Genomic DNA, 55,308 nt, shown 5'->3' on the forward strand with positions numbered 1-55,308 from the left:
CCGCTGAGCGACCGCGCATCCCGTGTGAACCCCGGCCGGGAGAGTCCCCTCATCGGACTCTCCCGGCCGGACGCGTGTCCGGACCGTGCCCCTCGGCGGGGCGCCCCGCACGGTCCGAGCGGGGCGCCGGTCTCCGTCCCCGGAGCGCCTCAGCCCGGGGCCTGCGCGGGTACGGGGTCGCCGGCGGTTCGCGGGCCCGGCGGGCCTCGGACCGCGCCGGGGCCGAGGGCCTGGTGACCGTCCCGAGACCCTGGCGGGATGCACCGAAGCCGCCGGCACGGCGGCCTTGCTCGGGCCGGGCGGCCGGGCACCTTGCGGAACCGGGAGGTGCCGGTTCGGGAAGCCTCTGCGCGGCCTCGCGGATCCCCGATTCGACCGCTCACGGGGCCGCTGCCCGACGCGGGCGTCAGCGTGCCGCCGGGCCGCGGCCGCCGGCGGGCCGGGCGGCCGACACCTCTCGGTAGACGTCCGAGATCGCTGACGCGCTGTGCCGTACGTCGTGAGCGGCGAGGACGTGCTGGCGGCCCTGGCGGCCGAGCGTCCTGCGCAGCGGGCCGTTGAGGAGGAGGTCGCCCACGGCCGTGGCCAGTGCGTACGGATCCTGTGCGGGCGTCGTGCAGAACAGCGCGTGCCCGGGGGGCAGGCTCTCCCGCGTCCCCGCGACATCCGTGACCACCACCGGGCGGCCGCAGGCCATCGCCTCGAGCGGCGTCAGGGCCATGCTCTCCCAGCGGGACGGGACGACGACCAGATCCGCGGCGCGGTACCAGGGCGCGGAGTCCGCCTCGTCGCCCGCGAACCGGACGGACGCCGGCGCGGAAGCGCCCAGGGCGTCCGCCCCCGGTCCGTCCCCGACCAGGACGAGACGGGCGTTCGGCACTCTGTGCAGCACCTGCTCCCACGCCGCGAGCAGCACGTCCTGCCCCTTCTGCCGGCACAGGCGCCCCACGCACACCACGAGAGGTGCGGACCCGGGCAGGTCGGCGACGAGCGGCGGAAGGCTCCGCCGCTCTCCCTCCGCGGCGGGCCGGAACCGCTCGGTGTCCACACCGTTGGGGACGACGGTCCACACCGCCTCGACGCCGGCCGCCACGCCCTTGCGCCGCTCCGTCTCGCTGACGCAGACGATCCGGTCCGCCCAGCGGGCCCCGTACCGCTCCCAGCGGCGGGCCGGGCCGTCCAGGACGCCGCCGGCCGGCCCGAAGGACCAGACGTGCGGCTGGAAGACGGTGGGGATCCGCCCGCGCAGCGCGAGCCGGACGGCGAGCCCAGCCTTGGGGCCGTGGGCGTGCACCAGCTGCGGGCCCGCCGCCGCCACGATCCCGGCGAGCTGTCCCACCTCGCGGGCCAGCAGGGGTCCGGCCGTCCTGCCCGCGCGCCACGGGTGGACCCCGGCGCCGAGGGCTCGCACGGCGTCCGCGAGCATGCCGCCGCCGGGGCAGGCCACCGCCGCGGGGCTTCCCCCGCGGATCTGATGGGCCACCAGGTCGAGGACGACCCGGGCCACTCCGCCGTCGGTCTGCTGGACGACGTGGAGCACGGCCGGCCGGCCCGGACGGGCCTCGGTGCCCGGCCCGGACTGCGGGAGCGAGACGGTGCGCCGGATCCGGTCGGGGCCCCCGCCGGCCGGGAAGACGGGCGGGAATTCCGGTGCGCGGGGCGTCGGAAAGTGCTCCGGCTGCTGCCGGAACTCAGCATGCCGCACGGATCGTCGATTCCGATTCATATCCAAGGCTATTCACATGAGCGGGCCGGTGGGGGGCAGCTTCGTGCGCTCTTTGCGGGGCCGGGGCGAGAAGTGACTCTAGCCCTATTTCTTTGCGGTGCCGGACCTTCCTTTCCCGCTCCGAGCGGGAGGATCGGAACGCGGATTAATCCTTTTGGCGTTCGTCCGTGTCCGGACTTCGGGTGCCCTCGTTGTTGCTTGCGCCGCACAGGAAACCCCCCGGAAGGAAGAAATGATGAAGCGAATCGCGAAGTCGGTCGTGTTTGCGGGCACGGGCGTCGCCCTGATCATGGGCGGTGCGGGCATGGCCGTCGCGGACAGCGGCGCGGCCGGTGCAGCCGAGGGCTCGCCCGGCGTCGCGTCCGGCAACGTGGCCCAGGTTCCGGTCCACGTCCCGGTGGGCGTCTGCGGCAACACCGTCGACGTCGTCGGTCTGCTGAACCCGGCCTTCGGCAACGTCTGCGCCAACGACTGAGGCGCGCCGGCGTCCGGCGGCCGCGCCGCCGGACGCCCCCATCCCTGTGGGCCGACCGGTTATTCACTCCTTCGGCCGCACAACCTGGCAGACCTCGCTGCCGTTGAACCATCGGACCGGGCAGTCACGCACGGCCACTGAACATTTTGACCAAGGAGTGCTTCTCCCATGTCGCGTACCGCGAAGGCTTTCGTCCTGTCCACCCTCGCCGCCGCCGCCGTTGCGGGTTCCACCGGCATCGCCGCCGCCGACAGCGGCGCGGAGGCCGCAGCGGCGAACTCGCCGGGCGTGCTCTCCGGCAACGTCGTCCAGCTCCCGGTCCACGTCCCGGTGAACGCCTGCGGCAACACCGTCGACGTCGTCGGTCTGCTGAACCCGGCCTTCGGCAACGCCTGCGTCAACGACTGATCGCCTGCACGGGCGCCTCGGGCCGCCCTTCCCGCCACGGCGGGGAGGGCGGCCCGTCTCGTGCCGCGCGCGTTCCGGGGGCCGGGACCGGCCGCATTTCACGGGTCCGTGGGACCGGCGAGGAGAATTCGATAGGAAGATCCGAACGGGGAGCTTCATTCGGGTGGGGATGCAAGAATCCCCGGCTTTCGGAGTTTCCGGCCGGGTGACGGATCGTTACAGAACACGTAACAGCACAGAACAGCACGACAGGGCATGCCGGGCATCCGCAATGTGCCTGAAGCTTCCGTCACTTGTGCGCGCGACACGCGTTGCCGAAGGAGAGATTCACTGATGAAGCCCATGAAGGTCGCTGCGGTCGTCGCCGGTTCGCTGGTCGCCGCGGGTGCCTCGGCCCCGGCTTTCGCCGCTTCCGAGCTCGCTCCGACCAGTCTGAACGGCGCACTGGACACCGTCGCGAGCGAGACCACGGGGGCCATGGAGCCCCTCGCGAACAGGACGCTGGACACGGAGCAGAACGGCTCGCTGCTGAACACGGTCCAGAACACCGCAGACGACCTGAACAAGAGCAAGGCGGCTGCCCCGCAGCAGCTCCTCGGCGGGCTTCCCCTGGGCGCCTGAGCGGCGTCCCCGGCACGGTCCCGGTAGGCCCGGCGGAAGGATTCGCCGGGCCTGCCCGCGTCTTCGGGCCGTACCGGCGCCGGTCCGACGGGCTCGGCGGGGCATGCGCACGGATGAGCGAGCGCGACCCCTTCGGGCTAATCGGGCGGTGGGCTCCCCCGCGCGTGTGACAAGGGTGCCCGGTGGGTTCAGGTAAGTCGCTATGGTCCCGAACGTGACATCAACGCCCAGCGCGGTACGCGCCTTCCGCCCGGCCCGACTGGGCACCCTCGTCGTCATCGCCTGGAGCGGCGAGCACCCCGACGACGAGCGCGACATGCCCTTCCTGCTGGCCTACGCACTCGGGGACGGCGAGGACGGACCGGAGGGGGCCGAGGCCGCCGCCAGGCAGCTGCTCGACGACGTGGGCCTGCCGGTCGGGACCGAGTTCGTGGACGCCGCCGAGTCCGTCGGGCTGCCCGTCACGCTGCTGGTGGAGGCCGGTCAGGCCGTCCTGACGATGCCTCATCTCACCGCGCAGTGCACGGTGCCGCCGGAGTGGCTGGCGGCGGTCGGGGACCGGGGGCACGTCTACTTCATCTTCGCGACGCGGCCGTGGCCGGAGGCAGTGCCCGGGGTTCCGGTGTCGGAGGAAGGGCTGCGGGGGTTCGTCGGCGACGAGGCGGTGCTGTCGACGGCTGCCCACTGTCTGCTGCCGGTCCGTCAGCTGCGTGGCTGAGCGGTCGCCGGGCAGCAAGAGGCCCGGCTGACGGCGGTACGACCGCCGGCCGGGCCTGATTCACACCTTGCCGGTCAGGGTTGCCGGATAGCGCTCGCCGGGCGGGAGGGCGCGCGATGCGCGCCCGCCCGGGCTGCCCCGGCGAGCCTGAATCGTATTCCGGTGCCCACGGCGGCGGCCGCCGCCGGGTGAGGAAGCGTCAGCTTCACGGTGGCCTCCTGTCACAGGGGGTTGAGGACACCCGCGACGTTAGTCCGGATCTGACGATCCGTCGTGTCGAGCGGGGCCGCGATTACTGCGTGTGCGCATCGGCCCAGGTGACGGAGGGCCGGGGAATCGGCCGGACGGATCCGGCCGGAGAGGAAGTGCGGAGAGACATGGGGACCCGAGCCAAGACGCGCGTCCCGCGCCCCGTGACGGCGCCGGACGACGCCCCCGCGGCCGAGGTGGGCGCGAGCCGGGGCTTCGCCCTGATGCTCGTCGTCACGGGCGCGGCGGGACTGCTCGCCTCGTGGGTCATCACGCTCGACAAGTTCCGGCTGCTGGAGGATCCGGGCTTCACCCCGGGGTGCAGCCTCAACCCCGTCGTGTCGTGCGGCAGCATCATGAAGAGCGAGCAGGCGGCCGTCTTCGGCTTCCCCAACCCGATGCTGGGGCTCGTCTCGTACGCCGTGGTGGTCGCGGTCGGGGCCGGGCTGCTGGCAGGTGCCCGGTACCGGCGCTGGTTCTGGCTCGCGCTCAACGCGGGAGCCCTCTTCGGGGTCGCCTTCTGCACCTGGCTCCAGTTCCAGTCGCTGTACCGGATCGGGGCTCTCTGCCTCTGGTGCTGTCTCGCGTGGGTCGCCACGATCGTCCTGTTCTGCCGGGTGACCAGGCACACCGTCGAGCACCGGATGCTGCCGGCACCGGCCGGCCTGCGGGACGGCCTGCGGGAGTTCGGCTGGCTGCCGCCGATCGCGTGGACCGGGATCATCGGAATGCTCGTGCTCACTCGTTGGTGGGACTTCTGGACCGGCTGAGCACGCCGGGGCGTTTGCTCCCGGCCGGCAGGGCTCAGACCTCGGGCACGCGGGCGAAGCGGCCCGCGACGTGGAGGTCGGACTCGATCGCGGCGGCCGTGGCACGGAGTGGGGGGAGGACCTCGGCGAGGCACTCGCCGGTCGTACGACGTGCCGTGTGCATGGCGACGTTCAGCGCGGCGACGGTGCGGCCCGTGTGGTCGCGGACCGGGACGGCCAGCGAGCGGAGCCCCTCCTCCAGCTCCTCGTCGACAAGCGCGAACCCCTCGTCGCGGACGCGCCCGAGGAGACCGAGCAGCCGCGCCGGGTCGGTGACGGTGTGTGAGGTCAGCGGGCGCAGCTCGGTGCGGGCGAGGCGGACCTCGCGCTCCCCGGCGGGCAGCCCGGCCAGCAGGACGCGCCCCATGGAGGCGGCGTACGCGGGGAAACGGGTGCCGATGGTGATGTTCACGCTCATGATCCGCTCGGTGGCGACGCGCGCCGTGTAGCGGATGTCGTCGCCGTCGAGGACCGCCAGGGACGCGGAGTCGTGGACGCGGCGCACCAGTTCCGCCATGTGCGGGACGGCGATGTCGGGCAGCGTCGTCCCGGAGAGTGCGGGGCATCCGAGGGACAGCACGAGCGGGGTGAGCCGGAACACGCGGTCCCCGGAGGCGACGTACCCGAGGTGCTCGAGGGTGATGAGGGCGCGGCGGGCGGTGGCCCGGGCCAGGCCGGTGGCCTCGGCGACCGCGGCGAGGGACAGTTCGGGGCGGCCCTCGCCGAAGGCGGTGATCACGGTGAGCCCCCTGGCCAGCGACTCCACGAACCCCGCGCCGAGTTCCTGCTTGGAGGCGGTGGTCCAGTGGGCGAGGCCGTTCGGCGCGTGCTCCCCGGTGGCCGGGCGGTCCCGCCGCAGCTCCTCCTCCATCGCGGCCACGGTCTCCCGCAGCACCGGCAGCACGGCCCGGCCGAGCGAGTCCGCGGTGTGCCTGCTGGTGTGGCTGACCACGCTCACCGCGCAGACGACGGAGCCCCCGGGTTCGTGCACGGGCACGGCGATGGCGACCAGTCCCGGCTCGATGAGCTGGTCGTCCACGGCCCAGCCGGCCTCCCGGGAATGTGCCGCCCGCCGCCGGAACGCCTCCTCGTCCGGGGACTCCCCGCCCGTGCCGCCGCCCTCTCCCCGCCGGCCGTTCCCGCTCCGGGCGGCCCACGCGTCCCCGGTCCACGCGGCGGCGAACACCGCGCCCGCGGCCGTGCGCTCGTACGGCAGCAGGTCGCCGGTCCGGAAGGTGAGCGACATGGCGCGGCGCCGGGTGGTCTGGTGGACGAAGCGGATGCCGTCCCGGTCGGGGACCGCGAGCGAGACCGACTCGTCGAGCTCGTCGGCGAGCCGTTCGGCGAGCGGGCCGAGCCGTCCCGGCAGGGAGAGCGCGGCGAGGTAGGCGTTGCCCAGCTCCATGAGCCGCGGGGCGAGCCGGACCTCGTGGCCCCGGAGCCGTACGTACCCCATTCGCGCCAGCGTCGCCGCGACGCGGTCGGCGGTCGACCTGGCCAGCCCCGTGGACCGTACGAGGTCGCTGAGGTCCATCCGCCCGCCCGCGTCGCCGAGTGCGCGCAGCACGGCGATGCCGCGCATCAGCGGAGCCACGGCGTCTGCGGGGGGAGCGGCTGGCATCGGTTCTCCAGGGCGTTGACACGTGTGCCGGGTGCACGCAGACTCTTGGCGAGTCGTAGATGAACTCTAGTTCATCAGGCGAACGGATCGAGCGGAAGTCTCCATGGACAAAGTCAGGCGGTCCGCCGCCGAGGCGGTGCACGACATCGCCGACAACGCGTCGCTCGCCGTCGGCGGCTTCGGCCTCAGCGGGGTGCCGAACGTGCTGATCGGCGCGTTGCACGCCCGCGGAGTCCGAGGTCTGGGCGTCGTCTCCAACAACTGCGGGGTGGACGGGAGCGGTCTCGGCGTCCTCCTCGCCGACGGCCGGATCGACCGCGTCGTCTGCTCCTACATCGGGGAGAACAAGGAGTTCGCCCGGCAGTACCTCGCCGGGGAACTGGAGGTGGAGCTGGTGCCCCAGGGCACCCTCGCCGAGCGGCTGCGCGCCGGCGGCTGCGGCATCCCCGCCTTCTACACCCCGGCCGGGGTCGGCACCCAGGTCGCCGAGGGCGGTCTCCCCCGGCGGTACGCGCCCGGCGGAGCCGGTGTCGCCGTGGCGTCCCCGCCCAAGGAGATCCGCGCCTTCGGCGGGCGCGACCACGTCCTGGAGCACGGCATCACCACGGACTTCGCCCTGGTGCGCGCCGCCCGCGGCGACCGCCACGGCAATCTCGTCATGAACAAGTCCGCCCGCAACTTCAACCCGCTCGCGGCCATGGCGGGCCGGGTGACGATCGCCGAGGTGGAGGAGCTCGTCGAGCCGGGGGAGCTGGATCCGGACGCCGTCCACGTGCCGGGCGTCTTCGTCCGGCGGGTGGTGCCGCTGACCCCCGAGCAGGCCGCGGCGAAGGGCGTCGAGCATCTCAGGACCTCGGTACGGGGCACCCCCGTACGAGGGGCTTCCGCGCGGGGGGCGGTGTCGGGCCGATGAGCTGGACCCGCGACGAGATGGCCGCCCGCGCCGCGGCCGAACTGACCGACGGCAGTTGCGTCAACCTCGGCATCGGGCTGCCCACGCGCGTGCCGGCCTTCCTCCCGCCCGGCGTAGACGTCGTCCTGCACTCGGAGAACGGCATCCTCGGCGTCGGCCCGTACCCGTACGAGGACGAGGTCGACCCGGATCTGATCAACGCGGGCAAGGAGACCGTCACGGTGGTGCCCGGCGCCGCGTTCTTCGACTCCGCGCTGTCCTTCGGCATGGTCCGCGGCGGCCACGTCGACACCGCAGTGCTGGGAGCCATGCAGGTCTCCGAGCAGGGCGACCTCGCCAACTGGGCCGTCCCCGGAAGAATGGTCAGGGGAATGGGAGGCGCGATGGACCTCGTCCACGGCGTCCGCAGGGTCGTCGTCCTCACCGACCACACCGCCAAGGACGGGTCCCCGAAACTCGTCCGCGCGTGCACGCTTCCCCTCACGGGCCGGGCGTGCGTGCACCGGGTCATCACCGATCTCGGGGTGCTCGACATCACCGCCGCCGGGTTCGCCCTCGTCGAGACCGCCCCGGGGGTCACCCCCGACGAGGTACGAGAGAAGACTGGAGCTGAGCTGTCATGACCGACCGCCTCCGTGACGTCTACGTCGTGGACGCCGTCCGCACCCCCATCGGCAAGTACGGCGGCGCCCTCGCGGGAGTGCGGCCCGACGACCTGGCCGCCGGGGTGCTGGGCGCCCTCGTCGCCCGGACGCCCGAGCTCGACCCGGCGCGGATCGACGACGTCTTCTTCGGCGACGCCAACGGCGCCGGCGAGGACAACAGGGACGTGGCGCGGATGGCCGTGCTGCTCGCCGGACTGCCCGTCACCGTGCCCGGCACGACCGTCAACCGGCTGTGCGGCTCCGGCATGGAGGCCGTCATCCAGGCCGCCCGCGCCATCGCCGTCGGCGACGCGTCGATCGCCGTCGCGGGCGGCGTCGAGTCGATGAGCCGCGCGCCCTGGGTGCTGCAGAAGCCCGAGCGGGGATTCCCCGCCGCCCACCAGCAGCTGCACTCGACCACCCTGGGCTGGCGGATGGTCAACCCGCGGATGCCGCAGGAGTGGACGGTCGGCCTGGGCGAGGGCGCCGAGCTGCTGGCCGACCGGTACGGCATCGGCCGCGACGAGCAGGACTCGTTCGCCCTCGAGAGCCACCGCAACGCCGCCCGGGCCTGGTCCGAGGGGCTGTACGACGGCGAGGTGGTCCCCGTCGGCGGAGTTGACCTGGCGCGGGACGAATGCATCCGCGACACCACCTCCACCGAGGCCCTGGCCAAACTGAAGCCCGTCTTCCGCAAGGACGGCACCGTCACCGCGGGCAACTCCTCGCCGCTCAACGACGGCGCCGCCGCGCTGCTGCTCGTGGACGAGGACGGGCTGCGCGCAACCGGCCGGGAGCCGCTCGCCCGCATCGGCGCGTCGGCCGTCACCGGCATCGAGCCGCAGTACTTCGGCGCGGGCCCGGTCGAGGCGGCCCGGCGTGCGCTGAAGAAGGCCGGCCGCGAGTTCGGGGAGCTGCACACCGTGGAGCTCAACGAGGCTTTCGCCGCGCAGGCGCTGGCCTGTCTGCGCCAGTGGCCGGACCTCGATCCGGCCCGCGTCAACCCGCGGGGCGGCGCCATCGCCATCGGCCACCCGCTCGGCGCCTCGGGGGCACGGCTCACCGGAGCCGTCGCCCACCAGCTCGCGGCCGCGGGCTCGGGCACGGGCCTCGCCACGCTGTGCATCGGCGTCGGGCAGGGACTCGCCCTGGTCCTGGAGAGGTGACGGGGCCGGTGGCCGGATGGGGGATCCCGAGCCAGGAGCGGATCACGGCGGAGATCGCGGCGGCGCACGGAAGCGCGGTGAAGCCGGAGCACCATCCGCGCCGCGACTTCGCGCCGTACCGCAGCAGCGTCCTGCGCCATCCGCACCGCGCCCCCGTCCCCGTCGGGGACCCGGACGCGGCCGAGCGGACCGCTCCGGTGCTCGGCACGAGGGACGTCCGGGCGGGCGACGCGGACCTTACGCGGCAGCATCCGGGGGAGCCGCTGGGCGAGCGGATCACGGTCACCGGACGGGTGCTCGACCGGGCGGGACGGCCCGTGCGGGGCCAGCTCGTGGAGGTCTGGCAGGCCAACGCGGCCGGCCGCTACGCGCACGAGCGCGACCGCCACCCGGCGCCGCTGGACCCGAACTTCACCGGCGTGGGCCGCTGCCGGACGGACGACGAGGGACGGTACGCGTTCACGACGATCAGGCCCGGGGCCTACCCGTGGCGCAACCACGTCAACGCCTGGCGGCCGGCGCACATCCACTTCTCCGTGTTCGGGACCGCGTTCGCCCAGCGCCTGGTGACGCAGATGTACTTCCCGGGCGACCCGCTGTTCCCGTACGACCCGATCCTCCAGGCGGTCACCGACCCCGCGGCCCGGGCCCGGCTCGTCGCCGCGTACGACCACGCGCTGTCTCGCCCCGAGTGGTCCCTCGGCTACCGCTGGGACATCGTGCTGGACGGGCCGGCGGCGACGCTCCCCGGCCCCGAGGAGACCTCGTGACGCTCCTCCCTCCCACGCCCTCCCAGACCGTGGGCCCCTTCTTCGGCCACGCCCTTCCGTACGAAGGGGGCGGGGACCTCGTCCCGGCCGGGCACCCGGGCGCGATCTCCGTCCACGGGTACGTGCGCGACGGGAACGGCGATGCGGTGCCCGACGCGCTCCTGGAGTTCTGGCAGCCCGGCACCGGTCTCGGCCGGGTGGCGACCGGCGCGGACGGGCACTGGTCGGTGCGGACGGCGCCGCCGCCGGCGGCGAGGCCGTACCTGCCGGTCTGCGTGTTCGCCCGGGGGTTGATGCACCATCTGTTCACCCGGGCCTACATCGGCCCGGCCGCGGCGGCCGGCGGGCTGCTCGCCGCGGTGCCGGAGGAGCGGCGGTCCACGCTGATCGCCCGGCCCGAAGGGGACGGGACGTACCGCTTCGACATCCGTCTGCAGGGGGAGAAGGAGACGGTCTTCCTTGACTTCCACGGGTGACCCGGAGGCCCTCGCGGAGGACTCGGGGCTGTTCTCGCCCGTCCGCGCGGGCAGCCCGGTCGAGGCCGCGACCGGCGACCGGGCCTTCCTCCAGGCGCTGCTGGACGCCGAGGCGGCACTGGCCCGTGTCCAGGACACCGCGGCGGGCCGGACGGTCACGGCCGTGGCCCGGGCCGAGCGGTTCGACGCTCGCTCGATCGCCCTGAGGGCCCGGGCGGGCGGCAATCCGGTGATCCCCCTCGTCGCGGACCTGAGGGCCGCCGTCGCCGAACGGGACCCGGCCCACGCGGAGTTCGTGCACCGGGGCGCGACCAGCCAGGACATCGTCGACACCGCGCTGATGCTGCTGTCGGCGAGGGCCGTCGACCTGACGGCGGCGGACCTGGAGCGGACCGGGCGGGCCCTCGGCGCGCTCGCCGCCGCCCACCGGTCCACGCCGATGGCCGGCCGCACGCTCACCCAGCACGCCGTGCCCACCACCTTCGGCCTCAAGGCGGCCGGCTGGCGGGAGCTCGTCCTGGACGCCCTCGTCCGGCTGGCACGGGTACGGGACGCGCTCCCGGCCCAGCTCGGCGGGGCGGCGGGCACGCTGGCCGCGTTCGGTGGCACGGGACCGGCGACGGTCTCCGCGTACGCCGGCGAACTCGGCCTGGCCGAGCCCCTGTTGCCCTGGCACGTCCTGCGCACCCCCGTCGCCGACCTGGGAGCGGCGCTGGCGTTCGGCGCGGGCGCGCTCGGCAAGCTCGCCGCCGATGTGCTGGTGCTGTCCCGCACGGAAGTGGGGGAGCTCGCGGAGGGCACGGGCGGCGGCTCGTCCGCGATGCCGCACAAGAGCAATCCGGTACGGGCGACACTGATCGCCGCCGCGGCCCGCCAGGTCCCGGCCATCGCCGCGATTCTCCTCGGCTCGCTCGCAGCCGAGGACGAACGCCCGGCCGGCGCCTGGCACGCCGAGTGGCAGCCCCTGCGGGAGGCGCTGCGGCTGGTGGGAGGCGCGGCGGCCGCGGCGGCCGCGCTGTGCGAGGACCTGGAGGTACGGACGGACCGGATGCGCCGGAACCTCGCCGCGACCCGCGGACTGGTCCTGACGGAGCGTGCGGTGGAGGTGCTGGCGCCGCAGACGGGCCGGGCCGCCGCGCGAAGGGCGGTGACGGACGCGGCCCGGCGCGCGGCGGAACGCGGTACGGACCTGGTCACGGCCCTCGCCGAGGACCCCGCCCTGCCCGCCCTGCCCGAGCTCGCCGCCCTCTCCGACGCGTCGGCCCATCTGGGATCGGCCCCCGTGCTCGTCGACCGGGCCCTCGCGCGCGGGCTCGCACGGGGCACCGTCCCGGTCCTCGGAGCGGTCCGGCGGCCGGAGCGCGGTGCGTCGGGTCCGGCGGGCGGCGCGCCCCACCCGGAGCAGGGTGGACCGGGCCGCCCGGACGACGGCGACGAACCGGGTCGGGGCACGGGCGAACGTCGCCGGGGAGCCGGGGCGTCCGGCCCCGGCCGCGGCGAGCACGGCGGTGCCGGTGCCGGGCCGGCCGACGGGGAACCACTCCCGTACGACGGCCGGGCGACGACGGCGGACGACGGCGCGCCCCGCCCGGACGACGGCGGACGACGGGAGACGGCATGACCACCCCCCTGCTGCACCACCGCGTCGACGGGCCCGGCGGCGCGCCCGTGCTCGTACTCGGCCCGTCCCTCGGCACCTCGTTGCGCGTGTGGGAGCCGCAGACCGCCGGGCTCGCCCATGACCACCGCGTCGTCCGCTGGGACCTCCCCGGACACGGCGGGTCCCCTGCCGGCCCCGGAGTGCTGTCCGCCGGAGCGACGGTCGCCGACCTCGGGCGGCACGTCCTGCGCATCGCCGACGCGCTCGGCGCCAGGTCGTTCGCCTACGCCGGGATCTCCCTCGGCGGCGCCGTCGGCACCTGGCTGGCCGCTCACCACCCCGACCGGGTGACCCGGCTCGCGCTCGTGTGCACCTCCGCGCACTTCGGCGGGCCCGGACCGTGGCGGGAACGGGCCCGGCTCGTGCGCGCCGAGGGCACCGCGCCGGTGGCCGAGTCCGCCCCCGCACGGTGGTTCACCCCCGCCTTCACCGGCCATGACGAGCTCGTCACCGATCTGCTCTCCGCCGACCGGGAGACCTACGCCGTCTGCTGCGAGATCCTGGCGGGCACCGACCTGCGGCCCTACCTCGCCCGGATCGCCGCGCCCACCCTCGTGATCGCGGGCCGCGAGGACAAGGCGACACCGCCCGCCCACGGCCGTGAACTCGCCGCCGGAATCCGGGGCGCGCGTTACGTCGAGGTGCCGGACGCCGCGCATCTCGCGGGAGTCGAGCGGCCGCGATCCGTACTCACCGCACTTCAGGTCCACTTCGGGTAGAGGAGCACTGATGATGCACACCACCGTCGGCATCGTCGGCGGCGGCCCCGCGGGGCTGCTGCTGGCGCGGCTGCTGCACAACGCGGGCATCGACAGCGTCGTCCTGGAGCTGCGCGACCGCGCCTACGTCGAGCAGCGCCAGCGCGCCGGCATCCTGGAGCAGGCCACCGTGGAAGCGCTGCGGGCGGCGGGGGCCGGCGAGCGCATGGACGCCGAGGGCATCCCGCACCACGGCATCGAACTCCGCTTCGGCCGACGGTCCCATCGCCTCGACTTCCCCTCCCTCACCGGCGGCCGGAGCGTCATGGTGTACGCCCAGACGGAGGTCGTGAAGGACCTGATCGCCCTTCAGCTCGCCGACGGCGGCCCGCTCCTCTTCGGTGCCGAGGTGACGTCCGTCGAGGGCGCCCAGAGCGACAGCCCGGTCGTCGAATTCGTGCAGGAGGGCCGTGCGCAGACCCTGACCTGCGACTACGTCGTGGGCTGCGACGGTTTCCACGGTGTGACGCGGGACGCGGTCCCGGAGGACGTGCGGACGACGTACGAGCGGACCCATCCGTACTCCTGGCTGGGCGTCCTCGCCGAAGCGCCGCCCGTGTACGACGAGTTGGTCTACGCCCACTCCGACCGCGGCTTCGCCCTCGCCAGCATGCGCTCCCCCACCGTGAGCCGGCTCTACCTCCAGGTGCCGAACGGCACCGATCCCGCCGACTGGTCAGCCGAGCGGATCTGGGACGAGCTCGACACCCGTCTCGCACTGGACAGGGACCCGGGCTGGAAGCTGGAACGCGGGCCGGTGACGTCCAAGGCGGTGCTCCCGATGCGCAGCCACGTCACCGAGCCGATGCGGTACGGCCGGGTCTTCCTCGCGGGCGACGCGGCGCACATCGTCCCGCCGACCGGGGCCAAGGGGCTCAATCTGGCCGCCGCCGACGTGATCGTGCTGGCCCGCGCCCTCGCACGGTGGCGGGAGACCGGCTCGGCGGAACTGCTCGACGCATACTCCGACACCTGTCTGCGGCGGGTGTGGCGGGCGGAGCACTTCTCGTCCTTCATGACGGCGACGCTGCACACCGATCCGGCGCAGTCGCCGTTCGACACGAGGCTTCAGCTCTCCCAGCTGGAGCGCATCGCCACCTCGCCGCACGCTGCGGCCGAACTGGCCGAGAACTACACGGGCCTGCCGCTGCCCCGCTGACGGGTGCGGCAGGGCCGCGGAGCAGCGGCGGGGGCAAGCGCGAGAACGGGGAGGGCCGTGCGGAGCGTGTGAGGTGGCGGGGTCGGCGGCATATGTGGAGTCCTGAATCGTTCGCCTGGTGAACCTTGATTCACTCTGTGAAGGCGTACGAGTGTCGGGCCGGCCCCGCCGGGCGTCACTGAGCGGACACGGCGAAAAGCCGGGCAACGGAGGAACGGGGCGCGGAACGGGGGGCGCGGAAGGGCGGGGGCGCGGAAGGGCAGGGGCGCGGAACGGGGGGCGCGGAAGGGCGGGGGTGCGGAACGGGCGGCGCGGCCGCCGGCCGACACTGCGGCCCTTCCCCAGGGGCACTGGGCCGAGGCCACGGCAGCCGTCCCCGCGGGAGGGGCCGGGGCGCACGAGGGCCTACGGCTCCTGCGGGGTCAGGTGCAGCGTGAACCAGTCGCGGGCCAGATCGGAGACCTCGTCGAGCGCCCCCGGCTCCTCGAAGAGATGTGTCGCACCCGGGACCACGGCCAGCCGGCACTCGCAGCGCAGCGCCGCCTCCGCCTGGCGGTTGAGGTCGAGGACCGTCGTGTCACGGCCCCCGACGATCAGCAGCGTCGGGGCGCGCACTCCGGGCAGCCGGGATCCGGCCAGGTCGGGCCGGCCCCCGCGCGAGACGACGGCACCGACCTCCGGGCCGGCGCTCGACGCCGCCCACAGCGCAGCGGCGGCTCCGGTGGACGCCCCGAAGTAGCCGATGGGGACGGGAGTGCGGGTGCGCAGCCACCGGGTGGCGCCCGAGAGCCGGTCCGCCAGGACCTCGATGTCGAAGACGTTCCTGCGGTCGGCGGCCTCCGGCTCGGTGAGCAGGTCGAACAGCAGGGTGCCGAGGCCGGCCGCGTTGAGGGCCGTGGCCACCGCCCGGTTGCGCGGGCTGTGCCGGCTGCTCCCGGAGCCGTGGGCGAACATCACCACCGCGGCGGCGCCGTCCGGCAGCGTCAGTTCGCCCGCGAGCCGCACCCGGCCCGCCTCCACCTCGACGCCCTCGGACTTGGCGGTCTCCGGCGGTTCGGCGGCCGACTGCGCAAGCAGCGCGACGACCTCCTCGTCCGGGGTCTGCGAGAAGTCCTGGTACCACTCCCCGACCGCCGTGAACGCCCGCGGCGTCGACAGGCACACCACCTCGTCCGCCTCGGTGCGCAGCCAGGACACGGCATCCGGCGGGGCGACGGGGGCGGCGAGCACCACCCTGGCCGCTCCCTGGGCCCGGACGACCTCGCAGGCCGCGGCGGCGGTGGCTCCGGTCGCGATCCCGTCGTCCACGACGATCACGGTCCGGCCCCTGATCCCGATGCGCGGCCGGTCGGCCCTGAACCGCTCTGCCTGCCGGGTGAGTTCGGCGGCCTCGGCCCGTTCCACCGAGGCGACGTCCTTCTCGGAGACATGGCCCCGGCGGACGATGTCGTCGCTGATGACGCGGACGCCGCCCTCGCCGATGGCGCCGAACCCCAGCTCGCGGTGGTACGGCACGCCCAGCTTGCGTACGACGATCACGTCCAGCGGCGCGCCCAGTGCCCGCGCCACCTGGTAGGCCACCGGCACCCCGCCCCTCGGCAGCCCGAGCACGACGGGATCCGCCTCCCGCAGATGCCCGAGGGCCCCGGCGAGGCGCTGCCCCGCGTCGACGCGATCGGTGAACAGCACAGTGGCTCACCCCCAACAGGGGTTCTCCTTCGAACCAACCCCATGGGGGACCGGTTCGCAAGTCGGGGCCGGGGCCGGCCTCACGTGCCCTCCGGGAGGCACACGACGGGGATCCGCTGTACGAGGTTGTTCCCGAAGCCGCCCCTGTTCCACGGCTGGTCGAGCGGCTGGGTGCGGCCGTCGGCGTCGGTGGCCCGCGCGACGAGCACATGGCTCCCGGGGGTGGCCGTCCAGGCCGTGTGCCAGTGGCGCCAGGCCCAAATGCCGCCCTCCGGCGCGTCGAGCGCCGCGTCGTGCCAGGTCCGCCCGTCGTCGGAACTGATCTCCACCCGCACGACCGGGGCGTGGCCGGACCAGGCGCGGCCCTCCAGCCCGGTCCGGCCGGGGCGCAGCACCCGTGTCCGGGACATGAAGTCGGGAAAGCCCGGCGGGATCATCAGGGCGCGCGGGGCGATGAGGGTGACCGGCTCGCCGGGGTCGTCGGCCGACTGCCGGTAGCGGTACGCGACCGACTGCTGGAAGCCCGTGAAGGGGGTGTCGGTCAGGCTGATGTCGCACAGCCACTTCACATGGGCCATGCCGTACCAGCCGGGCACGACCAGCCGCAGGGGATGGCCGTGCTGCGGAGGCAGCGGCTCGCCGTTCATCGCGTACGCGACCAGTACATCCGCGTCGTCGCCCATGGCCACGCGCAGCGGCAGGCTGCGGCGGTAGTCCTGTTCGACGCCGCGTTCCACCCCGTGGTCGGCTCCGGTGAACACGGCCTCGACCGCGCCGGGCTCCACTCGGGCCTCCCGCAGCAGCACGCGCAGCGGGACACCGGTCCACTCCGCGGTGCCCACGGCCTCCACCAGCCACGGCTGGCTCACCGGCCGGGGGCTGAGCCGGGCCCGCCCGTTCCCGGCGCACTCCATCGTGACGCGGAGCGTGACGGAGGGGTAGGAGCGGAGGTCGGCGAGACCCAGCCGCAGCGGGTTCCGCACCAGCCCGCCGACCCCGATCCGCCAGTCGGCGGCCTCGGCGGCGGGGATGTCGTAGTGGACGAGGACGTAGTGCAGCCCGGGGGGCGTCAGTCCGTAACGGAGTGCCTCCAGCGGCATTCCGTGGTTGCGGGCGGCGAGGGCCAGCTCCTCCGGGCTGATGCCCTCGCCGGGTCGGGCGACCCGCCCGGGGACGCTGACCGCCGTGAGGTCCCGGTCCATGCCTCCATCGTGCGCCGTCCGCCGGCCGGCGGCAGCACGCGCGACCTGCAGTACGCGCTCAGGACCAGGAAGCGCTGGAGAACAGCCCGCCCAGTCCGAACGACCCGGTGTCGGAGAACTCCATCGGCTCCTCGTGCCTCCGGTGCCGTCCCGAGTACTCCCTCGAACCGGTCGCGTAGTCCCTCGAGCCGGTCGTGTAGCTCGAACCGGTCGTGTAGCTGGAACCGGTCGCGTAGTCCCTCGAGCCGGTGGCGTACTCCCTCGACGGGACCGAATTGTCCCGTGAGCCACTCGAGTAGTCCCGCGGAGCGACCTGGTCGGCCTTTACGAGCTGGCCCTCGGCGGCGAGGGTCTGTACGCGCTGGAGAACCGTTCGCAGTTCCAGACCGAGCTCGTTCGCGACGACCTGGAGATCCAGCCCGGAGTGCCAGCTCCACACCAGAACGGAATCCATCGAAGCGGACCAGACGGGACTTGCGGGCTGGGCGGACGGAACGGGCTGCACGGGCTGAACGGGTTCGGTCCAGATCTGCTCGTCGACCGCCGGAACCGAATAGGTGCCGGTCGTCTGGGACGGCTGTGCGGTGGTGTAGGGGGACACGGGCGGAGCCGAGACCGGAACCCCGGCCTGCTCCGCCCGGGGAAAAGACGCCGGGGCATCCCCGGTCGTCTGCACGGGCTCTCCGCCCATATCGGCGGATTGATCCGACATTCGTGTCAGTAGATTTGCCGCGACGGTACGCGCGCCTTCCCGGCCGACGGTCCTGCGGGCAACCCTGACCTCGCGTTCCGGCAGGCCCATCATGCCGGCGACGGTGCCGTCGTCGCCGACGACCACCGCGAATGCGGCCAGCATCCTCGTGCGATCGGCCTGGGCCTCGTCGAGTGCGCTCTGGGCCAGCCGCACCCGGTCGTCGCTGGTGCAGAAGGCATTCGCAAGGACTGTATTTCTTTCCCACAACTCACGCGGTTCCACATACGCACAAACGCTTCGCCCGGGTCCGGGACTCGTGCTCGCCCGAGAATTCACACGAAGAGCTCCAATGGCTCAAGTTTTCACGATTCACGGTCGTAGCCACCGGGACGGGGAGCGCCGGCGAGGCGGTGGGGCGGCTAGCGGGGCCCCGGGAGGTGCGCTACGGCACCCGGCACGCCCGGCTGTTCGGCGTCCCCGGCGGGTACCCGGGTCTCGGCGTCGGGCAGCGGCGGCAGCGGATCGCGTTCGAGCCGGAGCATGCGAAGGGTCCGCTGGGTCTCCTCCTCGAACGCGCGCAGGGAGGCGAGCCGGTCCCACTGCAGATCCCGTGCGCCCGGCAGCATCGCCCCGCGCGCCCGCCACTCGGACACCAGTTGCACGTACAGCGGTGTCTGGGCGAGCTCGCCGGGGCCGCGGTGGCGGGCGCCGGACCGCTCGGAACCGGGACGGCGCTCCCACGCCAGGACCCCGGTCTGGGGAGCCGGAGGGGTCAGTGGGTCGGAAGCCCCGGGAGCCGGCGACGTGTTGGAAGAATTCATCGAAGACAAAACGATTTCCCGCGCCGATGGACACGTCGCCGCGACGGCATGGGCCCGGCCGGCCTCCCGGCGGTGCCAGTTGATAGGGAAAGATGATCTCCGCCGCGGCCGAATGGAGCCGGCCACCTTCACCCGTATGGATCGTAGCCCGGGTGCAGTTCCCGGCACTTTTACGGTAGTTGTAGAGCGGCATTCGGGCGGCACACCGCGAAGGGGTACAACAGGATGAGCGTCGCAGAGTCGGTCGCGGTGCATTCGGATACCGCCGACCCTGGCCCCTGCGGCACTCCCGGGCGGCGAAACGACCCACCGGCGATCTCCTACTGCCGGACCATCGACCGCACGCTGGTCATCGCGCTCCGGGGCGTCCTCGACCGGGAGAGCGTCTACCCCTTGCGGCTGATGCTGACCGTCGCCGTGAAGTCCGGGTACTCGCGACTCGTCGTCGACTGCGCGGAAATCACCGACTGCGACAACGAGTTGCTGGAGCTCTTTCTCTCCTGGAAGCGCCACGACCGGAACATCGTGTTGGTCCACCCGTCCGGTCCGGTGCGCGATCTGATTGCCGCCGAGATTTCCCGGCGACTCTTTCTCTGTGCCCTTTCGGTCAAGCACGCACTGGACCTGATGGAGTGCTGAGGGCGGGCGCCGGGGACTGGGCGGCGGAACTCGCGCAACGCGGAAGTAATTCGCCCCCGGGCCCGCGGCGGCGGGGTGGGGCCGCACGTCCGAATTGAGTACGGGAACTACGGGTTTTCGCAGCCGCCCGGGTGATTGCGTCCGCGACACGAGGCAATCCGTAATCCTTTGATCGCGAAGAGTGAAGACTGCAGCCCGTGGCCACGCACGGCGTGACACGCAGGCGAACGAAAGGCACCGCCGAGTGCGTGCACGCCGGTGGTTCGGTCACTCCAAGTTCCGCGAGGAAGGTTCTCTGGTGAGCCGTACAATCCGCAGTTCCCGCACGAAGACCGCCATGCTGGTTTCGGCCGGCACCGTCGCCGCTCTGCTCAGCGTCGTTCCGAGCACCGCGGCCGTGGCCGACACGCTGCCCGCCTCCACCGCCTCCACCACCGAGCTGCCGGGTTCGGGCGCTCTGGTGATGAGCTTCGACGACGACCGCCGCGGCGAGCGCGGCGAGCGCGGCGAGCGCGGCGAGCGTGGCGAGCAGGGCCCTCCCGGACCGCAGGGCCCCGAGGGTGAGCTCGACACCTACGTCGTGACCGGCCCGGCCACGAGCCCTGACGCTCTCGTCGGCACGGACGTCACGTCGACCGCGCTGTGCCTGGGCAACGACATCGCCATCGGCGGTGGCTACGACACCACCGACCTCCTGTCCATCGACGTCGAGGACAGCGCGCCGGTGTTCGTCGGCACGGGTCCCGCCACCGGATGGAGGGCGACCGCCTCGGTCCTCGCCCTGGGCGGCTCGATCACCGCCTACGCGGTCTGCCACGACGTGGAGTAGTTCCTGTGCAAGGAGCGGTGGGGCACCGGTTGTTCGCCCCACCGCGCACGAGGACGGTGCCCCGGAGCTTCGGCTCCGCGGGCACCGTTCCCGTTTTCCGGCCGACGACGATCTGACGGGTCGCCCTCCGTCATCCGCCGATGCGGACCAGCGCCAGCGTGATGTTGTCCGGTCCGCCTGCCTCGATGGCGGCCTTCCACAGCTCGTAGGCGGCCCTGCCGTCGTCGTGGACCCGCAGCAGGGCGTGGAGTTCCTCGTCCGGTACCGGGTCCGTCAGCCCGTCGGTGCACACGAGGCACCGGTCGCCCGGGGACAGCGAAGTGGTGGTGACGTGGGGTGCGACCGGGGTGTAGGAGGGGCCGCCGCCGAGGGTCTGGGTGACCGCCGTGGTGACGCGCCGTCCTGGTGCCGCCGGTGGGCTGTCGTCCACGCTCAGCTGTCGCAGCCCGTCCTCGGCCGCGTCGTACACCTTGCTGTCGCCGATGTTGAACACCGTCACCGAGTCGTGCAGGACGACGACGCCCGCGACCGTGGTGCCCATCGTGAGCAGATCGGGGTTGTCGTCGGCGGCCGAGTACACCATGTGGTTGCACATGTTCAGCGCCTCGTTGACGGCGTCCTCGCCGTCCAGCGCGGGGCCGAGTGCGGCGAGCTGCCGCACGACGAGCGCGCTGGCCACCTCGCCGGCGGGCTGCCCGCCGAGTCCGTCGGCGACCGCGGCGACGAGCGGGGTGCCCAGCGGGAAGAGCAGCGTCTGCGGGTTCTCCGTCACGGTGCCGCACAGGGTCCAGGGGCCGGCGACGAGGCTGTCCTCGTTGTGCTCGCGGACCAGACCGACGTCGCTCAGGGCGGTCACGGCTATGTACGGCATCGTGGGCTTCGCCTCACCGATGTGGACGGCATGTCCTCACCCCCCATTGTGACGCGAGCCGCCTCCCGGCGTCCCGGCGGGCGCCGGAGGGAGGCCGGCTAGAGCCAGTCCCGGTGCTTGAACACGAAGTACAGGCTGACGCACACCAGCAGCATCAGCGCGACGGCGAACGGGTAACCGAAGCGCCAGTCCAGCTCGGGCATGTGGACGAAGTTCATGCCGTAGACGGTGCCGATGAGGGTGGGCGCGAAGAGGATGGCGGCCCAGCTGGAGATCTTCTTGATCTCGTTGTTCTGGGCGTGGCCGGCCTCGGCGAGCATCTTCATCTCCTCGTTCTGCGCCTGCGAGACGAGGGTGGCGTTGACGGTGAGGATGTCGCCGAGTGCCTGCCGGAAGCCGTTGACCCGCTCGGCCACGGTGGTCGCGTGGTCGGCGACGTCCCGCAGATAGCGCTGGAGCTCCTCGTCGGTGCCGTACTTCTGGAAGCCGGCCTGGAGGCCGTTCATGATCGCCAGCAGCGGCCGGGTGGCCCGCTGGAAGTCGACGACCTCGCGGGACAGCTCGTAGATCCGCCGGGACACCTGGGGGTCGCCGCGGAAGACCTCCGTCTCGATCTCGTCGATGTCGTGCTGGAGACCCGCGATCACCGGGGCGTAGCCGTCGACGACCGCGTCCAGGATGGCGTACAGCACCGCCTCGGGGCCGAGGGCGAGAAGGTCCGGGTCGGCCTCCAGCCGGCTGCGGACGACCGCCAGGTCCGGGGTCTGGCTGTGCCGCACGGTGAGGACGAACTCCGGGCCGACGAAGACGTGGATCTCGCCGAAGTCCACCTCCTCGGCCTCGTCCAGGTACCGGGCCGGGCGCAGCACGACGAAGAGCGTCTTCCCGTACCGCTCCAGCTTGGGGCGCTGATGGGCGACGATGGCGTCCTCGACGGCCAGTTCGTGCAGCCCGAACTGCTCCGCCGCCTCCCACAGCTGGGCGGGGGAGGGCCGGAACAGCCCGATCCAGGCCATCGTGCCCGGCTCTCCCGGGAGCCGGTGGTAGATCTCCGCCAGCGAGGTGGGCGTCTCCATCCGGCGCCCGTCGCGGTAGAGCGCGGCGTCCACGATGCTGCGCTCCAGCGGCGCCGGTTCCTGGGACTCGTGCTCCGCGCGGGGGTCCATGGAGTGCTCGGGAGCCGGGTCGGCCGGCTGCCGGGCGTGACCGGATGTCCGGAGCGGCCACCTGCCCGCCCGTGTCGCGCGTGGACGCCTGTCGGACATCGCCTGCACCTCGTCTGGCGGGGTCGCTCGATCGCCGGCCCGGCTGGGCGAGCCGGCACGGAACAGCCTATTTCGCGGTCGCCGGCTCCGCGATCACTGCGGTCCGACCGGAGGCCGCGCGCAGGTCGCGGGTCCGCCCGGAACCGGGAAGCCGCCCCGGCTACTTCAGCGCCAGGATGATGAACGCCCCGACGACCCCCAGGACCAGGGCGACGCCCGCCGGGACCCAGCCGCCGTTCCGCCACGGGAAGCGCGCGTCGAGCGAGAGCCCGAGCGGCCCGACCGCGGCGACCGTGAGCGCACCGACGGCGAGGAGCATCGGGTAGGCGAAGGCGGTGCCGGCAGCCGACCACAGGTCGATGTCGGGGGCGACCGCCATGGCGTTGACCATGACGCCGATGCAGGCCGCCGCGGAGAGCGGGGTGAGCAGACCGGCGGCCAGTCCCAGGCCGCCCAGGAACTCGGAGACGCCTGCCAGGCCGGCGAAGAAGACGCCGGGATCCCAGCCGAGCTGGGAGAACCCCTTGCCCGTCGCCTCCAGGCCGGGGCCGCCGAACCAGCCGAACAGCTTCTGGGCCCCGTGCCCCGCCAGGATCAGGCCGACGGCCAGCCGGAGCAGCAGCACGCCCGCGTCTGCCGCGCCGACCGTGACGGGAGCGCTGCCCGCCTCGGGACCGGTCGAGTGTCGGGCACGGTCGGTCGGGAGTTTCATGGTGGTGTCACCTCCTGCGCCGGCGCCGCGGGTCCCCGGTCCGCCGGAGCGCGGTTTCCGGGGGTGGGCCGTCGGCGCGGTAGGGCGGAGAAGCGGTCGTTGGGCGCACGCCGGTGGATCGGGCCTTCACCATCGATACTGCCCTCCCCGGCGGAGGTCGGCCAAGTTCACGGCGTGCACACGCGGGCACCGTGTGCCGGACGCCGGGCCTTCATCCGCCGATTCCATCCTCAACGGGAAGTCGTCATGTTCCCGACATGAAGTCCCGACATGGAGGAGTGCTTCGTGAGCAGCCCCCTTCCCGTCCGGCCGGCCGTCGCCGTGCTGGGCATGGTCCTCGTGGCGTCCGCCGCCCTCCCGGCCGCCGCGCAGTCTTCCGACGCGTCCCCCGTACCGACCGCCGCCGCCCTGCCGGCCGTCACCCCCACGGCCGAGGCGCCCACGCTGTACGACGACGAGGCGGGCGGCAACGCCAACGCGGACGACCCCGCGATCTGGCGCAACACCGCCGACCCCGGACGCAGCCTGGTGATCGCGACGGCCAAGGAGGGCGGACTGCGGGTGTACGACCTGGACGCCCGTCCGGTGCAGTCGATCGCGGCACCCGGCCCCGGGCGTCCGGGCGACGCACCCGGCCGCTTCAACAACGTGGACCTCGTGCACGGACTGCGGCTGCCGTCCGGCCGGGCCGACGTCGCCGTGACCACCGACCGGGGCCACGACCGGCTGCGCGTCCACCGCATCGACCGCGGACGCGCCGGCGGTCCCCTCGCCGACATCACCGACCCCGCCGCGCCCCCGGTCTTCTCCCGGGACCAGGCCGAGATCAACGGGCAGCGGACCGCTTATGGCCTCGCCACCTGGACCGACCGGGCCGGCCGCTCGTACGCGCTGGTCAGCCGCCGCGCGAGCACCGAGGTCGCGCTGCTGGAGCTGCGGCCGACCGCCGCAGGCACGGTCACCTACCGCACGGTGCGCGCGCTGCGGCTGCCGTCCTCCTTCCGGTTGCCCGACGGCACCTCCTGGACGCCGTGCGGTGAACCCGGCGACGCGCCGCAGGTCGAGGGCATGGTCGTCGACCCGGCGAACGGGATGCTCTACGCCGGCCAGGAGGACGTCGGGATCTGGCGCGTCCGGGCCGACCTCACCGGCACTCCCCGGCTCGTCGACAAGGTCCGCGAGTTCGGCGTCCCCGCCGCCTACGACGAGGCGACCGAGGAGTGCGTCGCGGGCGCGGACCCCGGCTTCGGCGGCAAGCGCCTGTCCGCCGACGTCGAGGGGCTGACCCTGCTCACCGAGCCCGGCGGCGACGGCTACCTCCTGGCGTCGAGTCAGGGCGACGACACCTTCGCGCTCTACGACCGGGAGGTGGGCGACGGCAACGCGTACGAGGGCGGCTTCCGCGTCACCGCCGCCTCGGCCGCCCTGGACGGCTCCGAGGAGTCCGACGGCGCGGCCGTGCTGAACGCGCCGCTCGGCGCGAAGTACCCGAACGGCCTGCTCGTCGTGCAGGACGGGCACGACACACCGGGCGACGGCGACCGCGAGGCCACCGGCTTCAAGTTCGTGGACCTCGGCGCCGTGATGGAGCGCGCCGGCCGCTGACGCGACGGCCGTCCGAACGGCCAGTGCGCCCCGGCGGGACCGCCGGGGCGCACTCCGTCACGGTCCTACCGGGTCACGAACTGCGTGAGGATGGCCTGCACCTCGTAGATGTCGACACCCTTGGTGAACGTCTTCTGGATCGGCGCGGCGCTGCCCGAGATCCAGATCTTCAGCTCCGCGTCCAGGTCGAACGTGCCGGCCGTCTCCACCGCGAAGTGGGTGATGCTGCGGTACGGGACGGAGTGGTACTCCACCTTCTTGCCGGTGATGCCCTGCTTGTCGACCAGCAGGAGGCGGCGGTCGGTGAACAGGATGGTGTCGCGGATCAGCAGGAACGCGGCGTGCACCTGCTCCCCCTGCCCCAGCAGCCGCGCGTAGTCCTGCTGTGCCTTGTCCGGATCGACCGTGTGCGCGTTCCCGAACAGTGCCATGAGAGGCCCCCCACTCATTGAAGTTGCAACGATTTTTGCACTGTATACCGGAAGTTCGGGAAGCGGCCGGGTTGTTCCGGGCCCGGACGTCAGCCCGTGGCGCCGGGCGTACGGGTCACGGTCCGGCCCGCGGCGGCAGCCGCGCGGGCGAACCTCGCGGCGTCCACGACGGCCGCCCCTCCCGTGTCGTTGTTGAAGTACACGAACACGTCGTCCGTGTCGGGCCAGGCACCGGCCAGCCGCCGGACCCACGCCGTCAGCGCCTGGCGGCCGTAGCGCGGCGGGGGCTGGGCGAGCCCGCCGTGGAGGCGCAGATAACCCCAGCCCGCCGTGCGCCACAGCGGGGTGACGGGGCGGGATCCCCGGTCCGCCCAGCACAGCGCGCTGCCGTGGCGCTCCAGCACCGCCCGGAGCTCACGCTCCGCGTCCCACCACGACGGGTGGCGCAGCTCGACGGCGACCCGGACACGGCGCGGGAAGCAGCGCAGGCAGGCGTCCAGCGCCGCGGTGTCCTCCCGGAAGTTCGGCGGCAGTTGCAGCAGGACGGGCCCGAGCCGGCCGCCGAGCCCCTCCGCCCGGCCCATCAGCCGTTCCACCGGCTCCTCGGGATCGTGCAGCCGTTTCAGATGCGTCAGATACCGGCTCGCCTTGACCGCCATGACGAAGTCCCCGGGCGTGCGGTCGCGCCAGGAGGCGAAGACGTCCTCGGCGGGGAGCCGGTAGAAGGCGTTGTTGTTCTCCACCGTGGCGAAGTGCCGGGCGTACTCCTCCAGCCACAGCCGCTGCGGCACCCCGGACGGGTAGAGGATGCCGCGCCAGTCCTTGTACTGCCATCCCGAGGTTCCGACGAGCATGGGCATGGACGCATCCGTGCCCGGCCCGCGGCCGGTCGTACCGCCCGCGCGCCGCGGGCACTCCGAACGCGGGTCCGGCGGCTCAGGGGGCGGCGAAGAGCGTGGGGAAACGGGGTGCGAGCCAGGGCCTGCGCCCCCAGGCCAGCACGCCGCCCCGGGCCATGGCGCCCCACGGCCCGCGGCGGCCGAGCGCCATCAGCAGGAACGCGACCGGCTCGGTCAGGATCGTGCAGTCCGGTCGTTCCGGCGTGCGCGCCTCCACGACGGGCCGGCCGTCGGCGAAGGTGACGCCGAACGAGGCGCCGCCCCACAGCCGGATCTCGTAACGCGCCGTCAGACCCGCGGCGGCGGAGGCGTCGAGGACCCGAGGCATCGCCGTGATCAGGAAGGGGAACGTCAGCTCGACCCGGCGCCGGTCCACCATGTGCGGACGACGCAGGGCGCGGGCCAGGTCCCAGCCGTGGCCCAGCATGTGCGTCAGCAGGTACGAGCCGAGCGTCGCCAGGTCCATCGGGCCCAGCGGGGTGTGCAGCGGCTCGCCGGGGGCGGCCGGCTCCCGGTCCTCCCGCGCGTCCCGGGCCGCCACCGCCCCGACGAACGCCTCGGCGTGCTCCACGATCATCGCGGCCAGAGGGTCGGCGCCCCGCTCGGCGAAACCGGCGAGTGCGAGGGCGTTGGCCGCGGCCAGGCTCTGCGGGGTGCCGTCCCCGTGCCGGCGCTCACGGCCCGCCGCGATGTCGGCCATCAGCTCGTTGGCCTGCGCCAGATGGGCGGCCGCCTCGCCCACGGTCCACTCCGACCCGGGCACCGCGATGCCGGTGTCCGCCGCGCCGGACAGCAGCGCGGCGATCTCCGCCGCCGTGTCGCGTATCGCGTCACCGAGCCCCTCGGGCAGAGTGCCCAGTGTTCCCCGTCCGGCCGCCGTCGTCATCTCTTCGCCCTCCGCGTCTCGGGTCCGCGGTACCCAACCAGGTGGGCGGGCCCATGACAAGGGCGGTGCCGGGGCCGGCGGCGAACCGCGTACGGCACCGGTGACGGGAACGACCGTGCGAGCGGCGACACGAGGAGCTTGAACCAGTGGTGAACGGCGACGAGGACGAGATCCGGAACCTGATCGAGCAGTGGGCCGCCGCCGTGCACGCGGGCGATCTGGACGCTGTCCTCGCGCACCACTCGGACGACATCGTCATGTTCGACGTGCCTCCGCCGTTCGAAGGCGTCCGGGGCATCGACGCCTACCGTGCGGCCTGGCCGCCCTTCTTCGCGTGGCAGCGGCAGGGGGCCTCGTTCGCGATCGACTCGCTCGACGTGACCGCAGGCGGCGACGTGGCCTTCGCCCACGCCCTGCTGCGTTGCGGCACCCCCCGCGAACTGGCCGAACGGCCGGACCTGCGACTGCGGCTCACGGTCGGACTGCGCAAGCGGGACGGGCGGTGGGTCGTCACCCACGAGCACCACTCCTTCCCCGACACGTCGGTGGACGCGGCACCACCGGGGAACGGCGCCGGAAAGGCGTAGCCGCTGCCCGGAGACGGCCCGGCGACGGCCTGCCGCCGAGCGGGGTCCCGCCCGTCGCCGGCCGGCCGAGCGCAGCACAGTGGTCGGCCGCACGTCGACTGATGTTCGCCCGGCCGTCACCCGGTCCGCGGCGGGATCGACGACGATCCCAGGGGGAGAAGAGGGGCGGGCGCAGAACCGTGGGACGCATGAGACGTACGAACCGATGGGTACGCCCGGCAGCGGCCGCCGTCGCGGCCGCACTGGCACTGGCCGGCTGTGCGGGGGAGGGCCCGGCGGAGGAGCGGGCCGAGGCCGGCCCCCCGCCGGTGTCCGCGGACATCGACTGCGCCGAGTCCGGCAAGGTGCAGGGCTCCGGCTCGACCGCCCAGCAGAACGCCATGAAGCACTGGATCGACCGGTACCAGCGCGCCTGCCCCGGTGTGCGGATCGCCTACAACGCCGTGGGGTCCGGCGCCGGAGTGGCCCAGTTCCTGCGGGGAGCGACCGCCTTCGGCGGCACGGACAGCGGGCTGGGCGAACAGGACGTCAAGATCTCCCGGACGTTCTGCGCCGGCGGCCGGGCCATCGACCTGCCGATGGCCGGCGGGCCCGTGGCCCTGGGTTACCACCTCCCGGGCGTCGACGGCCTCGTCCTCGACGCCCCCACCCTGGCGGGGATCTTCGACTCCCGCATCACCACCTGGAACCACCCCGACATCCGTCGCCTCAACCCCGGCGTGCGGCTTCCCGAGCTCGCGATCACCGCCGTGCACCGCTCGGACGACTCGGGCACGACGCAGAACCTGAACGCCTATCTGTCTGGCGCGGCGGGCGACGACTGGCCGTACGAGGCGGAGAAGGCCTGGCAGGCCAAGGGCGGCCACTCTGCGGCCGGTTCCGAAGGGATCGCCTCGGCGGTGGCCGGCACCCAGGGAGCCATCGGCTACTTCGAGCTGTCCTTCGCCGCCACCCGGAAGATCGACACGGTACGCATCGACACCGGCGCGGCGGAGCCCGTCGCGCCGAGTGCCGAGAGCGCCTCCCGGGGCATCGCCCAGGCGAAGGTCGTCGGCCGGGGCAGCGACATGAAGCTGGAGTTCGACCACGGGACCTCCGCCGACGGCGCGTACCCGATCGTGCTCGTGACGTACGAGGTCGTCTGCGACACGGGGAACAACCCGACGAGCCTTCCGGCGCTGAAGTCGTTCCTGGCGTACACCGCCGGCGAGGAGGGGCAGGGGCTGCTGCCGGCGATCCACTACGCGCCGCTCCCGGACAGCGTGGCCAGCCGGGTCCGGAAGATCGTCGCCACGCTTTCCTGACGCCTGACGCCTGACGCCTGACGCCTGACGCCTGACGCCGGGCGCCGTGCGCCTCGGCTCCGATGCCCCGGTGCCTGACGCCTCGGCTCCGATGTCCGGGGCCGGGCGCCTGGCCGCCGCCGCGGCGGCGGTCAGCCGAAACGGCCCGAGATGTAGTCCTCGGTACGCTGGTCGGACGGATTGCTGAAGAGCGTGCCCGTCTCGTCGAACTCGATGAGCCGGCCGTGGCGCACTCCGCTCCCGTCGATCTCCGAACTGAAGAACGCGGTCTGTTCCGACACCCGCGCCGCCTGCTGCATGTTGTGCGTGACGACGATGATGGTGAACTCCTGGGCCAGGTGCTCCATCAGGTCCTCGATCTTCGCCGTGGCGATCGGGTCCAGCGAGGAGCACGGCTCGTCCATCAGGATCACCTCCGGCTCGACCGCGATGGTCCGGGCGATGCACAGCCGCTGCTGCTGCCCGCCGGAGAGCGCCAGCGCCGACGTCCTGAGCTTGTCCTTGACCTCGTCCCACAGCGCCGCGTGGGTCAGCGTCTCCTCCACCAGGTCGTCCAGGTTGCCCTTGAAGCCGCCGACGCGGGGGCCGTACGCGATGTTGTCGTAGATGGACTTGGGGAACGGGTTGGGCTTCTGGAAGACCATGCCGATGCGGCGGCGGACCTCGATGGGGTCGACCTCGCGTCCGTACAGGTCCTCGTTGTGGTAGCGGACCTTGCCGGCCACACGGGCCCCGGGCAGCAGGTCGTTCATCCGGTTGAAGCAGCGCAGCACGGTGGACTTGCCGCAGCCCGAGGGGCCGATCATCGCCGTGATCTGGCGGGCCCCGATGTTCATGTTGACGTCGCGCACGGCCTCGTGGTCGCCGTAGAACACGGACAGACCGCCGACCTCGAAGACCGTCTCGGACGGTGGAAGGGTGACGCTGCGGGCCGGCTGCGGCGGCCTGGTGCCGCCGGGTCCGTGGCCGGGAGGGGTGGTCATGGGGCTTCCTCACACGGGGTCTTCGGTGGCACGGCAGTCACCAGCGGCGGGTGAAGTGGTTGCGCAGCCAGATCGCCAGCGAGTTCATGACCAGCAGGATCACCAGCAGGACGACGATCGCGGCGGAGGCGAGCGCGGTGAACTCGGCTCGGGACTGACTGATCCAGTTGAAGATCTGGATCGGCAGCACCGTGAACTGGCTGTGGACGCCCGTCGGGTTGAACGTGATGAACGTCAGCCCGCCGAGCAGCAGCAGCGGCGCGGCCTCCCCGATGGCACGGGACAGCGCGAGGATCGAGCCGGTCGCCATGCCCGGCACGGCGGCGGGCAGCACCTGGCGCCAGATGGTCTGCCACTGGGTGGCGCCCAGCGAGAGGGATGCCTGCCGGATGGACTGGGGCACCGCCCGGATCGCCTCCCGGGACGAGATGATCACGATGGGCAGCACCAGTAGGGACAGGGTGAGCGCGGCCGTGAGCACGGTCTGCCCGAAGCCCAGTCCGCGGGAGATCACACCCAGGCCGAGGATGCCGTAGACGATGGAGGGGACGGCCGCCAGGTTCTGGATGTTGATCTCGACGACACGGTTCCACCACCGGTCGCGGTCGGCGTACTCCTCCAGGTAGATCGCGGTGAGCACACCGGTCGGCAGGCAGTACAGGGCGGTGAAGGAGATGACCCAGATCGTGCCCGTGATCGCCGACTGGGCGCCGGCGTTCGACGGGTCGATGATGTCCGGGAAGTTGGTCCACAGCTTCGGGTTCAGCCGGGGCCAGCCCTCGACGACCACATAGGTGAGCAGACCGGCCAGGAAGACCACCCCGATGGCGAGCGAGGCCCAGAGGCTGAGCCGGAAGAACTGCTCGCGCAGCGGCGTGCCCCGGCCCTTCAGCCGGGGGATCTCGGGCGGGTCGGAGGTGACCGCGGTGGGGATCATTCGTACACCTCGCGGTAGCGGCGCACCAGGCGGATGCTGATCAGGTTCATCACCAGCGTGATGGCGAAGAGCAGCAGGCCCACGGCGAAGATCGTCTGGTAGCCGGTGGACCCGGTGGGCAGGTCGCCGATGCCGGCGGCGGCGATGAACGCGGTCATCGTCTGCATTCCCTCGAGCGGGTCGAAGGTGAGGTTCGGGCGGCCGCCGGCCGCGATCGCCACGATCATCGTCTCCCCGATGGCGCGGGAGACTCCGAGGACGACAGCGGCGACGATGCCGGACAGCGCCGCGGGGAACACGACCCTGGTCGAGACCTGCATCCGGGAGGAGCCGAGGGCGTAGGCGCCGTCGCGCAGCGAGCGGGGCACGGCGGCCATGGAGTCCTCGGCCAGCGACGCGATCGTCGGGATGATCATGATGCCCATGACGAAGCCGGCCGAGAGGGCGTTGAAGACCTCCGGTGGGTCGTCGCCCGGCCAGAACCGCTGGAGGAACGGGGTGATCGCCTTGAGCGCGAAGAAGCCGTAGACCACGGTGGGGATGCCGGCGAGGACCTCCAGCACGGGCTTGAAGGTCCCGCGGACCCGGTGGCCGGCGTACTCGCTCAGGTAGACGGCCGCGCCGAGGCCGAGCGGGACGGCCACGAGCAGCGCGATGACCGTGACCACCAGCGTGGCCGTCACCAGCGGCAGGACACCGAAGTGCGGCGGTTCGAACAGCGGTGACCAGTCGGTGCCGGTGATGAACTCCCCGAGGTCGACCTTGCCGAAGAACTCCACGACCGGGGGGATCAGCGCGACGACGATGCCGACCGTGGTCAGCACCGAGACCAGCGCGGCGGCCACGAGCAGGACCTTGACCACCCGCTCGGTCCAGCGCGGCTGCGACCGCTTCAGGAAGCCGGGGGTTCCCGCAGCGGCCCGTCGGCGCAGAGTTCGCGAGGTCATGGCGAGTGCTGCTCGCGCAGCCTGGTCAGGTCCTGCCGCAGCTCGGCCTCCTGGGCGGAGCTGAGCGGGACGAACTGGGCGGCCCTGGCGATGCCGGCGTTGTTCTCGACGTAGTACTCCACGAACGCCTCGACCTCCTTCCGGTCGAGGGCGGCGGCGCTGGGATAGATGAGGAGCGGCCGTGAAAGGGGCCGGTAGGTGCCGTTCTGGACGGTGGTCCCCGTGGGCGCGACACAGCCGTTTCCCCCGTCGATCCTCAGGAGCTTCAGCCGGTCCTTGTTCTCCTCGTAGTACGACAGCCCGAAGTAGCCCAGGCCGCCCCGGGAGCCGGAGACGCCCTGCACCGTGACGTTGTCGTCCTCGCTCGGGGAGTAGTCCGTGCGGGAGGCGCCCTCCTCGCCGTTGACGGCCTGGGTGAAGTAGTCGAAGGTGCCGGAGTCGGTGCCGGGGCCGAACAGCTCCAGTTCGACGTCCGGGAAGCCGGGGTCGACCTGGTTCCAGTTGTCGATCCGGGAGCCGGGCTCCCAGATCCTGCGCAGCTGTTCGACGGTGAGGCAGTCGACGAAGTCGTTGTCCTTGCTCACCACGACGGACAGGCCGTCGTTGGCGATCCGCAACTCCTCGTACCCCACGCCCTTCTCCGCGCAGCGCGCCTGCTCCTCGGCGGTGATCGGCCGCGAGGCGTCGGCGATCTCCGTCTCGCCGTTGCAGAACTTCTCGAAGCCGCCTCCGGTGCCGGAGGTGCCGACCGTGATCCGCACGCCGGGGTTGCGCTGCTGGAAGAGCTGGGCGGCCGCCGTGGAGAGCGGGGCCACCGTGCTGGAGCCGTCCACCCTGATCGTGCCGGACAGCCCGTCGCCCCCGCCGTCGCCGGAGCCGGCGTCGGCACCGCCGCACGCGCCCGCGGCCACGACCAGGGCGGCGGCCAGGCTCACCCGTGCCGTGGCCCGGCGAGGGGTACGGGGGATGTTCACGTCGGCTCTCGATCCTCGTCTGCGCACTCGCCGGTCGTCGGTGCCGGAGCCCGCCCGTCGGCCGCCAGAAGCGACAAAGTACCTCATTAGGTTACGGACGACCCGTGGTCCGCGCGACCGACGAGGAGGCCGCGGCGGGCGGGCGAACGGGCCGGACCGGCGCCGGCCCGGCCCGTTCACCGCTCAGACGGGTGCGTGCTCCCGCTCCCCGCTCGTGCGGGGCAGGCCGTCCGGTCGGCCGAGCTCCCGGAAGAGGCGGCCCGGCCACCAGAACCAGCGGCCGAGGTCCAGGGCGAGGGCGGGCACCAGCACCGTACGGACCAGGAAGGTGTCCAGCAGGACCCCGATGCCGACGAGCACCCCCATCTGGGCCATGGTCACCAGCGGCAGACCCGCGAAGACCGCGAAGGTCGCCGCGAGGACCACACCGGCCGAGGTGATGACGCCGCCGGTGCTGGTCAGGCCCTCCAGCACGCCCCGGACGTGCCCGGCGCGACCGGTCTCCTCCCGTACCCGGTGCATGAGGAAGATGTTGTAGTCGATGCCGAGCGCCACCAGGAAGACGAAGCCCATCAGCGGGATCGACCAGTCGACTCCGGCGTGCCCGAGGACGTGCTCGAAGAGGAGGTTCGAGGCCCCGAGCGCGGCGAAGTAGGAGAGCACGACCGTGCCGAGCAGCAGCAGCGGCCCGACCAGCGAGCGCAGCAGCCAGACCAGGACGAGCAGGACGACGGCGAGGACGGCGGGGATCACCGTGCGCAGATCGCGGGCGGCCGCACGCTGGGTGTCCAGGGTCTGCGCCGTGGTTCCGCCGACGAGGGCTTCCGCGCCGTCGACGGAGTGCACGGCCGTGCGCAGCCGGTCCACGGTGTCCTTGGCGGCACCGCTGTCCGGGGTGTCCGCCAGCACCACGGAGAGCGCGGCGAGTTCACCGCCGGGCGTGCGGCCGCCGTTCTCCACCCGGGCGACGCCCGGCACCTCGGACACGAGGGCCCCGACCTCGGCGGCACGGTCCGCCTTCACGACGATTCTGGCCGGGTCGGCGGCGCCCGAAGGGTAGTGCGCGGAGATCCGCTCCTGGGCGACGACCGACTCGGGCTTGTCCTGGAACATCTCGGACTGCTGCAGGCCCATCCCGATCCCGGTCGCGCTGAGTGCCAGCACACAGGTGACGGCGGCGGACATCAGCCAGGACCAGCGGGGGTGCCGGGCGACCGCGGCGCCGACGCGGGACCAGACGGTACGCGCCTTGCGGGCCGGGGTGCCGTACCGCGGGACGAACGGCCAGAACACCCAGCGGCCCGCGATCACCAGCAGCGCGGGCAGCACCGTGACCATGGCCAGGAAGCCGCAGACCACCCCGACCGCGCCGACGAGGCCCATCGACCGGGAGGAGTTGACGTCCGCGAGGGCGAGGCAGACGAGCCCGACGGCGATCGTCCCGGCGGAGGCCAGCACCGCGGGCCCGGAGCGCCGCAGCGCGACCGCCATCGCCCTGTGCCGGTCCTCGTGGCGGTGCAGCTCCTCGCGGTAGCGCGCGATCAGCAGCAGCGCGTAGTCCGTGCCGACGCCGAACACGAGCACCATGAGGATGCCGGCGCTCTGCGGGTCGACGGGCAGCTGCGCGTACCTGGCGAGCAGATACGTGCCGACCTGGGTGAGCACGGCGGCGAAGCCGACGGCAAGCAGCGGGAAGAGCCACAGCACGGGGCTCCGGTAGGTGACGAGCAGCAGTACGGCCACCACGAGACCGGTGGCGATCATGAGCGTGGAGTCGAGGGAGTCGAACACCGCGACCTGGTCGGTCAGCGAGCCGGCCGGACCGCCGACCTCGGCCCGCACGCCCGGCGGGGCGCCCTCGCCGGCGATGCGGCGCATCTCGTCGACGGTGCCCGTCAGCCCGTCCTCCTCGGTGGAGAGCGGGACCACGGTCATCAGCGCCTGGCCGTCGTCGGACGGGAGCGGCGGCGCGACCCGCTCGCCCTCGGCCGCGAACCCGGCGAAGGCGGCTCGGTCGGCCTCGGCCTTCGCCCGTGCACCGTCCCCGGTGTAGACGACGACTGCCGGCATGATCGTGTCCGTACGGAACCTCTCCAGCTCCGTGTTGACCCGGGCGGACTCGGCGCCGCGCGGGAGGAAGGCGTTGGCGCCGGTGTCCTCGACCTCGCCCAGCCTGCCCGCGAGCGGACCGAGGGCGACGGCGAGCAGCAGCCAGGCCGCGAGGACGAGCCATTTGGTGCGACGGCCCCCTGGTGCGGTGGCCACGCGCGTGAGCAGCGCGTTCATGAGTAGTCTCCTGGGAGTGGAGTTCGGGGCGCACGGGACCCGCACCGCGGCGTGAGGGTTTGCCGACCTGCCGCGGAGTCACGGGTGCCGTGGCGCCTGGGAGTGTTCTCCATGGGCACGGCCGGGAGTTGCCGCTCCCGGCCGTGCCGTTCTTCGTGGGTGTGCCTGCCGTCCGCACGGCCCGGTGCCGTGCCCGCAGGGCTCGAAGGACCTCAGTCGATGGAGCGCATCATCTTCTCCATCGAGGTGATCGAGGCGCGGGCCTGCGTCAGCTCCTCCAGCGTGCGCCGGTGCAGTTCGACGTTGTCCTCCAGCAGTTCGGCGTACCTGGCCGCGAGCCGCTTGTACTGCTCCTCGCGGGCCGCGAGCATCCTGGCCCGCCAGGTCGCGGCGACCTGCCACACGACGACCATCAGGAAGAGGAAGACACCGCCGGCACCGACCGCTCCGGCCCAGTCCGTTGAGTTCATTTCGCCGTCTCCTTCACGGTCTCTTTCTCCTCCTGGGTGATCGTCGCGGCCGCCTGTGCGACCGCTTCCGGGGTCAGGGCGAAGGCGAACGGGGTGACCTCGAAGTACTTCACGGCCTTTCCGTCCGCCGCCTGTTCCAGCGAGCCGGCGACGAGCCCGGCGGCCTCCAGCCGCTGCAGGTGCATGTGCAGCAGGGGCCGTCCGATGCCCAGCTCGCGGGCGAGCCTGCTGACGTAGTTGCGGCCGCCCTCGGTGAGCGCCGCGACGATCCGCAGCCGGTGCGGATTGCCGAGCGCCGCGAGGATCCGCAGCAGTTCGTCCCCCGTCGGGTGCGGCGCCGTGCCTCCGGTCATCACGCTCCCTTCGCGGCTACCTGTCAGTCAAAGCTGACACCCCCCGGGGCACCTGTCAAAGAGAACTGACACATCTCAGGGTCGAAGGGGGGGAGATCTCAGGGGCTCCTCGGGGTCGGGGCGCACACGAAGGCCCCCCACCGTGCGGTGAGGGGCCTTTCGGGTGCGCGGGGAGCGGCCCGCCGGTCACTGCGTACTCAGGACTGGTCCGCCGTGCGGTCCAGCGGGGGGCGGTCGAGATGGGGGAGGAGATGGCCCATGCGCTCCCGCTTGGCCCGCAGATAGAAGATGTTCTCCTCACGGGGCTGCGTCAGCAGCGGGACCTGCTCGCTGACCTCGATGCCGTGCCGCAGCAGTGCCTCCCGCTTGAGCGGGTTGTTCGACATCAGCCGTACCGACCGGACGCCGAGGTCGTGCAGCATGTCCGCGGCGACTCCGTAGTCGCGGGAGTCGACGGGGAGGCCGAGCGCGAGATTCGCCTCGACGGTGTCCATTCCCTCCGCCTGGAGTTGCATCGCCTGGAGCTTGGCCAGCAGACCGATACCGCGTCCCTCGTGGCCCTGGAGGTACACGAGGACGCCGCGGCCCTCGCTCACGATCGCGCGCAGTGCCGCCGACAGCTGGTCGCCGCACTCGCAGTGGCGTGAACCGAACGCGTCACCGGTGAGGCACTCCGAATGCAGTCGGGCCAGAACGTCCTCTCCCGTGATGTCGCCGTATACCAGCGCGATTTGTTCGTCACCGCGAATGCGATCCAGGTAGCCGATGGCGCGGAAAACACCGTATTTGGTGGACAGTTGGACAGTTGCCATGCGCTCGGTGTTCTTGGCGCGAGCGTCCATGCGGAGAGTGCCATCGCTGTCTGTCATGGCCGGATCCTATCGGGTAGCCTCTGGCGGGAGTTGTCTTCGGTGTGGAGATCTCGACTGACCGGTGTTTAAAGCCGGTTCCGGTCGGCCGCATCTCATGGAACGCAGAAAGTGCGCGGAAAGAAAGGGGCGGGAACATGACCGACCCGCAGGTACGGCCGCCGGAACTCGGCCTGCTGCCGTTGGACACGACCCGGGACGCGGGTGCGGGACGAGCGGACGTCGCCGTCCTGCCGATCGGCAGCTTCGAGCAGCACGGCCCGTATCTCCCCCTGGCCACCGACACGTTGATCGCCTGCGCGATCGCACGTGAGGTCGCCGCCGCGTACCCGGTCCACCGGCTGCCACCGGTGACGTTCTCCTGCTCGCACGAGCACTCGGCCTGGCCGGGCACCGTCAGCATTTCCGCCACGACGCTCCATGCCGTGGTGGGTGACATCGCCGAATCGCTCCGGCGTTCCGGTGTGCGCAATCTCGTGCTGATCAACGGGCACGGCGGAAACTACGTCCTGCGCAACGTGGTTCAGGAGTCCCTCGGCACCGGCGTCCGCATGGCTCTTTTCCCCGGATCGGCCGACTGGAGTGCGGCACGGGAACGCGCCGGTGTGGAGACCCCGTCGCACAGCGATATGCACGCGGGTGAAGTGGAGACTTCGATTCTGCTGCATGACCATCCCGAACTCGTACGCCCCGGTCATATGACCTCCGATTTCCTCGCCGACGACCGGGAGCATTTGCTCACCCTCGGTCTGCGCCCTTACACGGAGACCGGTGTGGTCGGCCGGCCTTCTCTGGCATCGGCGGAGAAGGGCAAGGAATTGCTGGCCACTCTCGTCGATTCCTTCGGTGCGTATTTCTCGTTGCTGGCGCCGGAACGTTCCGCCGCCCCGGCCGGGGAGGTGGCCCGATGAGCGGACTTCCCCTCGACCGGCCGGCCGGTGCGCTCGACGCGCGCGGTGCCTGGGAGCGCCTGCTGCGCATACGGACCGAGGCGGACGCCGAGGCCGCCGGACTTCTCCGCGACGCGCACGGGCGGCACCGGTGGACGCAGGACGCCTCCGCCGAGGCGGACCTCCTCGCCGAGCGCTATCTGCCGCTGTGCCTGGCCGGACCTCGCTTCACCTTCGCCCAACTCGGCCAGAGCCTCGACGGATTCATCGCCACCCGCAAGGGCGACGCCGACTACGTCACCGGCCCCGAGGACCGCGAACACCTGCACCGGCTGCGCGCGCTCTCCGACGCGGTGGTCGTCGGCGCCGGGACCGCCGTCGCCGACGACCCCCGGCTGACGGTCCGCGCCTGCCCCGGCCCGCACCCGGTGCGCGTCGTCCTCGACCCGCACGGCCGCGTCCCGCCGACCCGGCAGGTGTTCACCGACGGTGCGGCCCCCACCCTGTGGGTGGTGGGCGCCGGCAGTGGGCACGGGCAGGCGGACGGCGCGGCCGGCAGCGGAGTGGACGTACTGGTCCTCCCCGACTCCGCCGCGTTCGCCCCCCGCCGCCTGGTGCACGAACTCGCGCGCCGGGGACTCGGCCGGGTGCTCGTGGAGGGCGGCGGCGTGACCGTGTCCCGCTTCCTGCACGAGGGCGCCCTCGACCGGCTGTACGTCACCGTGGCGCCGGTGCTCATCGGCGACGGCGTGCCCGGTCTCGCCTTCCCCGGCCCCGACGTGATGCGGGACGCGCTCCGGCCGCCCGTGCGCCGCGCCTTCCTCGGCGAGGACACCCTCTTCGAACTCGACCTGCGCGCCCCGCAGTCCGGCGAACCATTGGACGGCGAGCACGGCGGCTCCGGGGAGGGCGGCGGCGAAGGCCAGTAGCCCGTAGGCCACGGCAGTGCTCAGTCCCTGGGCACTGCCCAGGCCCGCGGCGCCGAAGGCCCAGGCGGTGACACCCTCCCTGGGCCCCCAGCCGCCCACGTTCAGCGGCAGGGCCATCGCGAGCAGCGCCAGCACCATCAGGGGCAGCAACTCGGCGGCGGAGGCCGCCGACCCGGCGGCCCGGGCGGCGAGGAGGAACATTCCCAGGTGCCCGGCCAGCACGGCGACGGACGAGACCAGCACCGCCGGACCGTGGCGCCGGCCGAGGAACGCCACCCGTGCCTCGGCCAGCGTGCCGCGGAGCGCCCGGCCCCACCGCGAGGTGTCCGGCCCGCCCCGCCGCCGTACGGCGACGACCGCGACCAGAGCGGCCGCCACGGCGAGCACCGCGGCCGCGCCCGGTGCCGTGACGAAGTCCCGCACGGCACCCCCGGCCCGGTCCAGCGGCCCGGACGGATGCGCCACCAGCAGCACGGCACCGACGGCCACCAGGACCGCCTGACCGGCCACACGCTCGAGGACGACCGCGCGCACCCCGCGGCCCAGGGCGCCGGCGCTGCGCCCGTGCCGCACCGCCCGGTGCACGTCACCGGCCACCCCACCGGGCAGCGCGGCGTTCAGGAACAGCGATCGGTAGTAGGCGGCGACGGCCGCGCCGAACGCCAGCCGGATGTCCAGCGCCCGTGCCACCAGGCACCAGCGCCACGCGCTCAGCACCGTGGTGAACAGGCCGATGCCCAGGGCGGCCAGCAGCGTGGGCGCGTCGATGCCGCGCAGCCCGTCCACGAACGCGCCCGTGCCCTGCCACCACAGCGTCGCCGCGACCAGCGCCGCCCCGGCGAGCATGCCGAGACGCCCCCGGACCGCCCTGATCACGAGCTGCCGCCCGTCCGTCCGGGCAGCGCCAGCACATCGCTGTGATGGACCACCACGCTCAACTCGCCTGCCTCGCAGGCCTCCAGACGCCGCCGCAGATAGGCGTCGGCGCGGGAGGCGAGGTCCGGCCGCTGCTCACACGCCGCGCCGACCCAGCCCCGCAGCCACTCCGCGGTGAGCCGTCGGGACAACCGCTCGTCGGGCGCCCGGCCGGCACCGTCCGCGGCCCCCGGGGCCGCCGCCGCGTCCGCGGAGACCCCCGCCCCGGCGCCCAGCCGCCACGGGCTGGTCTGCACCCGCACGGTCATGCCCCGGCGGGCGAAGGCGACGGATGCCGCCGCGACCGCGTCGGGCCCGAGCAGCTTGCGGCCGTGCTCCTCACGACGCTGATGGGCGTTGAAGGCGTCGGTGATCTCGGCGTCCATCGGGTCCGCGGGGGCGAGGTCCACCCGCCCCACCACCGACAGCGCCAGCAGCGCGGGGCAGCCGGCCCCGGCGCAGGCCGCGACCAGCCCGTCCAGCTCCTCCCGGGTGAGCACGTCCAGCAGCGCGGACGCCGTCACCAGCGAGGTGCCCATGAGGCGTTCCGCCGTCAGCCGGGAGACGTCACCGCGCTCCGTCGCGACCGTGACGGGGCTGCCGTCGGCTGCCGTACGGGGCAGCCGGGTGGAGGCCAGTTCGAGCAGCCGCGGGTCGTGGTCGTGCAGGATCCAGTGCTGGCGGCCGCTCAGCCGGGGCGCCAGCCAGCGTCCCATCGAACCGGTGCCGCAGCCGAGGTCCCGGATCACCAGCGGGGCGACCCGCCCGTGCCGGTCCGCCGGAGCCGCGCCGGAACCGGGCAGACGGAGCCGCAGCGGTTCCAGGAGTTCGGGCGCGCGGGCCGCCGCGTCGGCGGCCTCCCGCAGCGCCAGCCACTCCGGCGCGTAGCGCGTGACATCGGTCGTACTCACACGGCCTCCTGGGGGTTCTGCCGGAGTTGTTCCAGCGCCTTGGCCAGGCTCCGGGAGGTCGTCTCCCAGCCGGCCAGTGCGGTGCGCCGCCGTCGCGCGGCCGTCTTCGAGCGGTGCCTCTCGCCGGGCACGGCGAGCCAGCGCCGCAGCGCCGCTGCGAGCGCCGCCGGGTCGCGCGGCGGCACGAGCGTGCCGGGCACACTGCCGTCGGGCGCCAGCCCCACAGCCTCCGGGAGCCCGCCCGCGGCCGTCGCCAGCACGGGGACACCGCGCGCGAGCGCCTCCGTGACGACCATTCCGTAGGTCTCGGTGTGCGACGCGAGCACCAGCAGGTCGGCGGCCGCGTAGCTCGCGTTCAGTTCGGGACCGGACCGGGGACCGGCGAGGCGCACCCGGTCGCCGAGGCCGTGCTCGGCGATCAGTTCCCGGAGCCGGGCGACATAGCCGGGATCGTGGCCGGTGCCGCCCACGAGGTCGCAGGTCCAGGGCAGTCCGGCGACGGTCGCCAGCGCCTCGACCAGGAGGTGCTGGCCCTTGCGCGGGGTCACCGAGGCCACGCAGAGCAGCCGGGGGCCGTCACCGTCCCGCGCCGCACCGGGCACCGCCGGCGCGCCGGTGGCGGTGCCGGGCGCGAGCGGCGCGACATCCGCGCCGGGGACGGCGACATGCACCCGTTCCGGGTCGAGCCCGTGGTGCTCCACGAGCCGTCCCGCCGCCCACTCGCTGGGCGCGACGACCGCCGCCGCTGCCCGCAGCGTCGTGCGCTCCGCGGCGTCCAGCTCCGCGGCCACGGCCGGGTCGAGCCCGGTCTCGTCGCCCAGCGGCAGATGCACCAGTACCGCCAGCCGCAGCCGGTCGGCCTCGGGTACGACGACGTCGGGCACACCGCACGCGACGAGGCCGTCGAGGAGGACCAGGCTGCCGTCGGCGGACTCCCGCAGCACCCGGGCCAGTTCGGCCCGCGGCACGGCACCGGGCCGCGGCCATGTGCCCGCGACGGCGTGCTCGTGGACCTGCCACCCGATCCTGGGCAGCTCACGGCACACCCGGCGGTCGTAGACGTTTCCGCCGCTCGGCGCGGCCGGGTCGTCCACGCCCCCCGGCATGACGAACCGGACGACGCGGTCCGGGGTTCCGGCGGCGGTGCCGTCCTGGGGACGCGTGCTCACGGAGCCCGCTCTCACAGATCCCGCTCGTAACTCGCCCACGCGATGTGCGACTCGTGCAGCGTGACCGACACGCCGGACAGCCCCCGCGCCCCCTCGCCCAGCGCCCCGGAGTGCACCCGGTCCGCGAGCCGGTCGGCGATGACCTTGGCGAGGAACTCGGTGGACGTGTTGATGCCGGCGAACTCGGGCACCTCGTCCAGATTGCGGTAGTTGAACTCGCCGACAACCTTGCCCAGTTCGGCGGTGGCGAGGCCGATGTCGACGACGAGACTGTCGTCGTCCAGCTCGGCACGGCGGAAGGTGGCGTCGACGAGGTACGTCGCTCCGTGCAGACGCTGCGCGGGCCCGAAGACCTCGCCGTGGAAGCTGTGAGCGATCATCAGGTGCTCACGGACGGTGACGCTGAACAACGGCTGTGACCTCCCGGTCGTACGGCTCGGCCGCCGGCGGGCGGCCGTGTCCATCAGTACGGCCGGAGAGTACTGCGCGTTCAAAGACGCAGGTCGTTCGGATTTCCGCCGGGGACGGGGTGCTGCGTACGGGCTCGAACGGGGTGCCGAACGCCGTACGCCGGGGGTCGCCCGGCAGCTCGCGGGCACGGCGACCCGGATCCGGCCGCCCAGCGGCGACCCGGACCCGGCTACGAAGCGTCGTACACCACCCGGTGGCACAGGCCCGGCAGTTCACCCGCGGCGATCCTCGCCATCGCCGACGGCAGCTCCTCGAAGGCGCATTCACCCGTGATCAGCGCGTCGAACACGGGGTCGGCGAGCAGGTCGAGCGAGAGCGCGAGACGGTCGGCGTAGCTGCGGCGGGAACGCCGGGCCTCGGCCACCCGTCCCACCTGACTGCCGCGCAGGACCAGCCGGCCGGAGTGGAAGGCCTCGCCCAGCGGCACGCTGATCCTCCGGTCGCCGTACCAGCTCAGCTCGAGCACCGTCCCCTCCGGCGCGAGCAGTTCCAGCGAGCGCGTCAGACCGGCCTCGGTGGCACTGGCGTGCACGGCGAGGTCGCAGTCGCCGAGGGCCTCCTCCGGGAGGGCGAAGTCGACCCCGAGCGCCTCGGCCAGGGCGGCCCGTGCAGGGTCCGCGTCGACCAACTGCACCCGCACGCCCGGGTACCGGGCGAGCAGCGCGGCGACGGAGCCGCCGATCATCCCGGCGCCGACGACCGCGATCCGGTCGCCCACCAGGGGCGCGGCGTCCCACAGGGCGTTCACCGCGGTCTCCACGGTCCCCGCCAGCACCGCCCGTCCGGCGGGCACCGTGTCCGGCACCGGGGTGACCGCGCTCGCCGGAACGACGTAACGGCTCTGGTGCGGATGGAGGCAGAACACCGTCCTGCCGAGGAGCCGCGCGGGACCCTCCTCGACGACACCGACGCTGAGATAGCCGTACTTGACCGGACCGGGGAACTCGCCCTCCTGGAACGGCGCCCGCATCGCCGCGTACTGGCTCTCCGGCACCCCGCCGCGGAAGACGAGGCTCTCCGTGCCGCGGCTCACCCCGGAGCAGAGGCTGCGCACCACCACGTCGCCCTCGCCGGGCTCCGCCAGAAGAACATCCCGAATCTCGCCCTGACCTGGGGATTTGAGCCAGAAGGCGCGTGCGACGCGCTTCATCCACGACCTCCCTCTGAACACTCCCGCGACGGTTTACGTTCTGAAAATCATGAGACCGCGCACACCGTACGCGGCACTCGTCGACTCTGTCACACGTCCGGAGGGTGGTACCGCGGTGGCCCTGATCGGCACCTACGAGACTCGGCTGCTGCGCCCGGAGACGGCAGCGGGGGCGGGCGCGCAGACGGTCCTGCTGATCCTGCTGGACGCGGCGACCGGACTGGGCACCGCCGGCTGGCTGGCGGGCGCGGCGTTCACGGTCGCGACGTGGGCGCTGCTCACGCGTGCCCTGCACCGGTCGTGGCCGCCGAGGCCTTTCGGTCCCGCGAACGCCGTCACGCTGGTCCGGACGACGCTCGTCGGCGGGGTGACCGCGCTGGTCGCGGAGTCCTTCGCGAGCGGGCCCCGGACCGCGGCCCTCGTCGCGCTGACGGCGGTGGCACTGGTCCTCGACGCGGTCGACGGCCAGGTCGCCCGGCGCACCGGGACGGAGTCCGCGCTGGGCGCGCGCTTCGACATGGAGGCTGACGCGTTCCTCATCCTCGTGCTCAGCGTCCACGTGGCCGGCTCGCTGGGCGCGTGGGTGCTGCTGATCGGCGCGATGCGGTACGTGTTCGTCGCCGCGGCGCAGGCACTTCCGTGGCTCAACGGTCCGCTGCCGCCGAGCATGGCCCGCAAGACCGTGGCCGCGCTCCAGGGCATCGTCCTGCTCGTCGCCGCGGCCGGCCTCCTCCCGGTCGTGGCCGCCTGGTTGCTCGTCCTCGGCGCACTCGCCTCGCTCGTCTGGTCCTTCGGCCGCGACATCAGGGGCCTCTGGTGCGTCAGGTCCCGCGACGGCGCCCCGGTCGCGCGTACGTCCCGGCCGCGCGTCGCGGTGGTACGGGAGCGGGCGCACGAGGGGGTCTGACCCGCCGGCCGAGGCGAAGGTGTGGCGGGCGCGGGGGGCCCGCCACCGTCCCGGCCGGTGCGGCGAGGGCCCCGGCCGGGGACGGCCGGGGCCCTTCGCATGGCGGGGTGCGGAGCTGCCGGGGCGGCAGCGGGGGTGCGGGCGCCGGGCCGAGGGGTGGGACGGACGCGGGCGGCCGGGCGGCCGAGCGGCGGGGCGTGGGGTGCGTGGCGGGTACGGAGTCGCCGAGGACGCAGCGCGGGCGCCGGCGCGAGGGGCGGACGGACGTGCATGGGCGGCCGGGCATGGGGTGCGTGGGGAGCGGCAGACGTCGGGCATGGTGGGTACTCGTCAGGCACGGCAGGCGGCCGGCTCGTCGGCGGGGCTCACCCCGTCCGGGCGCGCGAAGTCCTCTCAGCGCCCCGTCGCCGCCGACGCCGCTCCCGGTCGGTCCCCGTACGCGGCGAGGAACCGGTCGCGGAAAGCGTCCATCCGCCAGACCGGCGCGTCCGGGCCGGGCTTGAGACCGGGGTGCCAGTCCCAGTCGGAGAGGCGGTCCAGCACGGCCGGGTCGCGGGCGAGGATGGTGACGGGAACGTCCCGGCCGAGCTTGTCCTCCGTGACCGTTGACACGGGCTGGTGGTCGCCGAGGAACACCAGCACGGTGTTCTCGTCGCCGTACTTCTCCACGTACGTGATGAGGCTCGTCAGCGAGTACTCGATCGCACGCCGGTACTCCGTGCGGACCTGCGCCGGGTCCTTCCAGACCTCCTCGGGGTCCTTGCCCTCCTCCTTGACGGCGTCGTAGACGGACCCGTCACCGATCTCGTCCCAGCCGAGCGTCCTCGGGATCGGCGCCCACGGATTGTGGCTCGACGCGAGGATGATCTCCGCCATCATCGGTCCGCGGCCCGGCCTTCCGTGCTCCAGCCGCTCGAAAGCGGAGAGGCTGTACTGGTCCGGCACCGGAGTCCAGCTGAACTTCGGCCCCTTGTAGCCCATGGTGCGCGAGTCGTACACGTGGTCGAGGCCGTAGAACTTCCCTTCCGGCCAGGACCGTGTGACGCCGGGCATGATGCCGACCGTCCGCCAGGCCCCCGTCTTCCGGAACGCACTGGTGAGCGTCATCCGGTCGCCGGAGGTGAGGTTGCGGTACCGCTGCTGGTTCTTTATCCACAGGCCCGAGTTGAAGGTCGAGTGCGCCAGCCAGCTCCCGCCGCCGTACGTCGGCGACGTGAGGAACGCGCTCCGGGAGGACCAGCCGGCCGCTCGCAGCCGGCGGTCCCCGTCCGCGAGCAGCGCGGAGACCCGCGGCCCCATCTCCGGGTCCTGGACCGCGCTTCGCCCGTAGCTCTCGATGAAGGCGAAGAGGACGTCCTTGCCGCGCAGTCCGGTGAGCAGCCGGTCGGCGGGTACGTCGGCGAAGTCGTCGTCGGCGGACTCCCGGGCGAACTCCTCCTTGTCCCGCAGCCCGGCGCGCACCTGCTGCACCCGGTCCTGGAGGAACTCGGCCGAACTGCCGGACGCAACGGGCACGGCCGTGTTCCGCACCCCCAGCGCGGCGCACACGACCCACACGGTCCCGAGCACGAGCGTGCCTGTCGCCGCCGCGGCACCGTGTCCGGCCAGAACGCGGTTCAGCCGTACGGCAGCCCACGCCGTGAGGACGAGCAGCAGGATCACGAGGACGACGACCCCGATCACAACGCCGATCGCGCCGGCCGGACCCATGGAGTCCCGGAGGAACGACTGACCGTCGTCGAGGAGGATCCAGTCGAGCACGAGGTCGAACGGTCGCTTGTAGACGGCGTCGAACCCGATGTCGAGCAGCTTGACTACGACCATCAGGCCCAGTGCCGTCCCGGCGGTCGCCGGGACGAGGCGCCTCACCCGGCCGGTCCGGCCCGGTCCCAGGAGGAGCAGCGCGGCGACGGCCCAGATCCCCTCACCCGGCAGGCGGAGGAACATCGGCGCCGTGAGATGCCCGACCTTGTTCGGCAGGAGCAGCGCGGCGAGGACGAGCAGGACGGCCAGGGTGGTTGTGCCGTGGCGGACCACGCGCGCCGCGACCGGGTGACGGCCACGCCACCCCACGCTTCCGGCCGTCGCCGGCCGGTCCTTGCACTCATCGCCCTGGGTCTGGATCTGGGGCCGGAGCTCGGTGTCGGTCCGGGCGTTCGCGTCAGCGGCGCCGTCGGCCGGGGCACCCCCGGCGTCGTCGCTCATGACGCCCTGACCGGCACCCGCCCCGTGCTCCCCCTGCTCTGCCTCGGCACCGCCGTCCGGGCGGCCTGCCGAGGGACCGCCTCGGGAGCCGTCGGGCACCGGCCGGTCGTCGGCATCCGTGCCGCCGTGCGTCCCGGTTTCCACGGCCGGAGCCGTGGCCTGGGCCGGCAGGCGGCTTGAGCGTGTCCAGAGCGCCACCCGAAGGTCCTTCCGCGCAGGGCCGTTGATCGGCATGACGACAGGGCCGTCATGCCCGCGACTACCTGTACGGCCCGCCGACGGGTTCAGTTCAAGCGCCGGGTCCGCCCGCCGATGACATCGCGATCGCCCGGTCCGCGGCAACTCCCGATGCGTTCGCGGCCCCGGCGGCGACCAGGGGCATGGGAGGGAGCCCACGGGCCACCGGCCCGGTACGGCACGGCACCGCTCGGGCGCTGGCGCTCCGACGCCGGCCACGGGTACGGGCCACCTGCTCGGTACGGCCCGGCCCGGTACGGCACGGCACCGCTCGGGCACTGGCGCTCCGACGCCGCCCCGCCGCCCCCACCGGCCAGTCGGCGGGGGCGGTCCGGACACCTGCCGGATGGTCGGTCCGGGCGGCCGTGCCCGACGCTGGAGCGCATGAGGCCCGACGTCCAGCAGACCGTGCCGTCCGCCGCAGTCGCCGCGGACAGCTCCCGCCGGCGCGTGCCGCCGACGGTCCGGCCCGTCGGGATCGTCCTCACCCGCGCCCTTGCGATCTTCGGCGGGTCCGCAGCCCCTGCGGGCCCCGCCGGCGGCCGCTCGCGCACCTGTTGCGCGCGGCCCCACACACGCCCGCCGATCAGCTGACCGGCGGCGGCAGGAGTCCGGCGCACCGCCGGACCCGGAAGGAGGTCGGTCGTCATGACGGTCCGCCTGACGCTTCTCTGTGCGGCCGCGGGGGACGGCACGCGAGGCACCCGGAGCGCGGTCTTCGGTGACGGGCCCCCGAGCGAGCGCGTCCTGCGGGAAGCCGGCGCCGCCCGTGCGGCGCTGCCCTCGTACGTGCCCTCCCTCCGGGCACCTTCGGCCCGCTGCGCGACCGTCGCCGCCGCCCTCGGACTGGAACCTGCGGTCGAGCCCGTGCTGCGCGACATCGACTACGGCGCCTGGCGCGGCCGTACCGTCGAGGAGGTCGCCGCCGCCGACCCCGACGGCTTCACGGCCTGGCTCCGTGATCCGGACGGCACACCCCACGGCGGTGAGTCGGTACGCCGGCTGTGCCGCCGTACCGCCGACTGGCTGGACGGGCTGCCGCCGGACACCGGCCAGGTCTTGGTGATCGCCGAGGCGGCGGCCGTCCGGGCCCTGCTCGTGCACGCCCTGTCGGCGCCGGCGCGGGCCTTCTGGCGCCTCGACGCCCCGGCCCTGTGCACGATCTCGTACCCCGCGCGCGACGGCCGCTGGGCAGTCCGGCCCGGCCGCCTCCCCGTCTACTGCCGTCCCGGCCCGGGTGCCTGGGGCGTCTCGGGCGTGGCGGACGTCTCCGCCGTCGTCCGGCACGTCGGCGCGGCGCGGGCGACCGAGGCACGGAGCGCCGCACGCCGCCGGATGGTCTCCGGCGTGCGTGCGCGTACGGACCGGGACGACGTGAACGCGGCCGGGTGACCCCGGGCGCCGTACGGGACGACGTGAACGCGGCCGGTGACCCGGGCGCCGTACGGGACGCGGTTGCCCGGCCCGGATCCCCGGGGCCCCCAACCTCAGGCGAGACGGAGCGTCTTGCTAACCCAGCCGTCGGCTGCTGCTCTCCGATATAGACGAGACGTTGCGTCTCGCTAATCGACAGTCCCGGAGGGTCGCCCTTGTTCCCAGTCGTCCCCGCCACCGCCGTGCCCGGTACCACCACATCCCAGCTCACGCTCACCGACGTCACGAAGCGCTACGACGACATCACCGTCCTCGACCGCGTCTCGTTCCGCGTCCGGCCGGGCGAGAAGGCCGGCGTCGTCGGCGACAACGGCTCCGGCAAGTCCACGCTCCTGCGGCTGCTCGCCGGCCGGGAGCGACCCGACGACGGCACGGTCACGGTCGTCGCCCCCGGCGGCATCGGCCATCTCGCCCAGACCCTGGATCTGCCCGGATCGGCACGCGTCGGCGACGCGATCGACCTGGCGCTGGCCGATCTGCGCAGGCTGGAGCGGCGTATCCGCACCGCCGAGTCCGCCCTGGCCACGACCGGCGAAGCGGGAGCCGAGGAGTACGCGCGGTTGCTCGCCGAGTTCGACGCGCGCGGCGGCCACGACGCGGACCGCGGGGTCGCGACCACCCTGCGCCGACTGGGCGAACGCGAACCGCTCGACCCCGACCGCCGGCTCGGCACGCTCTCCGGCGGCAGGCGTTCCCGTCTGGCGCTCGCCGCCGTCCTCGCGGCCTCCCCGGAGCTACTGCTCCTCGACGAACCCACCAACGACCTCGACGACGAGGCCGTCCACTGGCTGGAGGAGCGTCTTCGCGCGCACCGCGGCACGGTCGTCGCCGTCACCCACGACCGCGTCTTCCTGGAACGCGTCACCGCCACCGTGCTCGAGGTCGACCAGGACCGGCACACCGTCCGGCGCCACGGCAACGGCTACGCGGGCCACCTCGCCGCGAAGGCCGCCGACCTGGCCCGCTGGACGAGGGAGTACGAGGACTGGCGTGCCGACGTGGCCCGCCAGTCACGGCTGGCCACCACCAACATCGGCCTGCTGTCCGCGATTCCGCGCAAGGCCCCTGCTGCGTTCAGCGGGGCCGGGGCCTTCCGGGCGCGGTCCCGCGCGCACGGCGCGATGGGCCGCATCCGCAACGCCCGCGAACGCCTGCACCGGCTCACCGCGAGCCCCGTCCCGGCCCCGCCGCAGCCGCTGCGGTTCACGGCACGCATCGAGGGCGAACCGGCGGGCGGGGTCTCCCTCTCGGAAGTCGTGGTGCCCGGACGGCTCAGCCTCGACTCCCTGGAGATCCCGCCGGGCGGCCGGCTGCTGGTGACCGGCCCCATCGGCGCGGGCAAGTCGACCCTGCTCCAGCTCCTCGCAGGCGAAATCGTCCCGGTCTCCGGGGAGGTCGTACGCCCGATCCGCGTCGGCCACCTCCGCCAGACCACCCCGTCGGACCAGGACGACCGCACGGTCCTCCAGGCGTACGGCGAGGACCGGGCCGAGCAGCTCTCGGCGACGGGCCTGCTCCACGAGAGGGACTTCACCCGCCCCGTCCGCCATCTCTCCACCGGCCGGCGCCGCCGCCTCGAACTCGCACTCCTCCTGGCCGACCCGATCGACCTGCTGCTGCTCGACGAACCCACGAACCACCTCTCCCCGGCCCTGGTCGAGGAGCTGGATGCCGCCCTCGCCGCCTACCGCGGGACCCTGGTGACGGTCACCCACGACCGCCGGATGCGCCAGGGCTTCACCGGCCCGGAACTGACCCTGACCGGGACCTGACCGGTTGCTGACCGGGACGGGAGCTGACAGGGGCCAGGGATCTGACGGGGGCCAGGGCCCTGACCGGGACGGGATCTGATCGGCGCCGGCGCCTGACCGGCACCCCGGCCCCGACACAACCCGATCCGCGCTCCTATCGCGCGGCAGTCACCAGCGGTCGTGACGCCTGGTGCACCTCGGCGGTGCCGGCCGGGTACAGGTCGTGGTGGATCGCCTTGGCCACCCGCTCGATGGTCTCCATGCCGTAGTCACACCCCACCTCGGGCGACGCACCCTCGGGAACCCTGTTGTTCTCGGTCAGGATCACGAGGCCGTAATCGTAGGAGCCTCCGGTGATCGCACTCATGCTGTGGACCTTCCAGTCCCCGCGGTCCCAGGAGCTCCTGACCCCCTCCTTCGAGGAACGCTGCAACCAGCCGTTCTTGACCTGGACGACGGCGTCCGGCGGAGCACCCGCCGGCGTTCCCCAGCGCTGGTCGTCCTGCACCTCGCGCATCAGCCGCAGGATGTAGGCGCGCTCGTCGGCGCTCAGCACGGACTCGTCCTCGCCCGTGAGCAGTTGAAGCAGCTTCACCTGCTCGCGCGCGGTGATCTGGGTCAGCCCCATGAAGCCGGCGGCGTTCAGGTCGGTGTCCTCCAGCCCGGCCTCGTCGAGGAAGTCCTGGATCCTCTCCTCCCCCAGCAGGTCCCACAGGGCGTACGTCGCCTCGTTGTCCGAGTTCACGATCATCTCCCTGGCCAGGGACCGTTCCTTCCCGGACAGATCGGTGCCCTTGGCCAGCAGCAACGCTCCCAGGACGATCGGCTTGACCGTGCTGGCGGAGTCGTAGTGGACATCGGCGCGATAGCTGCACGTGGTACGGGACCTGCGGTCGTAGAGCGCGATCGAGACCCGACTCGACCGCTTCTCCAGTGACTTCACCATGTGGCGGACGAGCGCCTCCGCCAATTTGGGCTTCGCGGAGGTGCATTCGACGACGCGTCCCTTGAACCGCTGGGTCGAGTGCTCGGCCCTCAGGGTGTTCTGCGGGCCGGACTTGGGGACGATGGGGATCACGGGGTTGACGGCGATCGCAAGGACGACGACCCCGAACGCGGCCGCCGATGCGAGCTTGCTGCGCACCAACTCTCCTCCTCCCCGCACCTGTCCACAGCTGTGGACAACACGCCGCGTCCTTGCCGGCCGGCCCCCGCGGGCACGGGCCGGTACCGGTCGTGAAATCCGATTGATCATCACTTGTGGCCTGACGCTACAAGCCCGTCCCGCGCCGTGCCCCCCGGGCCGGCCAATGGGTGTACGGGACCCACCCCGGGGCCCGCCGCCCGCCGCCCCCCGTCGCGCCCACGCTGAGACCCACCGCGGGTCGGGGGCGTCCCGCTGGCGCCCCTCCTCCGCCTGCCCGGACGCTCGCTCGACGGGCGACACGCAGGAAACCGACTTACCGTCGAGCAGGAGACGCCGCACCGAGATGCGGAGCCCTGCCGCGCTTCCGCCCGGCGATCCTCGTCACGACACCGTCAGGAGACGACCTGCCATGGCCACAGCATCCGAAACCCCGGTACTGGACACACTCGCCGCGATGACGGTCGACTCGATCGAGCGGTGCGGGCTAACCCCCGACATGTTCATGCTCACCCGCATCGCGGCCCTCGCCGCCTCGGACGCTCCGCCGATCTCCTACGTCGCCCACATCGACCCCGCCCTCCAGGCCGGCATGACCGCCGACCAGCTGCAGGACGTCCTCGTCGCCATCGCCCCCATCGTGGGCACCGCGCGCGTCATGACGGCAGCCGGCAACATCGCCAAGGCACTCAGCATCGAGATCGCCGTCGCCGACGCCGCGGCCCAGGCAGGAGCGTAGGGACCGCCGGCACCCGCGCCACCAGGCGCGCCCCGGCACAGCCGTCCCGGCGCGCCTGGTCAACATCCGTGCACTCGCTGCGGGGACGCTTCCCTGCCCGCTCACCACGGATCACGGGGTCCGGCGCTGCCCAGGTCGCGGCTTCCTCGAGTTCCGGGCGTACCCCATCTCGTCGGTCCTTGCTACAGCACGAAGCGATAGAGCCTGGATTCCCTGGCCTCGAAGCCGAGTCGCTCATATAGACGATTCGCTGCCACTCTCGACGGACGCGACGTGAGGTCCACGGTTCGAGCACCCGCGGCCTCCGCCAGGCGCAGAGCCTCCTCGGTCAGAGCGCCCCCGACGCCGAGCCCTCGTGCGGCCTCGTCCACGACGACATCCTCAATACGAGCCCGCAGACCGGAAGGCAACGGGAACAGGACCAAGGTCAGCATGCCGACCACTTCCCCTTCCACCCGCGCCATCAACACCGTGCTCGCATCGGCCGAGAGCAAGCTCCGCACTGCCGCGAGATCCAACGGGTCCGCCCTACTGGAAAGTTGGGGCAGCAAGCGCGCGAATGCCTCTACCGCCTCGTCGTTCGCCTCACGGACGACCGCAACGTCAACGCTCATGATCTCGACCCTACAGAGCGACCTGCCCCACCAGGCAGCACGCCGAAGAGCACCCCGCACAGTGGATGGCCGGCAGCGCCGGACATCGGTCTCGACCGGGGCGGGCCCAGGGGCGCGTACGTCACGCTGGCGGCCCACGCTCATGACCTGTACCTGGATGAACCCGCCGACGTTCACACCGTGTTCGTTCACGTCAAACAGGTCGAGGCCGACCGGGCTCCCTGGCTGGCGGCGCAGGTCGGTCTGCAGGTGGTCGGCGAACTGGTCATGGCGCCGCTCTGACGGAGTGCGAGAGGGCCGGCCGAACCATGCCGCCGGGTAGGTCACGTCACCCCATGAACCACATGCCGACGAATATCGCGCACAGTACCGTCCACGCCGCGGCCGCCTTCCTCAGGCCTGCCACGCTGCGTGGCCAGCGCCGGTACTCGGGGATCAGCTCGTGGAACGAGTCGGCGGCCCCTCGCAGGTTGGACGCCGCCGCCCCGCCGCCGATGGCGATGACGCCCCATACCAGCATGAATGCGAGGTTCGCCCCGTGGTGCTGCGTCGAGCCGTGAAGCCGACCGCGCCGGCCACGGCTTGCCTGCGGAAACAGTGGCGGTTCCAAGCCACGGGCTGGTCGTCGGGTGTCACTCGAAACGCCACCAGCCCCGTCCCACGTGCCAGTCCCTCGCCCAGCTCAGGAAATCGCCTCCATGCTGCTCGGATGGGGAGTCTGCGTAGGGAGCGGCGCAGCCGTCCCTGAGCCACCACACGCGGCCGCGTTGCGAACCGGTCACCACCAGCGTCCAGTACTCACCCGGCTTGTCGCTTCCCAGCAGCACCGAGCCGTGCTGGTAGATCCCATGCAGCCGAGGCGAATGGAGAACGCTGTCGTGGTAGTCGTACTCCCACTGCCATTCCTCCTCGATGGGGAAAGTCCGACCAGGCACGCGTTCGGCGGTGCCGTCGAAGGGTTCCGGGCTCATCCAGCAGTCCGTTTTCCACGAAGCCCAGCTGGTCGGCTTCTCTCCGAGGCGTAGCAGCCCACCCTCATCAGGAGGACCGCCGTCTGTGCCGTTCGAGATCTCGGCCACGAAGGTGCGATACGGCTCCGGGAGTACTACGCCGTGTCCCTCCTCCCAGGCCCGAAGCGGCTCCCAACCCAGTGGGCGGCGTCGGACGTCTGCCGGAAAGACCTCACGCAGCAGTGCCGTCGCGCCCGCGATCGAGTCATCCACTCCCAAGGAATACCACCAGCAGGTGACCTCGGTCCTTGGTCGGAAGGAGCCGGCGCTCAAGCGTCAATCTCAGTTCTGTCTCGGGGGTTTGGGCGGTGGCTGCCATGGGGCGAGAGATCACGGCCTCCTCACACCCGCCTCAATCGGCCTGGCTCCACGCCACCCGAGATAGTTCGATCTGTGTCCGTGTCTACGCGGTCGCCGCGTGGTGCTGCGTCAAGCCGTGGAACCGGCCGCCAAGCGACAGCGCCACCGTCTCGCACATCTGGACTTGCCCGTTTCAGCTGCGCGGCCTCCCGTACGGCTCCCGGACCCGCACGCCCAAGGGTGCGCGCGCCTTGTCCACAGGCGGACGGCGGATCTGCGTAATGACTGGGAGATGTGGGCGACCTTGTGCTGCCGTCGGTGGCCTGGGCAGTTACGGGTTCTTCAGGAGGTGCGGCATGACCGAGATCATCGCGGACATCGAGGTACCCGGGACGAAACTCGTGCACGAGGGCAGTGGTGGAAGACGACCGGCGAGGCCGCGTTCCGTACGAGCTCAGTGGCCTGCGTCTACTTCTGGAGCTCGATGCGCGCACGCAGGCGCGGCCTGCACCACGACCCGGAGCTGCTCTATGTCGGTGCCCTCTTCCACGACCTCGGCCTGACCGACAGGTACGCCCGGACGGACCAGCGCTTCGAGATCGACGGCGCCGACGAGGCGCGCCGCTTCCTGCTGGAGCGCTGCACAACAGAGGACCGCGCCCGCCTCGTGTGGGAGGCGATCGCACTGCACACCACCCCTGAAATCCCTTGGCACATGGCGCCGGAAATCGCCCTGGTCACTGCGGGCGTGGAGGTTGACGTCCTCGGTATCGGCTACGACGAGATCTCCGAGGAACAGCGGGATGCAGTCGTGGCGGTCCATCCTCGGTCCGACTTACAAGACAGGGATCCTGCGCGAGTTCACCCGAAGCGTCGCGCCCCGTCCGCAGACCACCTTCTGCAACTTCAAGGCCGACATCCTCGCCCGCTTCGTGCCGGGCTTCGTTCGCGCGGACTTCGTCGACGCCGTCATGGAGTCGCCCTGGGACTAGGCCGTGTATCGAAAGTGGATCTTGGGCTGGGAATGATCACGGTTCATGGGTCGGGGAGATCTCACGGACGAGCAGTGGGCGGTGCTGGAGCCGTTGTTGCCGAAAAGGGTGCCAGGGCAGGGCGGCCTCCCGTCTGGCCTCGGCGGCAGTTGATCGACGGCATACGGTTCCGGACCGGTGTTCCATGGCGGGACGTCCCCGTCGAGTACGGACCGTGGAGCCGGATCTACGACCTGTTCCGCCGGTGGCAGCGGAACGGCACCTGGCAGCGGATCCTTGCCCGGCTCCAGTCCCTGGCCGACGCGAAGGGTGCGATCACGTGGGACCTGAGTGTCGACTCCACGGTGTGCCGCGCTAATCAGCATGCGGCCGGGGCTCGCAAGCAGGGCGACCTGCAGAAAGAACCACCCGGTGGCGTCTTCACCGAGCCCCGTGATCATGGGCTGGGCAGGTCGCGCGGCTGGTTCACCACCAAGCTGCACCTGACCGTCGAGCAGGGTCAAAAGCCCATGTCGATCGTGGTGACGGCAGGACAGCGTGGGGACTCGCCGCAGTTCGAACCGGTGCTGGAGAGGGTCCGCGTGCCCCGCATTGGGCCGGGCCGGCCACGCGTTCGCCCCGATCGGGTGCGTGCTGACAAGGCGTACGCCTCCCGCAGGAACCGCGCCTACCTGCGCCGCCGCGGGGTCCGCTGCACCATCCCGGACAAGGCCGACCAGGCACGCAACCGCCAAGGGCTCGGCTCCCGCGGCGGCCGGCCGCCGCATTTCGACCCGGTCGACTACCGCCAGCGCCATGCGGTCGAGTGCGGGATCAACCGCCTCAAGACACCGCGCTGTCGCCACGCGATACGACAAGCTCGCCGTCCGCTACGAGGCGACCGTGCTGATCGCAGCTCTCAATGAATGGCTTTGGCCGAAGGCGGCCTTCCCGTCCTCGTTCACCAGTCCCGACCTGATGTCAGCTCCTCCGCATCCGCGTCCATGAACCCGTATGCCGACGCGACGAAGCAAAACTCGTCACAGATCCACTCGCGCGCAACCGTCTCGATCCCGCTCCCGGCCGCCACGAACTCCCTGTCCAGCAGGTTGAACTCCTCCGTCGCAGCCTGGGT

54 protein-coding genes and 4 pseudogenes (2 of these 58 only partly in view) are annotated in these 55,308 nt (G+C 72.8%); 27 read left to right on the top strand and 31 right to left on the bottom strand.

Annotated elements, in window-relative coordinates; all coding sequences use genetic code 11:
- Positions 1 to 7, top strand: partial view of a chaplin gene (locus BLT82_RS11115; RefSeq protein WP_093653750.1) — the 3' end only. Its footprint begins 803 nt before the window's first position; 7 of the gene's 810 nt are visible here — the last part of the coding sequence; its start codon lies off the left edge, out of view; it ends in the stop codon at positions 5 to 7.
- 399 nt (positions 8 to 406) lie between these two features.
- Here BLT82_RS11115 and BLT82_RS11120 read toward each other — a convergent pair whose 3' ends face one another.
- Positions 407 to 1,507: a glycosyltransferase family 4 protein gene (locus BLT82_RS11120; RefSeq protein ID WP_404203781.1), complete on the bottom strand. Its 1,101-nt coding sequence runs from the start codon at positions 1,505 to 1,507 to the stop codon at positions 407 to 409.
- Positions 1,508 to 1,961: 454 nt separating this feature from the next.
- Between BLT82_RS11120 and BLT82_RS11125 the strand changes: the two genes are divergently transcribed.
- From BLT82_RS11125 to BLT82_RS11145, 5 genes are all read left to right on the top strand, one after another.
- Positions 1,962 to 2,201 (top strand): chaplin, encoded by a 240-nt coding sequence (locus tag BLT82_RS11125; RefSeq protein WP_093653916.1) that lies wholly within the window; start codon positions 1,962 to 1,964, stop codon positions 2,199 to 2,201.
- Positions 2,202 to 2,369: 168 nt separating this feature from the next.
- A complete protein-coding gene (locus BLT82_RS11130; RefSeq protein ID WP_093653752.1) occupies positions 2,370 to 2,609 on the top strand; it encodes a chaplin in 240 nt (79 codons plus the stop codon).
- A 333-nt stretch (positions 2,610 to 2,942) separates the two neighbouring features.
- Entirely contained in the window at positions 2,943 to 3,230 is a 288-nt protein-coding gene (locus tag BLT82_RS11135) for a hypothetical protein (protein ID WP_093653753.1), read from the top strand.
- 214 nt (positions 3,231 to 3,444) lie between these two features.
- On the top strand, positions 3,445 to 3,948 hold the full coding sequence (locus BLT82_RS11140; RefSeq protein ID WP_244291917.1) for a DUF5949 family protein: 504 nt from the start codon (positions 3,445 to 3,447) through the stop codon (positions 3,946 to 3,948).
- 473 nt (positions 3,949 to 4,421) lie between these two features.
- Positions 4,422 to 4,967, top strand: a complete 546-nt coding sequence (locus tag BLT82_RS11145) for a vitamin K epoxide reductase family protein (RefSeq protein ID WP_244291935.1) — start codon at positions 4,422 to 4,424, stop codon at positions 4,965 to 4,967.
- A 34-nt stretch (positions 4,968 to 5,001) separates the two neighbouring features.
- Here BLT82_RS11145 and BLT82_RS11150 read toward each other — a convergent pair whose 3' ends face one another.
- Positions 5,002 to 6,627 (bottom strand): IclR family transcriptional regulator domain-containing protein, encoded by a 1,626-nt coding sequence (locus BLT82_RS11150; protein ID WP_093653756.1) that lies wholly within the window; start codon positions 6,625 to 6,627, stop codon positions 5,002 to 5,004.
- 103 nt (positions 6,628 to 6,730) lie between these two features.
- Here BLT82_RS11150 and BLT82_RS11155 point away from each other — a divergent pair, with 103 nt between their 5' ends.
- The 8 genes and pseudogenes from BLT82_RS11155 (at position 6,731) to BLT82_RS11190 (ending at position 14,173) form a co-directional block, all read left to right on the top strand.
- On the top strand, positions 6,731 to 7,540 hold the full coding sequence (locus tag BLT82_RS11155; RefSeq protein WP_093653757.1) for a CoA transferase subunit A: 810 nt from the start codon (positions 6,731 to 6,733) through the stop codon (positions 7,538 to 7,540).
- Positions 7,537 to 8,163, top strand: coding sequence for a CoA transferase subunit B (locus BLT82_RS11160; RefSeq protein ID WP_093653758.1), 627 nt, complete (start codon positions 7,537 to 7,539; stop codon positions 8,161 to 8,163). Before BLT82_RS11155 ends, BLT82_RS11160 begins: the two co-directional genes overlap by 4 nt.
- The gene (locus tag BLT82_RS11165; protein ID WP_093653759.1) at positions 8,160 to 9,350 is read left to right on the top strand and encodes a thiolase family protein; all 1,191 of its coding nucleotides are present in this window, start codon (positions 8,160 to 8,162) and stop codon (positions 9,348 to 9,350) included. The genes BLT82_RS11160 and BLT82_RS11165 overlap by 4 nt, the downstream gene beginning before the upstream one ends.
- 8 nt (positions 9,351 to 9,358) lie before the next feature.
- Complete coding sequence (pcaH, locus tag BLT82_RS11170; RefSeq protein WP_404203677.1) at positions 9,359 to 10,120, top strand: protocatechuate 3,4-dioxygenase subunit beta; 762 nt, start codon at positions 9,359 to 9,361, stop codon at positions 10,118 to 10,120.
- Entirely contained in the window at positions 10,117 to 10,596 is a 480-nt protein-coding gene (locus tag BLT82_RS11175) for a peptidase associated/transthyretin-like domain-containing protein (protein ID WP_093653761.1), read from the top strand. The genes pcaH and BLT82_RS11175 overlap by 4 nt, the downstream gene beginning before the upstream one ends.
- A pseudogene (gene pcaB / locus BLT82_RS11180) lies at positions 10,580 to 11,905 on the top strand (3-carboxy-cis,cis-muconate cycloisomerase); the annotation flags it as partial. The gene BLT82_RS11175 and the pseudogene pcaB, both read left to right, overlap by 17 nt.
- Positions 11,906 to 12,213: 308 nt before the next feature.
- Positions 12,214 to 12,975, top strand: a complete 762-nt coding sequence (pcaD, locus tag BLT82_RS11185; protein ID WP_093653763.1) for a 3-oxoadipate enol-lactonase — start codon at positions 12,214 to 12,216, stop codon at positions 12,973 to 12,975.
- Positions 12,976 to 12,988: 13 nt separating this feature from the next.
- Positions 12,989 to 14,173, top strand: a complete 1,185-nt coding sequence (locus BLT82_RS11190) for a 4-hydroxybenzoate 3-monooxygenase (RefSeq protein WP_093653917.1) — start codon at positions 12,989 to 12,991, stop codon at positions 14,171 to 14,173.
- A gap of 405 nt (positions 14,174 to 14,578) precedes the next feature.
- Here the strand turns inward: BLT82_RS11190 and BLT82_RS11195 are convergent, their stop codons facing one another.
- The 4 genes from BLT82_RS11195 to BLT82_RS11210 form a co-directional block, all read right to left on the bottom strand.
- A complete protein-coding gene (locus tag BLT82_RS11195) occupies positions 14,579 to 15,862 on the bottom strand; it encodes a phosphoribosyltransferase family protein (protein WP_093653764.1) in 1,284 nt (427 codons plus the stop codon).
- A gap of 80 nt (positions 15,863 to 15,942) precedes the next feature.
- Entirely contained in the window at positions 15,943 to 17,064 is a 1,122-nt protein-coding gene (locus BLT82_RS11200; protein WP_093653765.1) for a sulfite oxidase, read from the bottom strand.
- A 58-nt stretch (positions 17,065 to 17,122) separates the two neighbouring features.
- Positions 17,123 to 17,971: a hypothetical protein gene (locus BLT82_RS11205; RefSeq protein WP_093653766.1), complete on the bottom strand. Its 849-nt coding sequence runs from the start codon at positions 17,969 to 17,971 to the stop codon at positions 17,123 to 17,125.
- 206 nt (positions 17,972 to 18,177) lie between these two features.
- Positions 18,178 to 18,579: a hypothetical protein gene (locus BLT82_RS11210; protein WP_244291918.1), complete on the bottom strand. Its 402-nt coding sequence runs from the start codon at positions 18,577 to 18,579 to the stop codon at positions 18,178 to 18,180.
- A gap of 225 nt (positions 18,580 to 18,804) precedes the next feature.
- Between BLT82_RS11210 and BLT82_RS11215 the strand changes: the two genes are divergently transcribed.
- Entirely contained in the window at positions 18,805 to 19,218 is a 414-nt protein-coding gene (locus tag BLT82_RS11215) for an STAS domain-containing protein (RefSeq protein ID WP_093653767.1), read from the top strand.
- A 298-nt stretch (positions 19,219 to 19,516) separates the two neighbouring features.
- Entirely contained in the window at positions 19,517 to 20,047 is a 531-nt protein-coding gene (locus BLT82_RS11220; RefSeq protein ID WP_143041485.1) for a hypothetical protein, read from the top strand.
- 130 nt (positions 20,048 to 20,177) lie between these two features.
- On the opposite strand, the gene BLT82_RS11225 is transcribed toward BLT82_RS11220, so the two are convergent.
- From BLT82_RS11225 to BLT82_RS11235, 3 genes are all read right to left on the bottom strand, one after another.
- Positions 20,178 to 20,918, bottom strand: a complete 741-nt coding sequence (locus tag BLT82_RS11225) for a PP2C family protein-serine/threonine phosphatase (RefSeq protein ID WP_093653769.1) — start codon at positions 20,916 to 20,918, stop codon at positions 20,178 to 20,180.
- A 98-nt stretch (positions 20,919 to 21,016) separates the two neighbouring features.
- Positions 21,017 to 22,183: a magnesium and cobalt transport protein CorA gene (locus BLT82_RS11230; RefSeq protein ID WP_093653770.1), complete on the bottom strand. Its 1,167-nt coding sequence runs from the start codon at positions 22,181 to 22,183 to the stop codon at positions 21,017 to 21,019.
- Positions 22,184 to 22,343: 160 nt separating this feature from the next.
- Positions 22,344 to 22,895, bottom strand: coding sequence for a DoxX family protein (locus BLT82_RS11235; protein WP_093653771.1), 552 nt, complete (start codon positions 22,893 to 22,895; stop codon positions 22,344 to 22,346).
- 285 nt (positions 22,896 to 23,180) lie between these two features.
- On the opposite strand from BLT82_RS11235, the gene BLT82_RS11240 reads away from it, so the two are divergent.
- Positions 23,181 to 24,500: a phytase gene (locus BLT82_RS11240; protein ID WP_093653919.1), complete on the top strand. Its 1,320-nt coding sequence runs from the start codon at positions 23,181 to 23,183 to the stop codon at positions 24,498 to 24,500.
- Between the two features lie 65 nt (positions 24,501 to 24,565).
- Here the strand turns inward: BLT82_RS11240 and BLT82_RS11245 are convergent, their stop codons facing one another.
- The 3 genes from BLT82_RS11245 to BLT82_RS11255 form a co-directional block, all read right to left on the bottom strand.
- A complete protein-coding gene (locus BLT82_RS11245; RefSeq protein ID WP_093653772.1) occupies positions 24,566 to 24,931 on the bottom strand; it encodes a PH domain-containing protein in 366 nt (121 codons plus the stop codon).
- An 89-nt stretch (positions 24,932 to 25,020) separates the two neighbouring features.
- A complete protein-coding gene (locus tag BLT82_RS11250) occupies positions 25,021 to 25,791 on the bottom strand; it encodes a DUF72 domain-containing protein (RefSeq protein ID WP_093653773.1) in 771 nt (256 codons plus the stop codon).
- A gap of 76 nt (positions 25,792 to 25,867) precedes the next feature.
- Positions 25,868 to 26,716, bottom strand: a complete 849-nt coding sequence (locus BLT82_RS11255; protein WP_093653774.1) for a maleylpyruvate isomerase family mycothiol-dependent enzyme — start codon at positions 26,714 to 26,716, stop codon at positions 25,868 to 25,870.
- A gap of 149 nt (positions 26,717 to 26,865) precedes the next feature.
- Here BLT82_RS11255 and BLT82_RS11260 point away from each other — a divergent pair, with 149 nt between their 5' ends.
- Together BLT82_RS11260 and pstS are read left to right on the top strand one after the other, a co-directional pair.
- Positions 26,866 to 27,303: a YybH family protein gene (locus BLT82_RS11260; protein ID WP_093653920.1), complete on the top strand. Its 438-nt coding sequence runs from the start codon at positions 26,866 to 26,868 to the stop codon at positions 27,301 to 27,303.
- 188 nt (positions 27,304 to 27,491) lie between these two features.
- A complete protein-coding gene (pstS, locus tag BLT82_RS11265) occupies positions 27,492 to 28,607 on the top strand; it encodes a phosphate ABC transporter substrate-binding protein PstS (RefSeq protein WP_093653775.1) in 1,116 nt (371 codons plus the stop codon).
- Between the two features lie 131 nt (positions 28,608 to 28,738).
- Here the strand turns inward: pstS and pstB are convergent, their stop codons facing one another.
- From pstB to ribA, 8 genes are all read right to left on the bottom strand, one after another.
- Positions 28,739 to 29,590: a phosphate ABC transporter ATP-binding protein PstB gene (pstB, locus tag BLT82_RS11270; RefSeq protein WP_093653776.1), complete on the bottom strand. Its 852-nt coding sequence runs from the start codon at positions 29,588 to 29,590 to the stop codon at positions 28,739 to 28,741.
- A 37-nt stretch (positions 29,591 to 29,627) separates the two neighbouring features.
- Positions 29,628 to 30,527, bottom strand: coding sequence for a phosphate ABC transporter permease PstA (pstA, locus tag BLT82_RS11275; RefSeq protein WP_093653777.1), 900 nt, complete (start codon positions 30,525 to 30,527; stop codon positions 29,628 to 29,630).
- The gene (pstC, locus tag BLT82_RS11280) at positions 30,524 to 31,474 is read right to left on the bottom strand and encodes a phosphate ABC transporter permease subunit PstC (RefSeq protein ID WP_093653778.1); all 951 of its coding nucleotides are present in this window, start codon (positions 31,472 to 31,474) and stop codon (positions 30,524 to 30,526) included. The genes pstA and pstC overlap by 4 nt, the downstream gene beginning before the upstream one ends.
- Positions 31,471 to 32,448, bottom strand: a complete 978-nt coding sequence (locus BLT82_RS11285) for a PstS family phosphate ABC transporter substrate-binding protein (RefSeq protein WP_093653779.1) — start codon at positions 32,446 to 32,448, stop codon at positions 31,471 to 31,473. The genes pstC and BLT82_RS11285 overlap by 4 nt, the downstream gene beginning before the upstream one ends.
- 183 nt (positions 32,449 to 32,631) lie before the next feature.
- The gene (locus BLT82_RS11290) at positions 32,632 to 34,734 is read right to left on the bottom strand and encodes an MMPL family transporter (RefSeq protein ID WP_093653780.1); all 2,103 of its coding nucleotides are present in this window, start codon (positions 34,732 to 34,734) and stop codon (positions 32,632 to 32,634) included.
- Between the two features lie 212 nt (positions 34,735 to 34,946).
- The gene (locus BLT82_RS11295; RefSeq protein WP_093653781.1) at positions 34,947 to 35,204 is read right to left on the bottom strand and encodes a hypothetical protein; all 258 of its coding nucleotides are present in this window, start codon (positions 35,202 to 35,204) and stop codon (positions 34,947 to 34,949) included.
- Positions 35,201 to 35,557 carry an ArsR/SmtB family transcription factor gene (locus BLT82_RS11300; RefSeq protein WP_093653782.1) on the bottom strand — a complete coding sequence of 119 codons (357 nt, stop codon included), beginning with the start codon at positions 35,555 to 35,557 and terminating at the stop codon, positions 35,201 to 35,203. The genes BLT82_RS11295 and BLT82_RS11300 overlap by 4 nt, the downstream gene beginning before the upstream one ends.
- A gap of 197 nt (positions 35,558 to 35,754) precedes the next feature.
- The gene (gene ribA / locus BLT82_RS11305; protein ID WP_208867842.1) at positions 35,755 to 36,426 is read right to left on the bottom strand and encodes a GTP cyclohydrolase II; all 672 of its coding nucleotides are present in this window, start codon (positions 36,424 to 36,426) and stop codon (positions 35,755 to 35,757) included.
- A 137-nt stretch (positions 36,427 to 36,563) separates the two neighbouring features.
- On the opposite strand from ribA, the gene BLT82_RS11310 reads away from it, so the two are divergent.
- Together BLT82_RS11310 and BLT82_RS37840 are read left to right on the top strand one after the other, a co-directional pair.
- Entirely contained in the window at positions 36,564 to 37,337 is a 774-nt protein-coding gene (locus BLT82_RS11310) for a creatininase family protein (RefSeq protein WP_093653784.1), read from the top strand.
- Complete coding sequence (locus tag BLT82_RS37840; protein ID WP_093653921.1) at positions 37,334 to 38,245, top strand: RibD family protein; 912 nt, start codon at positions 37,334 to 37,336, stop codon at positions 38,243 to 38,245. The genes BLT82_RS11310 and BLT82_RS37840 overlap by 4 nt, the downstream gene beginning before the upstream one ends.
- On the opposite strand, the pseudogene BLT82_RS11320 reads toward BLT82_RS37840, so the two are convergent.
- The 5 genes and pseudogenes from BLT82_RS11320 to BLT82_RS11340 all read right to left on the bottom strand — a co-directional run.
- Positions 38,147 to 39,091 (bottom strand): annotated as a pseudogene (locus BLT82_RS11320) (lysylphosphatidylglycerol synthase transmembrane domain-containing protein); the annotation flags it as partial. The gene BLT82_RS37840 and the pseudogene BLT82_RS11320 sit on opposite strands and share 99 nt — an antisense overlap.
- A 26-nt stretch (positions 39,092 to 39,117) precedes the next feature.
- Complete coding sequence (locus BLT82_RS11325; RefSeq protein ID WP_093653785.1) at positions 39,118 to 40,071, bottom strand: methyltransferase domain-containing protein; 954 nt, start codon at positions 40,069 to 40,071, stop codon at positions 39,118 to 39,120.
- Positions 40,068 to 41,255, bottom strand: coding sequence for a glycosyltransferase family 4 protein (locus tag BLT82_RS11330; RefSeq protein WP_093653786.1), 1,188 nt, complete (start codon positions 41,253 to 41,255; stop codon positions 40,068 to 40,070). The genes BLT82_RS11325 and BLT82_RS11330 overlap by 4 nt, the downstream gene beginning before the upstream one ends.
- Complete coding sequence (locus BLT82_RS11335) at positions 41,252 to 41,650, bottom strand: 6-pyruvoyl trahydropterin synthase family protein (protein ID WP_093653787.1); 399 nt, start codon at positions 41,648 to 41,650, stop codon at positions 41,252 to 41,254. Before BLT82_RS11335 ends, BLT82_RS11330 begins: the two co-directional genes overlap by 4 nt.
- Positions 41,651 to 41,880: 230 nt before the next feature.
- Positions 41,881 to 42,861: a zinc-dependent alcohol dehydrogenase gene (locus BLT82_RS11340; protein ID WP_093653788.1), complete on the bottom strand. Its 981-nt coding sequence runs from the start codon at positions 42,859 to 42,861 to the stop codon at positions 41,881 to 41,883.
- 115 nt (positions 42,862 to 42,976) lie between these two features.
- On the opposite strand from BLT82_RS11340, the gene BLT82_RS11345 reads away from it, so the two are divergent.
- Positions 42,977 to 43,768 (top strand): CDP-alcohol phosphatidyltransferase family protein, encoded by a 792-nt coding sequence (locus tag BLT82_RS11345; protein ID WP_093653789.1) that lies wholly within the window; start codon positions 42,977 to 42,979, stop codon positions 43,766 to 43,768.
- A 393-nt stretch (positions 43,769 to 44,161) separates the two neighbouring features.
- Here the strand turns inward: BLT82_RS11345 and BLT82_RS11350 are convergent, their stop codons facing one another.
- A complete protein-coding gene (locus BLT82_RS11350) occupies positions 44,162 to 46,207 on the bottom strand; it encodes an alkaline phosphatase family protein (protein ID WP_244291919.1) in 2,046 nt (681 codons plus the stop codon).
- A gap of 651 nt (positions 46,208 to 46,858) precedes the next feature.
- Here BLT82_RS11350 and BLT82_RS11355 point away from each other — a divergent pair.
- Together BLT82_RS11355 and BLT82_RS11360 are read left to right on the top strand one after the other, a co-directional pair.
- Positions 46,859 to 47,602, top strand: a complete 744-nt coding sequence (locus BLT82_RS11355) for a histidine phosphatase family protein (RefSeq protein WP_093653790.1) — start codon at positions 46,859 to 46,861, stop codon at positions 47,600 to 47,602.
- A 224-nt stretch (positions 47,603 to 47,826) separates the two neighbouring features.
- Positions 47,827 to 49,416, top strand: a complete 1,590-nt coding sequence (locus BLT82_RS11360) for an ABC-F family ATP-binding cassette domain-containing protein (RefSeq protein WP_093653923.1) — start codon at positions 47,827 to 47,829, stop codon at positions 49,414 to 49,416.
- A gap of 133 nt (positions 49,417 to 49,549) precedes the next feature.
- Here the strand turns inward: BLT82_RS11360 and BLT82_RS11365 are convergent, their stop codons facing one another.
- Positions 49,550 to 50,539, bottom strand: a complete 990-nt coding sequence (locus tag BLT82_RS11365; protein WP_244291920.1) for a serine hydrolase — start codon at positions 50,537 to 50,539, stop codon at positions 49,550 to 49,552.
- Between the two features lie 412 nt (positions 50,540 to 50,951).
- Between BLT82_RS11365 and BLT82_RS11370 the strand changes: the two genes are divergently transcribed.
- Complete coding sequence (locus BLT82_RS11370; protein WP_093653792.1) at positions 50,952 to 51,278, top strand: carboxymuconolactone decarboxylase family protein; 327 nt, start codon at positions 50,952 to 50,954, stop codon at positions 51,276 to 51,278.
- Positions 51,279 to 51,460: 182 nt separating this feature from the next.
- On the opposite strand, the gene BLT82_RS11375 is transcribed toward BLT82_RS11370, so the two are convergent.
- The 3 genes from BLT82_RS11375 to BLT82_RS36795 all read right to left on the bottom strand — a co-directional run bounded on the left by BLT82_RS11375 (position 51,461) and on the right by BLT82_RS36795 (position 53,115).
- Positions 51,461 to 52,036, bottom strand: coding sequence for a GNAT family N-acetyltransferase (locus tag BLT82_RS11375; protein WP_107490247.1), 576 nt, complete (start codon positions 52,034 to 52,036; stop codon positions 51,461 to 51,463).
- Positions 52,037 to 52,220: 184 nt separating this feature from the next.
- Positions 52,221 to 52,412 (bottom strand): hypothetical protein, encoded by a 192-nt coding sequence (locus BLT82_RS11385; RefSeq protein ID WP_093653793.1) that lies wholly within the window; start codon positions 52,410 to 52,412, stop codon positions 52,221 to 52,223.
- A 112-nt stretch (positions 52,413 to 52,524) separates the two neighbouring features.
- Positions 52,525 to 53,115 carry an SMI1/KNR4 family protein gene (locus BLT82_RS36795; RefSeq protein WP_143041486.1) on the bottom strand — a complete coding sequence of 197 codons (591 nt, stop codon included), beginning with the start codon at positions 53,113 to 53,115 and terminating at the stop codon, positions 52,525 to 52,527.
- A gap of 443 nt (positions 53,116 to 53,558) precedes the next feature.
- On the opposite strand from BLT82_RS36795, the pseudogene BLT82_RS38800 reads away from it, so the two are divergent.
- A pseudogene (locus BLT82_RS38800) lies at positions 53,559 to 54,194 on the top strand (HD domain-containing protein).
- A 45-nt stretch (positions 54,195 to 54,239) separates the two neighbouring features.
- A pseudogene (locus tag BLT82_RS11400) lies at positions 54,240 to 55,181 on the top strand (IS5 family transposase).
- Here the strand turns inward: BLT82_RS11400 and BLT82_RS11405 are convergent.
- Positions 55,135 to 55,308, bottom strand: partial view of a DUF5713 family protein gene (locus tag BLT82_RS11405; protein WP_093653795.1) — the 3' portion only. The gene runs 168 nt beyond the window's last position; only the last 174 of its 342 coding nucleotides appear in the window; its start codon lies off the right edge, out of view; its stop codon occupies positions 55,135 to 55,137. The pseudogene BLT82_RS11400 and the gene BLT82_RS11405 overlap by 47 nt on opposite strands.

Origin of the sequence: Streptomyces wuyuanensis (genome assembly GCF_900103455.1) — a bacterium.
GTDB lineage: Bacteria > Actinomycetota > Actinomycetes > Streptomycetales > Streptomycetaceae > Streptomyces > Streptomyces wuyuanensis.

Coding starts and splice junctions, on each gene's coding strand:
- BLT82_RS11125 (WP_093653916.1), top strand. CDS start 1,962: ATGAAGCGAATCGCGAAGTCGGTCGTGTTTGCGGGCACGGGCGTCGCC.
- BLT82_RS11130 (WP_093653752.1), top strand. CDS start 2,370: ATGTCGCGTACCGCGAAGGCTTTCGTCCTGTCCACCCTCGCCGCCGCC.
- BLT82_RS11135 (WP_093653753.1), top strand. CDS start 2,943: ATGAAGCCCATGAAGGTCGCTGCGGTCGTCGCCGGTTCGCTGGTCGCC.
- BLT82_RS11145 (WP_244291935.1), top strand. CDS start 4,422: ATGCTCGTCGTCACGGGCGCGGCGGGACTGCTCGCCTCGTGGGTCATC.
- BLT82_RS11150 (WP_093653756.1), bottom strand. CDS start 6,627: ATGCCAGCCGCTCCCCCCGCAGACGCCGTGGCTCCGCTGATGCGCGGC.
- BLT82_RS11155 (WP_093653757.1), top strand. CDS start 6,731: ATGGACAAAGTCAGGCGGTCCGCCGCCGAGGCGGTGCACGACATCGCC.
- BLT82_RS11160 (WP_093653758.1), top strand. CDS start 7,537: ATGAGCTGGACCCGCGACGAGATGGCCGCCCGCGCCGCGGCCGAACTG.
- BLT82_RS11165 (WP_093653759.1), top strand. CDS start 8,160: ATGACCGACCGCCTCCGTGACGTCTACGTCGTGGACGCCGTCCGCACC.
- pcaD (WP_093653763.1), top strand. CDS start 12,214: ATGACCACCCCCCTGCTGCACCACCGCGTCGACGGGCCCGGCGGCGCG.
- BLT82_RS11190 (WP_093653917.1), top strand. CDS start 12,989: ATGCACACCACCGTCGGCATCGTCGGCGGCGGCCCCGCGGGGCTGCTG.
- BLT82_RS11200 (WP_093653765.1), bottom strand. CDS start 17,064: ATGGACCGGGACCTCACGGCGGTCAGCGTCCCCGGGCGGGTCGCCCGA.
- BLT82_RS11210 (WP_244291918.1), bottom strand. CDS start 18,579: ATGAATTCTTCCAACACGTCGCCGGCTCCCGGGGCTTCCGACCCACTG.
- BLT82_RS11215 (WP_093653767.1), top strand. CDS start 18,805: ATGAGCGTCGCAGAGTCGGTCGCGGTGCATTCGGATACCGCCGACCCT.
- BLT82_RS11225 (WP_093653769.1), bottom strand. CDS start 20,918: ATGCCGTACATAGCCGTGACCGCCCTGAGCGACGTCGGTCTGGTCCGC.
- BLT82_RS11230 (WP_093653770.1), bottom strand. CDS start 22,183: ATGTCCGACAGGCGTCCACGCGCGACACGGGCGGGCAGGTGGCCGCTC.
- BLT82_RS11235 (WP_093653771.1), bottom strand. CDS start 22,895: ATGAAACTCCCGACCGACCGTGCCCGACACTCGACCGGTCCCGAGGCG.
- BLT82_RS11245 (WP_093653772.1), bottom strand. CDS start 24,931: ATGGCACTGTTCGGGAACGCGCACACGGTCGATCCGGACAAGGCACAG.
- BLT82_RS11250 (WP_093653773.1), bottom strand. CDS start 25,791: ATGCCCATGCTCGTCGGAACCTCGGGATGGCAGTACAAGGACTGGCGC.
- BLT82_RS11255 (WP_093653774.1), bottom strand. CDS start 26,716: ATGACGACGGCGGCCGGACGGGGAACACTGGGCACTCTGCCCGAGGGG.
- pstS (WP_093653775.1), top strand. CDS start 27,492: ATGAGACGTACGAACCGATGGGTACGCCCGGCAGCGGCCGCCGTCGCG.
- pstB (WP_093653776.1), bottom strand. CDS start 29,590: ATGACCACCCCTCCCGGCCACGGACCCGGCGGCACCAGGCCGCCGCAG.
- pstA (WP_093653777.1), bottom strand. CDS start 30,527: ATGATCCCCACCGCGGTCACCTCCGACCCGCCCGAGATCCCCCGGCTG.
- pstC (WP_093653778.1), bottom strand. CDS start 31,474: ATGACCTCGCGAACTCTGCGCCGACGGGCCGCTGCGGGAACCCCCGGC.
- BLT82_RS11290 (WP_093653780.1), bottom strand. CDS start 34,734: ATGAACGCGCTGCTCACGCGCGTGGCCACCGCACCAGGGGGCCGTCGC.
- BLT82_RS11295 (WP_093653781.1), bottom strand. CDS start 35,204: ATGAACTCAACGGACTGGGCCGGAGCGGTCGGTGCCGGCGGTGTCTTC.
- BLT82_RS11300 (WP_093653782.1), bottom strand. CDS start 35,557: ATGACCGGAGGCACGGCGCCGCACCCGACGGGGGACGAACTGCTGCGG.
- ribA (WP_208867842.1), bottom strand. CDS start 36,426: ATGACAGACAGCGATGGCACTCTCCGCATGGACGCTCGCGCCAAGAAC.
- BLT82_RS11310 (WP_093653784.1), top strand. CDS start 36,564: ATGACCGACCCGCAGGTACGGCCGCCGGAACTCGGCCTGCTGCCGTTG.
- BLT82_RS37840 (WP_093653921.1), top strand. CDS start 37,334: ATGAGCGGACTTCCCCTCGACCGGCCGGCCGGTGCGCTCGACGCGCGC.
- BLT82_RS11340 (WP_093653788.1), bottom strand. CDS start 42,861: ATGAAGCGCGTCGCACGCGCCTTCTGGCTCAAATCCCCAGGTCAGGGC.
- BLT82_RS11350 (WP_244291919.1), bottom strand. CDS start 46,207: ATGCCGATCAACGGCCCTGCGCGGAAGGACCTTCGGGTGGCGCTCTGG.
- BLT82_RS11355 (WP_093653790.1), top strand. CDS start 46,859: ATGACGGTCCGCCTGACGCTTCTCTGTGCGGCCGCGGGGGACGGCACG.
- BLT82_RS11370 (WP_093653792.1), top strand. CDS start 50,952: ATGGCCACAGCATCCGAAACCCCGGTACTGGACACACTCGCCGCGATG.
- BLT82_RS11375 (WP_107490247.1), bottom strand. CDS start 52,036: ATGAGCGTGGGCCGCCAGCGTGACGTACGCGCCCCTGGGCCCGCCCCG.
- BLT82_RS11385 (WP_093653793.1), bottom strand. CDS start 52,412: ATGCTGGTATGGGGCGTCATCGCCATCGGCGGCGGGGCGGCGGCGTCC.